The 57671-nt window shown below is 29.5% G+C and carries 52 protein-coding genes, 1 pseudogene and 4 riboswitches (2 of these 57 cut by a window edge); of the genes and pseudogenes, 8 read left to right on the plus strand and 45 right to left on the minus strand.

Features of this window, described 5'->3' with window-relative positions; all coding sequences use genetic code 11:
* From JOC62_RS19280 to JOC62_RS04040, 11 genes and pseudogenes are all read right to left on the minus strand, one after another.
* Window positions 1–513 (minus strand): annotated as a pseudogene (locus tag JOC62_RS19280) (glycoside hydrolase family 13 protein); it reaches 1153 nt to the left of the window's first position.
* 371 nt (window positions 514–884) lie between these two features.
* Window positions 885–1877 (minus strand): LacI family DNA-binding transcriptional regulator, encoded by a 993-nt coding sequence (locus tag JOC62_RS03995; RefSeq protein ID WP_204593939.1) that lies wholly within the window; start codon window positions 1875–1877, stop codon window positions 885–887.
* A gap of 160 nt (window positions 1878–2037) precedes the next feature.
* A complete protein-coding gene (locus JOC62_RS04000) occupies window positions 2038–4383 on the minus strand; it encodes a hypothetical protein (protein WP_204593941.1) in 2346 nt (781 codons plus the stop codon).
* Window positions 4384–4402: 19 nt separating this feature from the next.
* A complete protein-coding gene (locus tag JOC62_RS04005) occupies window positions 4403–5026 on the minus strand; it encodes a BsaA family SipW-dependent biofilm matrix protein (RefSeq protein ID WP_204593943.1) in 624 nt (207 codons plus the stop codon).
* 28 nt (window positions 5027–5054) lie between these two features.
* The gene (locus JOC62_RS04010) at window positions 5055–5762 is read right to left on the minus strand and encodes a hypothetical protein (RefSeq protein ID WP_204593945.1); all 708 of its coding nucleotides are present in this window, start codon (window positions 5760–5762) and stop codon (window positions 5055–5057) included.
* Window positions 5763–5785: 23 nt separating this feature from the next.
* Complete coding sequence (locus tag JOC62_RS04015) at window positions 5786–6496, minus strand: BsaA family SipW-dependent biofilm matrix protein (RefSeq protein WP_204593946.1); 711 nt, start codon at window positions 6494–6496, stop codon at window positions 5786–5788.
* An 87-nt stretch (window positions 6497–6583) separates the two neighbouring features.
* Window positions 6584–6667: riboswitch (cyclic di-GMP riboswitch) on the minus strand.
* 45 nt (window positions 6668–6712) lie between these two features.
* Window positions 6713–6795, minus strand: a riboswitch (cyclic di-GMP riboswitch).
* Window positions 6796–6983: 188 nt separating this feature from the next.
* Window positions 6984–7493: a signal peptidase I gene (locus JOC62_RS04020; protein ID WP_204593947.1), complete on the minus strand. Its 510-nt coding sequence runs from the start codon at window positions 7491–7493 to the stop codon at window positions 6984–6986.
* Window positions 7494–7732: 239 nt separating this feature from the next.
* Window positions 7733–8137 carry a gamma-glutamylcyclotransferase family protein gene (locus JOC62_RS04025; protein ID WP_204593948.1) on the minus strand — a complete coding sequence of 135 codons (405 nt, stop codon included), beginning with the start codon at window positions 8135–8137 and terminating at the stop codon, window positions 7733–7735.
* Window positions 8131–8772, minus strand: a complete 642-nt coding sequence (gene pcp, locus JOC62_RS04030) for a pyroglutamyl-peptidase I (protein ID WP_204593949.1) — start codon at window positions 8770–8772, stop codon at window positions 8131–8133. The genes JOC62_RS04025 and pcp overlap by 7 nt, the downstream gene beginning before the upstream one ends.
* Window positions 8773–8849: 77 nt before the next feature.
* Window positions 8850–9782 carry a DUF979 domain-containing protein gene (locus JOC62_RS04035; RefSeq protein WP_204593950.1) on the minus strand — a complete coding sequence of 311 codons (933 nt, stop codon included), beginning with the start codon at window positions 9780–9782 and terminating at the stop codon, window positions 8850–8852.
* 27 nt (window positions 9783–9809) lie between these two features.
* Window positions 9810–10472: a DUF969 domain-containing protein gene (locus tag JOC62_RS04040; protein ID WP_341534795.1), complete on the minus strand. Its 663-nt coding sequence runs from the start codon at window positions 10470–10472 to the stop codon at window positions 9810–9812.
* Window positions 10473–10744: 272 nt separating this feature from the next.
* Here JOC62_RS04040 and JOC62_RS04045 point away from each other — a divergent pair, with 272 nt between their 5' ends.
* Window positions 10745–11176, plus strand: coding sequence for a nucleoside 2-deoxyribosyltransferase (locus JOC62_RS04045; protein ID WP_204593952.1), 432 nt, complete (start codon window positions 10745–10747; stop codon window positions 11174–11176).
* A gap of 46 nt (window positions 11177–11222) precedes the next feature.
* Here JOC62_RS04045 and JOC62_RS04050 read toward each other — a convergent pair whose 3' ends face one another.
* The 4 genes from JOC62_RS04050 to JOC62_RS04065 all read right to left on the minus strand — a co-directional run bounded on the left by JOC62_RS04050 (window position 11223) and on the right by JOC62_RS04065 (window position 15339).
* Window positions 11223–11534: a hypothetical protein gene (locus tag JOC62_RS04050; protein ID WP_204593953.1), complete on the minus strand. Its 312-nt coding sequence runs from the start codon at window positions 11532–11534 to the stop codon at window positions 11223–11225.
* A gap of 195 nt (window positions 11535–11729) precedes the next feature.
* Window positions 11730–13115: a radical SAM protein gene (locus JOC62_RS04055; RefSeq protein WP_204593954.1), complete on the minus strand. Its 1386-nt coding sequence runs from the start codon at window positions 13113–13115 to the stop codon at window positions 11730–11732.
* 205 nt (window positions 13116–13320) lie between these two features.
* A complete protein-coding gene (locus JOC62_RS04060; RefSeq protein WP_204593955.1) occupies window positions 13321–14625 on the minus strand; it encodes a PTS sugar transporter subunit IIC in 1305 nt (434 codons plus the stop codon).
* 99 nt (window positions 14626–14724) lie between these two features.
* Entirely contained in the window at window positions 14725–15339 is a 615-nt protein-coding gene (locus tag JOC62_RS04065) for an AAA family ATPase (RefSeq protein ID WP_204593956.1), read from the minus strand.
* Between the two features lie 75 nt (window positions 15340–15414).
* Between JOC62_RS04065 and JOC62_RS04070 the strand changes: the two genes are divergently transcribed.
* The gene (locus JOC62_RS04070) at window positions 15415–16122 is read left to right on the plus strand and encodes a MurR/RpiR family transcriptional regulator (protein WP_204593957.1); all 708 of its coding nucleotides are present in this window, start codon (window positions 15415–15417) and stop codon (window positions 16120–16122) included.
* 118 nt (window positions 16123–16240) lie between these two features.
* Here JOC62_RS04070 and JOC62_RS04075 read toward each other — a convergent pair whose 3' ends face one another.
* The 20 genes from JOC62_RS04075 to yqeC form a co-directional block, all read right to left on the minus strand.
* A complete protein-coding gene (locus JOC62_RS04075; protein WP_204593958.1) occupies window positions 16241–16546 on the minus strand; it encodes a rhodanese-like domain-containing protein in 306 nt (101 codons plus the stop codon).
* A gap of 107 nt (window positions 16547–16653) precedes the next feature.
* Window positions 16654–17292 carry a 4Fe-4S binding protein gene (locus tag JOC62_RS04080; RefSeq protein WP_204593959.1) on the minus strand — a complete coding sequence of 213 codons (639 nt, stop codon included), beginning with the start codon at window positions 17290–17292 and terminating at the stop codon, window positions 16654–16656.
* Window positions 17293–17446: 154 nt separating this feature from the next.
* Window positions 17447–18226: an ABC transporter ATP-binding protein gene (locus JOC62_RS04085; RefSeq protein WP_204593960.1), complete on the minus strand. Its 780-nt coding sequence runs from the start codon at window positions 18224–18226 to the stop codon at window positions 17447–17449.
* Complete coding sequence (locus JOC62_RS04090) at window positions 18223–19212, minus strand: FecCD family ABC transporter permease (protein ID WP_204593961.1); 990 nt, start codon at window positions 19210–19212, stop codon at window positions 18223–18225. Before JOC62_RS04090 ends, JOC62_RS04085 begins: the two co-directional genes overlap by 4 nt.
* Window positions 19209–20240, minus strand: coding sequence for an ABC transporter substrate-binding protein (locus tag JOC62_RS04095; protein ID WP_204593962.1), 1032 nt, complete (start codon window positions 20238–20240; stop codon window positions 19209–19211). The genes JOC62_RS04090 and JOC62_RS04095 overlap by 4 nt, the downstream gene beginning before the upstream one ends.
* Entirely contained in the window at window positions 20237–20800 is a 564-nt protein-coding gene (locus tag JOC62_RS04100; RefSeq protein ID WP_204593963.1) for a nucleoside-triphosphatase, read from the minus strand. The genes JOC62_RS04095 and JOC62_RS04100 overlap by 4 nt, the downstream gene beginning before the upstream one ends.
* Window positions 20801–20881: 81 nt before the next feature.
* Window positions 20882–21256 carry a RidA family protein gene (locus tag JOC62_RS04105; protein ID WP_204593964.1) on the minus strand — a complete coding sequence of 125 codons (375 nt, stop codon included), beginning with the start codon at window positions 21254–21256 and terminating at the stop codon, window positions 20882–20884.
* 15 nt (window positions 21257–21271) lie between these two features.
* Window positions 21272–23833, minus strand: a complete 2562-nt coding sequence (gene xdh / locus JOC62_RS04110; RefSeq protein ID WP_204593965.1) for a selenium-dependent xanthine dehydrogenase — start codon at window positions 23831–23833, stop codon at window positions 21272–21274.
* Between the two features lie 3 nt (window positions 23834–23836).
* Window positions 23837–25234 (minus strand): dihydropyrimidinase, encoded by a 1398-nt coding sequence (hydA, locus tag JOC62_RS04115; protein ID WP_204593966.1) that lies wholly within the window; start codon window positions 25232–25234, stop codon window positions 23837–23839.
* A 19-nt stretch (window positions 25235–25253) separates the two neighbouring features.
* Window positions 25254–26342 (minus strand): 4Fe-4S binding protein, encoded by a 1089-nt coding sequence (locus tag JOC62_RS04120; RefSeq protein WP_204593967.1) that lies wholly within the window; start codon window positions 26340–26342, stop codon window positions 25254–25256.
* Window positions 26343–26387: 45 nt separating this feature from the next.
* Window positions 26388–27800, minus strand: coding sequence for a nucleobase:cation symporter-2 family protein (locus tag JOC62_RS04125; RefSeq protein WP_204593968.1), 1413 nt, complete (start codon window positions 27798–27800; stop codon window positions 26388–26390).
* A 20-nt stretch (window positions 27801–27820) separates the two neighbouring features.
* The gene (ssnA, locus tag JOC62_RS04130) at window positions 27821–29149 is read right to left on the minus strand and encodes a putative aminohydrolase SsnA (protein WP_204593969.1); all 1329 of its coding nucleotides are present in this window, start codon (window positions 29147–29149) and stop codon (window positions 27821–27823) included.
* Window positions 29150–29160: 11 nt separating this feature from the next.
* On the minus strand, window positions 29161–30750 hold the full coding sequence (locus JOC62_RS04135) for an N-acyl-D-amino-acid deacylase family protein (protein ID WP_204593970.1): 1590 nt from the start codon (window positions 30748–30750) through the stop codon (window positions 29161–29163).
* A gap of 15 nt (window positions 30751–30765) precedes the next feature.
* A complete protein-coding gene (locus JOC62_RS04140; RefSeq protein ID WP_204593971.1) occupies window positions 30766–31953 on the minus strand; it encodes a YgeY family selenium metabolism-linked hydrolase in 1188 nt (395 codons plus the stop codon).
* A gap of 34 nt (window positions 31954–31987) precedes the next feature.
* Window positions 31988–33190, minus strand: coding sequence for a diaminopropionate ammonia-lyase (gene dpaL / locus JOC62_RS04145; RefSeq protein WP_204593972.1), 1203 nt, complete (start codon window positions 33188–33190; stop codon window positions 31988–31990).
* Window positions 33191–33485: 295 nt separating this feature from the next.
* A complete protein-coding gene (locus tag JOC62_RS04150) occupies window positions 33486–35243 on the minus strand; it encodes a sigma-54-dependent Fis family transcriptional regulator (protein WP_243425009.1) in 1758 nt (585 codons plus the stop codon).
* A gap of 27 nt (window positions 35244–35270) precedes the next feature.
* Window positions 35271–36077 carry an XdhC family protein gene (locus JOC62_RS04155; protein WP_204593973.1) on the minus strand — a complete coding sequence of 269 codons (807 nt, stop codon included), beginning with the start codon at window positions 36075–36077 and terminating at the stop codon, window positions 35271–35273.
* Window positions 36077–36880 (minus strand): selenium-dependent molybdenum cofactor biosynthesis protein YqeB, encoded by an 804-nt coding sequence (yqeB, locus tag JOC62_RS04160; RefSeq protein ID WP_204593974.1) that lies wholly within the window; start codon window positions 36878–36880, stop codon window positions 36077–36079. The genes JOC62_RS04155 and yqeB overlap by 1 nt, the downstream gene beginning before the upstream one ends.
* A complete protein-coding gene (locus JOC62_RS04165; RefSeq protein ID WP_307495322.1) occupies window positions 36868–37464 on the minus strand; it encodes a nucleotidyltransferase family protein in 597 nt (198 codons plus the stop codon). Before JOC62_RS04165 ends, yqeB begins: the two co-directional genes overlap by 13 nt.
* A complete protein-coding gene (gene yqeC / locus JOC62_RS04170; protein WP_204593976.1) occupies window positions 37461–38195 on the minus strand; it encodes a selenium cofactor biosynthesis protein YqeC in 735 nt (244 codons plus the stop codon). Before yqeC ends, JOC62_RS04165 begins: the two co-directional genes overlap by 4 nt.
* Window positions 38196–39023: 828 nt before the next feature.
* On the opposite strand from yqeC, the gene JOC62_RS04175 reads away from it, so the two are divergent.
* Entirely contained in the window at window positions 39024–40238 is a 1215-nt protein-coding gene (locus JOC62_RS04175) for an NAD(P)/FAD-dependent oxidoreductase (protein ID WP_204593977.1), read from the plus strand.
* Window positions 40239–40340: 102 nt separating this feature from the next.
* On the opposite strand, the gene JOC62_RS04180 is transcribed toward JOC62_RS04175, so the two are convergent.
* The 3 genes from JOC62_RS04180 to asnB form a co-directional block, all read right to left on the minus strand.
* A complete protein-coding gene (locus tag JOC62_RS04180) occupies window positions 40341–40904 on the minus strand; it encodes an undecaprenyl-diphosphatase (RefSeq protein WP_204593978.1) in 564 nt (187 codons plus the stop codon).
* A gap of 97 nt (window positions 40905–41001) precedes the next feature.
* Window positions 41002–43713, minus strand: a complete 2712-nt coding sequence (mgtA, locus tag JOC62_RS04185; RefSeq protein ID WP_204593979.1) for a magnesium-translocating P-type ATPase — start codon at window positions 43711–43713, stop codon at window positions 41002–41004.
* A 334-nt stretch (window positions 43714–44047) separates the two neighbouring features.
* Window positions 44048–44207: riboswitch (M-box (ykoK) riboswitch) on the minus strand.
* A gap of 123 nt (window positions 44208–44330) precedes the next feature.
* Entirely contained in the window at window positions 44331–46196 is a 1866-nt protein-coding gene (asnB, locus tag JOC62_RS04190) for an asparagine synthase (glutamine-hydrolyzing) (protein WP_204593980.1), read from the minus strand.
* A gap of 307 nt (window positions 46197–46503) precedes the next feature.
* Between asnB and JOC62_RS04195 the strand changes: the two genes are divergently transcribed.
* From JOC62_RS04195 to pgtP, 5 genes are all read left to right on the plus strand, one after another.
* Window positions 46504–47190: a response regulator transcription factor gene (locus JOC62_RS04195; protein WP_204593981.1), complete on the plus strand. Its 687-nt coding sequence runs from the start codon at window positions 46504–46506 to the stop codon at window positions 47188–47190.
* Window positions 47165–48556: a sensor histidine kinase gene (locus JOC62_RS04200; RefSeq protein WP_204593982.1), complete on the plus strand. Its 1392-nt coding sequence runs from the start codon at window positions 47165–47167 to the stop codon at window positions 48554–48556. The genes JOC62_RS04195 and JOC62_RS04200 overlap by 26 nt, the downstream gene beginning before the upstream one ends.
* Window positions 48557–48582: 26 nt before the next feature.
* Entirely contained in the window at window positions 48583–49371 is a 789-nt protein-coding gene (locus JOC62_RS04205; RefSeq protein ID WP_204593983.1) for a DUF3919 family protein, read from the plus strand.
* Entirely contained in the window at window positions 49352–50383 is a 1032-nt protein-coding gene (locus tag JOC62_RS04210; protein ID WP_204593984.1) for an ABC transporter substrate-binding protein, read from the plus strand. The genes JOC62_RS04205 and JOC62_RS04210 overlap by 20 nt, the downstream gene beginning before the upstream one ends.
* Before the next feature lie 153 nt (window positions 50384–50536).
* A complete protein-coding gene (gene pgtP, locus JOC62_RS04215; RefSeq protein WP_204593985.1) occupies window positions 50537–51862 on the plus strand; it encodes an MFS transporter in 1326 nt (441 codons plus the stop codon).
* A gap of 78 nt (window positions 51863–51940) precedes the next feature.
* Here pgtP and JOC62_RS04220 read toward each other — a convergent pair whose 3' ends face one another.
* The 7 genes from JOC62_RS04220 to phnX form a co-directional block, all read right to left on the minus strand.
* On the minus strand, window positions 51941–52267 hold the full coding sequence (locus JOC62_RS04220; protein WP_204593986.1) for a CGGC domain-containing protein: 327 nt from the start codon (window positions 52265–52267) through the stop codon (window positions 51941–51943).
* Between the two features lie 16 nt (window positions 52268–52283).
* On the minus strand, window positions 52284–53042 hold the full coding sequence (locus JOC62_RS04225; RefSeq protein WP_204593987.1) for a heme ABC transporter ATP-binding protein: 759 nt from the start codon (window positions 53040–53042) through the stop codon (window positions 52284–52286).
* Between the two features lie 5 nt (window positions 53043–53047).
* Window positions 53048–54103, minus strand: coding sequence for a FecCD family ABC transporter permease (locus tag JOC62_RS04230; protein ID WP_341534792.1), 1056 nt, complete (start codon window positions 54101–54103; stop codon window positions 53048–53050).
* A gap of 21 nt (window positions 54104–54124) precedes the next feature.
* Window positions 54125–55165 (minus strand): ABC transporter substrate-binding protein, encoded by a 1041-nt coding sequence (locus JOC62_RS04235; RefSeq protein ID WP_204593989.1) that lies wholly within the window; start codon window positions 55163–55165, stop codon window positions 54125–54127.
* Window positions 55166–55304: 139 nt separating this feature from the next.
* Window positions 55305–55509, minus strand: a riboswitch (cobalamin riboswitch).
* A 155-nt stretch (window positions 55510–55664) separates the two neighbouring features.
* Entirely contained in the window at window positions 55665–56123 is a 459-nt protein-coding gene (locus tag JOC62_RS04240) for a DUF1097 domain-containing protein (protein ID WP_204593990.1), read from the minus strand.
* Window positions 56124–56299: 176 nt separating this feature from the next.
* Complete coding sequence (phnW, locus tag JOC62_RS19105; RefSeq protein WP_243425010.1) at window positions 56300–57397, minus strand: 2-aminoethylphosphonate--pyruvate transaminase; 1098 nt, start codon at window positions 57395–57397, stop codon at window positions 56300–56302.
* 15 nt (window positions 57398–57412) lie between these two features.
* A protein-coding gene (phnX, locus tag JOC62_RS19110; RefSeq protein ID WP_243425011.1) for a phosphonoacetaldehyde hydrolase crosses the window boundary here: on the minus strand, window positions 57413–57671 show its 3' portion. It continues 560 nt past the right edge of the window; 259 of the gene's 819 nt are visible here — the last part of the coding sequence; its start codon lies off the right edge, out of view — the gene reads right to left on this strand; its stop codon occupies window positions 57413–57415.

Below are 57671 nucleotides of genomic sequence, written 5' to 3' on the forward strand. Positions count from 1 at the left end.
GTTTAAATCTGGTTGTTTTTTAGTAAATAAATGAAGATAATATTGCTCACGCTCTTTGCTATACTCCCAAGCTGAACCTTTAAATATACTTTCCCAGTTATTTGGCTCTTTTCCATCCTTTGAATCCTTCCAAATATACCAATCTCTCTTTGGATTATCTCTAGATGATTTTGATTCTATAAACCATTCATGTTCATCGCTTGTATGATTAATCACTAGATCAATTATAAGCTTCATACCTCTATCATGTACCTCATTAAGTAACATATCGAAATCTTGCATATTTCCAAATTCATCAAGAATATCTTTATAATCGCTTATATCATAACCATTATCGTCATTTGGTGATTTGTACATAGGGCATATCCATATAACATCTATTCCTAAATCTTTTATATAATCTAACTTTGATATTATTCCTTGAAGATCTCCTATCCCATCTCCATTTGAATCTTTAAAACTTTTAGGATATATCTGATATCCAACTAGTTCTTTCCACCATACTCTATTCATTACATCAATTTCCTCTCACTATAAACTAATATTTTAGCTTTAGGCAAACGTTTGCCTAAATGTCAAAAATATAAGTGATTTATTAGAAATTAAAATTTTGGATTCTTTTATTTATTTACTACTAAAATCTTATAATTTATTTCTAAATCCTCACTATTGCTTACAATTTAATCTTTATAAATTTTTTCTTTAAGTTTTCTAAATTTATAATATCAAACTTTGTAAATGTTATCAAAAGTTATAAGAATAGATTTTCCCAATTAAATCTCATCTTATCTCTTCTTCTCTCACTTATCCTTATTTTCTTACGCAAACGTTTGCCTACTTTTTCTAAAGGTACATTTTATTGAAATACAAATACTATATTTTTTCTATCTCTCTATAAACTTAGTATCAACAATATAGTGATTTTTCTTATTGTCATTCTTATTATCTAATGAATTTATAAGTAACTTTGTAGCTTGATATCCAAGTTCTGTTGCATTTATATCTATTGATGATATTGGTGGAATTTGATATTTTGCCATAGGTGTATTATTAAATCCTATAAGTTTTATTCCATTAATATTATTTTCAATTAAAAATTTATTTGCTCCAAAAGCTAAAAGATCTTCTGTTGTTACAACAATATTAGGCTTACTCTTTGATATTATTTTTTGCATAGCTTCATAACCACATGCCTCATTAAAATCTTCAGTTTCAATTACTTTATCTTTATCATAGCTTATATCATTTATCTTTAACGCCTCTTTAAAGCCATTTAATCTATATCTAGATACATTCCAATCTTTCTTAGCACCTATAAATGCAATATTATTTTCTCCGTCTGATATGAATCTATTGACTACACTATACATTGCATTAAAGTTATCATTATCTACCCATAATATATCTTTATCATTATCTGGTCTTCCTACAACTACGAATGGAAATTTGATATCTTTTAGATATTTTATACATCTATCATTTTCTCTTGCTGCAAGTAAGCATATACCATCTAATAGATTACTAGATACAAACTCTTTAATACTCTTTAGTTCATCTTCCTCATTTTTACTAAAGGCATACATTATATAATAACCGTTCTCTTCTGCTCCCATACTCATCCCCTTCATAGCTTCTACAAAGAATGGATTTTTAAATAAATCTGCAGCTTCACTAGGCAATACAACACCTAGTATTCTAGTCTTATTGCTCACAAGTCCTCTTGCCATTACATTTGGCGTATACCCTAATTTTTTTATTGCCTTATTTACTTTTAATTTAGTTTCTTCACTAATCTTATGGCTATTTGCTATAACTCTTGAAACAGTAGATGGAGCTACATTTGCTTCCTTTGCTACATCTTTTATTGTAACTTTCAAAACCTCAACTCCCCTTTAAACTTTTAGTTAAAATATATCATAATTTCTTTAATTATTCTATCTTCACTTTTCTATATTAATTTATTAATAAAAAATAATAAACAGAGAACTATACTTAAATAGAACTCTGTTTATTGTATTTAAATTTAACTTACTAAAGTTAAATATTTAGGGCTGTCTTCAATTTATTAACTATAGTTTGCCCAAACTCAAACCATCCATCATCTGAATAAGCATTATCTATAGTTATATTAGTGTTATCTATATCTGATCCCATTGTAAAAGTATAACCTTTTACTTCATCACCATTTATTGATTCTAATTTATAATTCATAGGCACACTTTCCTTTACAGTATATACTACACCATACTTAACGTCTTGGAATTGTCCTATTTGTCCATTTTTAAGCGCTATACTTTGAGTACTACCATCATTACCAATCAAATTAATTGTAAATATTTGATTATCTACTGACTTTTTTTCATCATTATTTAGTGAATTATAATTATCTACTACTTTTTTTATATTTATTACTCCAGTTCTCTCTTTAATATTAAAATCTACTCTTGATCCATTTATCTCTTTTCCATCATAGATTATACTAGCATAATTAACACCTTTTCCAATTATTCCGCTTGGAACAATCCAATCTGTATAAACATTTAATATTTTCCCTGGATCTATAGATATATTACTTGAATCTATAGTTGAATTTATATTATCTCTATCAGTTCTAAAGCTCCATTTTCCATTACTATAAGTTACCCTTTTTAAATCATAACAATTTAAATTATCTTGTAACTTTAATCCACTAATACTCAAAGGTGTATCTCCATTTAAAGTATCATTTTTTATAGATACTTTAAATGTAACCTTATCTCCTGCCATTAATGTAAATGGCTTTTTTTCGTAATCAAGTTCTTTTCCGTTTCTTTCAACGTTAACTATACTCTTACTAATATTTACTTTAGGATCTAACTCTGTTTTAAATTTTATAGTGTCAGAATCACTAATACTTAATTGATTTGAAAAATATGTTCCTGTAGCTGTTACTGTATTATTGAATATATTATTTATATCACTAAGTCTAGTTGATTTATTTATATACTTTAATGTACTTTCATCTTCTAATGTTATGCTATTACCAGGTTTTAATAAATCTAAATTTCCAGAGCTACCATCGCTATTTTTTATTATTACTCCAGACTTAATATTAGTAGAATCATAATTAGAATTTATATCTAAAGTTTTATTATTATCAGCTATCTTTATATTATCAATATCAGTATCTCCAATGTTACTTACTATAAATTTAAAATATACTGTCTTATCTGATGGTACTTTAGGAATATTCCCATTATCAGTATTTAAAATTATTTCATCACCCTCTATTGATTTTATATCACTTTTATATAATATATTTTTATCTACTTCAGATGATTTTAAATAAGCTATTTTCTTTACTTGTATTTTAGGTTTCTTTACTGCATAAAGAGATAATTTTGTTACTCCACCATAATTACACCATTCACTTGTCAATAAGTCTATTGCATGTTTTGAGTTTCCATATCTATTGCTTTGTATAATTTTAGTTACATCTCCTAAAATAGTATTACCACTTTTATCTTTTATAGCATCATTTAAATCTACATGCCAACCATCAATTATACTATTGTATTTATCTAGATTTTGAGCAACACAAGTATTATGATCTCTTGTTCCCCAGTATTCTCTCTTAAACTCTAATAAATTATTGGCTCCATTTCCATCGATAAAATTAATTTTTTTATTTGGAGTTGATGAATTCCTATAAGTTGCAAAATTAATATCTGTTGTCATTTCATCAACTAAAACGGATATCAAATCATTTGCACCTATAAACATTGCATGTGATTTAGGCGCAGCTAAATAAAACTCATAATCATTGGTATTAATTCCGTTTAAATCAGCTATTCCTCTAAATAAGTTCCAATCTTGTGTTGTGTAATCTTTTGTAGTTGACTGATTCCACTTCTGCGCTGTTCCATTTACAGAATTCCAATTTAAAACCTGTGGTAAATTATAAGGCTTAGTGTCACCTTTATTGCTTCCCTCGAACCAACTCTCTAAGTTTCTGTAATCTATAGTGTAATTATTATAATTTTCCATCATAAATTTTGTTCTTAAAGTTGCTCCAGTATTAGCAGGCTCATTAGTGTAGTACCACCCACCCCAATAATGTTTTCGAACCTCTTTAGCATTTTGTGGACTATTTAATATATTTTTATTGTTAAATATATTCTCAAAATAATCTGCTGATATTCCATATCTATTATAATCATTATAATTCGTTGAATTTACTCTACTCATATCATTCTTCGTCCATCTTAGTGGAATCTCTATAATTCCACTTGTATCATTACTGACTAATTTATTTCTATTTGCATTTGCAGCTTGCGGAACAATATAGTTTATAATCATAAAGACAGAAAGCATTACAACTAAAAGTTTATTAATCTTTTTCATATCTACTCCCTCCCCTTACTTACTTTACGTATCCATCAATTATCTCATCTAATTTATCCATCGTCTTATCTGATATTGTGTTATTTATATTCCACTCTTTTCTTAATGCCTCTTTATTTACTTGTATAGCTTCTGAGCTAACATTTACGGAGAAATTCCTATTTTTAAAACTTTCTATATCTTCTTGTGATATATTATTTTTTAATGATATAGACTTTAACAAATCACTAGTACTCTCTCCAGGATTTAATATTTTATTGTAATAATAATAACCATCGTTATCTTTTATCCAATCTTCTTTCCATGTGTTTGAAAAGTTTAATTGCACCTGATTTGATGCTGATGTTGTAAGTTTAGTTACTTTTCCGTTCTCATCTTTTTCTTCGTCCCATTGAGGATTTATTATAACTCTAACTATTACAGGATTTTTTCCTGTATTTTTTATAGATACAACCTTTTTAATCTCCTCATTACGTGATACATCTTTAGCTGAATCTTTATCGAAGTTTTCATTAATTTCTGTGCTTATACTTCCTATTGTAAATTTATTCTTTTTACTTTCTTTACTTGAAAAGTATGCTAATGAAGCAACTGTAGTTGTAAATAAAAGAATTATCCCTAATGTTAATCCTACTTTTTTCATTTTCTACACTCCATTTAATAGTATTTTACTAATAATTTTTATATTTTTTCTTTTTTATAATTAAAAATATTCCTATTCCAATAAGCACACAAGCAAGTCCATATCCGCATATTCCTACATATCCAGTCCTTGGAAGTATATTCTTTACATTGTTTATAGTATTAGAAATATCATTTCCTAGACCACCTTCGTGGCTTTCCTCCTTGGTACTCATCACTTTATCTGGACTATCTGTCCCAATAGCTGTAAAAATCCAATCTATATCTACCTTTTTGTTCTTATACTTATTATCCGTTGCTTTCCCATCTAGAATAACTTTTGCATTTAAAAGTTTTTTCTCTCCTGGTTTGACAGTACCTAAACTTATATTATTTCTTAATCCATTTTCTCCACTTACAGTGCCATGGTATATGTTCTTACTATCATAATTTATTGAAAGATCTAATACTTGACATAAATCTACTTTTTGTTGTGCTCCTACTCTTTCGGCTTTCATAAACACTTCAAAAGGTTCTTTTAAATTATTTTCTACAGTAAGAGTCCCACTTACTGAATCACCAGGTAACATTCCCTTCTTTTCTAGAAATATATCACTGTTGTCTTTTGTATAGATAAAATGAATTCCAGTTTTATCTATTCTAATATTAGAGGGTGGCAACTCTGCTGCCACCCCATTGGTAGTTATTCCTAAAAGAAGTGAAATAAATAGTATGAAAATCTTTAAAGATTTTTTCATAATATCACTCCTTGATTATTCTATTATTTTGCTAACTTTGCTTTTGGTGCTTCTGCTGTATTGGTATCAGTATTAGCTTGTGTTTTACCTTGAATTTGAAGTGATTTTAATTTTTCTGAAACAGCTGATGGTACATCCCCCCATGCTGATGCAAATGCATCATTTGAAGCTTGAACTGATTCTGCTGTTACATCAACTGTAAATCCATTTCCTAAAGCAGATTTTTCTGTGTCACTTGCTAGAGTTACTGAGTCCAATAATCTTGGAGTACTTGATCCTGATTGTCCTTGTGGTGCTAAAACTCCTATATAATAGAAATATCCATCTCCACCATTAAACCATTGGTTTTCTGTAACACTTTTTGTTAAATTTACTTTATTTAATAATATATCATCTAAATCTGTTGAGTTTAATGCTGTATTTACTTCACCAGTAGAGGTTACCCAATTTGGTGATAACTTAACTCTTACGAATTGTCCATAATTTGCTGTACTATCTACTTGTACATCCTTATTTACAGTATCTCCTGGAATCATATTCTTAGCTTGATTTGGATCGAAGTTCTCGTTTATATCTATTCCAGCATCTCCACCCTTATCTTCTGTTCCATTAGCAATTGTGCTAAATGAGTTCTTTACTGTTTCCTTTGATGTAAAATATGCTAATGATCCTATCGCTAATGATGCCACTACTACAACTGCTGCAATTACACTCAATATTTTCTTCTTTTTCATTTGTTACTTCCCCCTATATTGGATTTTTTTTAAATATTTAAGAATTTTTGTAAGTAAGAGCCTTAAAAAAGGACTAATACAGTATATTTGTGAATTAGCCGGTTGCACTACTAGCTCCATATATTCCAAGTGCCCAAATATAGAACATACTTCAAAGCATCTATATTAAATTAATTTTAAACATAAAAAAAACTAATCTATATTTTATCCTTAATAATATAAATTAGTCGGTTGCACTACTAGCTCCATATACTCCAAGTGCCCACATACAGAATATATTTCAAAGCTCCTATATTTTTGATTTTAATAATCTTTCGTTAATTTCATTATAGATATTATCATTTGATATAAAAGAGAGTCAATATGTTTTACACAACCTTTACTAAGTATACATATCATTAATATTTGTTTTAATTTATATATATTTATCAAAATAAAAAAGAAATATAGTAAATATATCTATACTTCTTTTAATATTTTTATATAATTATTTTTTTCTTCCAACTAAAAATGATAGTCCAAATAAAGCTAATATCACAACTAATATTAGAACTAAGTTCTTTTGAACAAACTGAGAAACTTTTCCGAGATAAGGTATGTGGAACATAACCTTTCCTATAACTTGATTTTTCTGAACACTTATTGGATCCACTACATTATTAGAATCACCTTTTGTTATAAATTCTTCTCCATTATTTATAACCTGATTAACTCTATGAGTAGTAATTGTATTGCTATTTCTTCCTGTAAAAGTTATTACATCCCCTACATTTATTTCTTGATCCGTTCCATCTTTTACAACTACTAAGCTACCTGGATTTATAGTAGGTTCCATACTCCCTGTTAATATGTAATATGAGCTATATCCTAATATACTTGGATGTTTTCCTTCTTTTGATCCTATTATATTTATTCCAGCTAAAAATATAACAGCTATTATAAATAAATAAAATATACAATTTCCTATGACTGCTAAAGAACTCTTTCTCTTCTTCATATCTTTACCCCTTTTATCTTATAATTTTATCTTAATATTCATTTATTAGTCCTTCTTTAGTCTATATACATTACTATTTATTGTCAATTCTCTTTACAAATTGTTAAACAACCATACCTTTATTACAAGTAGAAGTTAATTATATTATTAAATTTATTTTTCTTTGACCCTTATTCATATTTAATTATGAAAAAGCAGTTTAGTACGACCATCATACTAAACTGCTTCATATATTTATATTATCTATTTACCCAGTCCCCACTGCTAACTTTAAGGAGCTTATCTATTCTGTTCCTATCAGCTTCCTTATTATATCTGTAGAAATATGCTTTTTCTTTAGCACCATTCTCTAAAGAAACATCCACTATTTCTCTTATATATTCTGAATTTTTATCCTCTTCATTATAATTCTCTAGCTCATCTAATTCTCTCAATGTCTTCTTAAAATCTTTAAGTTCCATTAATTCTCCAACAACCTTACTGTCCCCACAGATAGCTGCTGGATATCCCTTATTTTCTATATGAAACAATTCCCCACAAACTGTTCCACTTTCTGACCCTTTAACCTTACCCTTAAGTAACTTCTCATAGTTGAACATCCCACTTCTAAGGCTTCCATACACAAACACTTTTTCTGTTAGCATATTTCTCCACCTATCGCTTTTATATCTTCATTGTATATAGTACATGCTTCTATTGATAATTCTATCCCCTTTATTATCTCCTCTAATGACATAAATGGTGTATTCTTTTTGTCTATTACTTGAGATGTTACATAAGGGATGTGAATAAAGCCACCCTTAATATTTGGATACTTCTTATCAATCATATATAAAATCCCATACATTACATGATTACATACAAAAGTTCCTGCTGTATTTGAAAGTGTACTTGGTATTCCATTCTCATTTAAGTGCTTAACCATTCCCTTTACTGGTAAGCTTGAGAAATATGCTGCCTTTCCATCTTCTCTTATTGGTTCATCAACTGGTTGATTACCTTCATTGTCTTTAATTCTAAAATCATTAATATTAATTGCCACTCTCTCTGGAGTTATATCAAATCTTCCTCCAGCCTGACCTATTGATATAACAATATCTGGCTTATGCTCTTCTATTGCTTTTTCTATTGCACTTAGTGATTTTTCATAAACAGTTGGTATTATAAGCTTTATTACTTCTGCACCATTTACATTTTCACTAACTCTCATAACTGCTTCTTGCGCTGGATTTATTTTTTCTCCTCCAAAGGGATCAAATCCTGTTAATAATACTTTCATCAATAACTCCTCCTTTGTTTTTCTAAAATTGTACTCTTAAATTGTTTCATAAAAATTCTTTTTATTAGAACAATTTATTAAAATGCTAAGAAATACATTGCAAATATGTGTAAAACCAATAACACTATTGCTGCTGGTGCTTGATATTTTATTACTTCATACTGATTCTTACATTCTAATAATGCTGATGGTACTATGTTAAAGTTTGCTGCCATTGGTGTTAAAAGTGTTCCGCAATATCCAGCTGTAAGTGCAAGTGCTCCAACTACTGCTGGATTTCCACCTTGTGCAAGTACAAAAGGTACTCCAATTCCAGCTGTAATTACTGAAAAGGCTGCAAATCCATTACCCATAACCATTGTAAATAGTGCCATTCCTAGTACATATGCTACAACTCCAAAGAATCTATTATCTTGAGGTACCACACCTGATATATATTGTGATATAACTTCGCCAACTCCAGCTTGTGTAAATAATGCACCTAACGCAACTAATAATTGTGGTAACATACTTGTTGGACCCATTTGATGAAGAAGTCTAGCTCCATCATTTACAGCTTCTTTAGGCTTAGCCTTAGTTATTGCAAATGCTGCTATCATAGCTGCTATTGCTCCTATCCCTATAGCAAATTGTGATGAATTTTTAAAATCTGTAAGTATCATTGCAACTGCAACTGCTGCAAATGCTAAAACCAATGACGGAATAAATACCTTACTCTTTACTCTTTCAGAGGCTCTTTGTCCTTCTTCTTCTGTCGCCATATCATACTTTGCAAAAACAACTTGTTTTGAAAGTGTTAAAAGACTTGATAATACTAATATTCCACCAACTACATTTGCAGGCAACATCTTACCAAATATAAATGGTAATGATATCATAGCCCAAAAGGCTGCTGTAAAATATCTTTTATTTGAATCTATTGTTTTAAATGATTTATATGCTATTACTAACATAAGTAAACCCATTAATACATAGAAAATTTCTAACGCTATATCTATAAATCCTTGCATATCTTATCCTCCCATCCTACGTATAAATTACTTACCGTACTTCTTTTTCATCTTCTTATCATATAAATGATTTTGTAATGCTGAAATTAAGAATGCTACTACTGCCATTATTATACTAGCCTTTGCTATACTTAAAGCTGTAACATTGTATCCAAATTCAGTTAATGTACTTGATATTAAAAGCACGCCTGAACTTCCAGCAAAAAGATTTTGTCCAAAGAAGTTTCCATAATTTTCAGATGCTGCTGATAATGCCTTTATCTTTTCTACATCTTTTTCTTCTATTTCCCCATACTTACTATTTGCAGCTGCTTGAGCCATTGGATTAACTATTGGTCTAACAAATTGGGGATGTCCACTTATTCTTATTGAAAGTGCTCCAGTGATTTCTCTAATTAATGTATAAGCACTTAAAACTCCTCCTGTTGTAAGTTTCCCTAACTTTTTCACTAAATAGATTGCTCTTTGTCTTAATCCATATCTTTCTAATACTCCTATAACAGGTAATGTTAATATAAACAATGAAACTGCTCTATTTGCTACAAAGGATTGTCCAAGTACAGTTAAAATTTCATTTAAATCCATTCCTGCAACTAATCCAGTTGCAAGTCCTGCTACTAAAACTGTAAATAAGGTTTCTACCTTAAACGTAAAACCTAATATTACAATTAAAACTCCAATTAACTTAATCATTAGTTACTCTCACTCCCATCTACTGTTCTACTAATCTACTTTTCTGTTTTTTCAAAAAATTTAATTAATTTATATCTTGTTTAAAATAATATATCATTTTATTTACATTTTCAATATATTTTTAATATTCTATTCATATATTGTCATAATTTATTACACTTAGTGTAAAATCAAATCTATGGTAAAGCATATGTTTATAATTCTAGTATTTTTATTTATAATATAAATTGACTAAGATTAATTAAATAATTTGACTTGGAGGAATATTAATGAAAAAAGTATATTTAGCTAGCCCATTCTTTAACGATGCTGAACTTGATAGAATGAAAAGTGTCCTTAAGGTTTTAAGAGAAGAAAAGGGCTTTGATGTTTTTGCGCCATATGAATTAAAAAGTGATTTAGAATTTGGATCATTAGAATGGAGACATGAAACTTTTAAAGCAGATACTGATAATATAAAAGAGGCTGATGTAGTTGTTGCAATTATAAGTAATGGTAACTATTCTGATAGTGGAACTGCATGGGAATGTGGATATTCATACGCAATCGGTAAGCCTGTTATTATTGTTAACTTAACAGAAAATCCAGTAAACTTAATGATAAGCGATAGTCTACATGCTTATATAGATTCTATAGATTCACTTAGAGCTTATGATTTTGAATCACTAGAAACAAGTAATTATATAGGGAAAGTATTCTAAAAAAATACACCACTTAAATTTAAGTGGTGTATTTTTTACATTTCAACTATTCTTCTTTATTTTTATCTATGTTTCTATATCTCCTTAATCTGTCATTACAAATTTCTCTATCTTCATCATCAAATATATTCTTATACTTCTCATCTAATATTAATCTTTCTAAAGATAATTCTTCCTTATTAGAACTAATTAAAATTTCTAGCCCATTATCATCATCATCTCTAATTAATGATTTAGCTGCATAAAGTGCACCTTTAACATTAATTTTTTGAAGCATATTATCCAATTTATAACCACACTGTAAATCTACTTCCTTATATATCTTTAGCATGTCCCCATATAATTCAAAACTGTTCATAGCTTCCTCCATAATTACTTTAATTTACTATAATATTAAGTATACATTATAACTGAACTTCTTAAAATAATAAAAATTAAGAATTATTTAACAAAGTCTAAGAATTATTTACCAAATATAAAAGAATTATCTAAATGCTATCCCTTTATAACCCTTAGATAATTCTTTATTAAAATATAATTTATTTATTAAATACTAGCCTTTTGAAAATTCGTAGTTTCCTGTTCCATCAAATTCTTCCTGGAATTCTTTTTCTGCATATCCTTCAAAATCCTCTGCAAGTTTATCTAATTTCTCCATAAATTCAGGATCCTTTACCATTAAATCTGCACTAGGGTGTGTAGGTCTAGCTCCTGTAACTTTTACTATTTCTCTAATTTGGTTAGGATTATCAATCATAGGACAAGGCATTAATAAATTTTTATTATATGGCTGTCTCTTTCTTAATTCTTTAAAGTATGGACTTTGGAATGCTTCTACGAGTGGTCTTCCCTTTACATTATCTGTTGAGAAATGTGAGAAAATACAAGGTTCAACATCTTCTTTTGAATTTATATGGCAGTAATATTTTCCTGCAATACATCCTCCAACATATGGTGCATCATTGAAGAAGTCTATAGGGAATATCTTCTTAGTCATTCTAATTTCTCTAGTTCTCTTTCCAAGTTTTAATCTTTGTTCTGGTGTTAACATAAGATCCATATCTTTAACTGGTTCATCTCCAATTGGCATAAACATGAAGTACCATATCATTCTAGCACCTTTTTCTATTAACATATCAATGTACTTATCTGATGTGACAACATCTACATTGTTCTTAGCAGTAGCTGAAGAAACTCCAAATGGTATTCCTTTTTCTCTTAAAAGATCCATACCTTTCATTACAGCATCAAATACTCCTTCTCCTCTTCTTGCTTCTGTCTCTTCTTTAAATCCTTCTAAAGAGAACATTGGCATAACATTACCTAGCTCAGCAAGTTTTTCTGCTAATTCTTCATCAAATAAAGTTCCATTAGTAAATGGAGTAAAGAATACATCATTGTATTTTTTATATATGTCTAACATATATTCATTGAAGAAAGGTTCTCCACCTAGTATTACTATGTAGTATATACCTAAGTCTCTAGCTTCTTTTATTAATCTATCTACTTCCTCAAATGGAATATCATCTTTTTTACTGTAATTAGCTGCATAACAGCCTGTACATCTTAAGTTGCATCTCATTGATGGACTAATTAATATTGTATAAGGAATTTTTGTATCATATTTTTCTCCTTGCTGTTCTCTCTTTGGTATTCCATACCATGTAGCATTTCCAACAAAATTAGCAAAGAACTTAGATAAACAATTCTTATTTGTGTTCTTAAGTATATCTTGAATATAATCATGAACAGATGGTATTTCTTCATAGTATCTTTGTACTTCATTTATTGAATTTCTAGTCTCATCATCTCTTATACCTTTTCTTATTATATTGAAAATTTTATCGACATTTTTCTCTGGATTATTTTCTAATACTTGTATTCCTGCTTTTATAATTGCTTCTTTTGTTCCTTTTTTTATGGTATCTTTAATACCCATAAAATCACCTCTCTAATAAAATATTTCTTTAAAATTGGCACTATAACGTATAAATTCGTCCCAATATATTCCATTGTATTCTTACTAGAAAACAATATCAACTCCTCCCACATAATGTTAATATTAATTTCACTTTATTATTCTTTATTAATTTTTTGTTAGTAAAATGAAAAAAACGATAAGTTTTACTTATCGTTTTTTTTAATTAATCTATTATTTCATTTTCTGATTTCATTAGATTCTTCTCAAAAATCTTAAAAAATGGATAATATATTAATGCACTTAATGGAACCATTAAAAGTACAAATATTACATTTCTAAAATCCATTCCTGATAAATATGCCTGAACAAAAAATGGCGTGAAGGAAGGATCTACAATATATCCTGGTGTTATTATTCCTGTAAGCTGTGCCAAATACCCTAAAGTACATGTAACTATAGGTGTGACTATAAATGGAATACCTAAAATCGGATTAAATACTATTGGACATCCAAAAATTATTGGCTCATTTATACCGCATATTCCTGGAACTAAAGAAAGTTTACTTAATGTCCTTAAATGGGTAGATTTACTTCTCCACATTAAAAATATAAGACCTAATGTATTTCCAGCTCCTCCTGCAATTGCATACCTAAACATTTGTAGATTCATAAGCTGAGTTGGCTGCCCTCCTGAAGCAACTAAATCAGCATTAATACCTGTATTTGCAATACCTAGTGCAAATACAATCGGGAATATTATTGATGTTCCATTAACACCAAATACCCAAAGTATATTACCAAAAGTTATTATAAATAAGAATCCCCAAATATTATCAACAGAGGATAATGCAGGTGTTAATATATTCATAATGTTTTGTGGTAAATTAGCTCCTGTATAATTAATTAATACTATGTTTAATCCATATAAAACTACTATATTTATAAGTAAAGGAAATAATGAGTTTACAAAAGAAGTAACTGCTGGTGGCACCGTATCTGGGAACTTAACTTGCCATCCTCTTTTTTCTATAAATCTTGTAATCTCCACAGATAATAAAGAAATAATAATTGCTACAAATAATCCATTAGCACCTAAAAACTCAGTTGATAACTTTCCGTCTACAACAGGTGCTGAAACCATCAAGAATACAGCGGTAGATATAAGCCCTGACATTGCTGCATTCATCTCATATTCTTTTGCTAGTGAATATGCTATTGCAAAAGCTGTCATCATTCCAACTATCCCCATTGTCAAATCAAATGGCGTTGTTAATATACTATAATTTGCTACAGCGAACTCCTTCCAAGCAAGTAAGAATTTTATAAATATATTTGCAGTATCAGCATTTACTAACTCAGGATTTATTGGTGGATTTGCAATTATTAAAAATATTGATCCTACAACTATTAAAGGTAAAGTCATCATCATTCCTGTTGATACTGACTTTAAATGTATTTCATTTCCTATCTTAGCCCCTATTGGCGATAATATTGAATCTAATCGCATTAAAAGTTTATTTTCTTTCATATGTATGCCCCTTTAACCTTTTTCTATTTTGTTTTATTTTATATCTCCTATAGTAATTTATCTTATAGAAGATATAAAATATTTAAGTACAAATTAATATTAATATTGCCATCCATTATATTTAAATGTTGATGGAACTACATTTTCTGGGTTATATTCTTCTAATATTTTCTCATAACGTTCTTTATAATCATTATCTACTTTCTTTTGTGGAATAACTAAGCTCGCTTCATTTAAGAAATGGAAAGAATCACGTCCCATTTCCGCTCCTCTTACAGTATGCTTATCTAATGCTATATCAGGTATCTCAGGAACTTGTCCCATAGCAAATCCTTTTATGATTATATTCTTTAATAAATCACTTGAACGATCTTTTTCACATTGACATAAATAACGTATTGCATGTATGAAGTATATTGGACGATCTCCATCTGCATAATCAAACTCTTTTCTCATTTGATTTAAATTATTTATAATAATTGATGCATTATTATCTCCCATACCTATATCTTCAACTGTAATTGTAAGTAGTCTTCTCCAAAGTTTATCTTCCATCTGAGGAGAAGTTATGTACATTTCATAAGCAAACTGGCAAGCTTCCTCAACCATTCCTCTTCTGATTGATTTTTGTAGAGCTGAAATAACTTCATCTCCACTTAACCCATTACGTGTCTTAACTTTTGCCCATGGATCTTGAATAAATTTTTTTGTCATTATAAAAACTCCTTTACTTTAATTTATTTGTTTTGAAAATTTTGTATAGTATAATAACCATAAGGTGGTGATATTATGAACATTGAAAATCTTTGCGATAAATACCAACTAGATACCCTTGAAACAAAAATAGTCTCATACCTTTATAATAATATTGATAATTTAAAGAATATTGGTATTCGTACAGTTGCAAAAGATAATTTTACTTCTACATCAACAATATTTAGACTTTCTAAAAAGTTAGGATTTCAAGGATACTCTGATATGATTAATCAAATATCATCCCAAAATGAAGAAAGCTCTAAAAATAATAAATTTGGCTTCTATATGAATGTAACTAATGAGGCATCTGAGAAATTTAATACCTTTTCTACTCTTATGAAAAAATACTCCAATAAACAATTAATGGTTGTTGGACTCGGATTTTCTCAAATGGTTGCAAATTACATAAATGAAAGACTATTAGTGTCCGGATTTCGTAGTATCTCTACTGTTCATATGCAACTTCTTTCAGAAAGTCATAAGGATGAAGTGCTTCTTATAGTAATTTCTGAATCTGGACACACAGCGAGACTTGTAGATATAGTATCTCAAGCTAATAAAAATGGTTTAGATATCATAAGCTTTGTTGGTGATGAGACATCTAAAATAGCTGAATCTTCAACACTAACATTTCCAGTTGAAGGTTATAATAAATTCAATGCCCTTAATAATATCCCAAATACTTTCTTTGGAGAAACCATTCTACTTTTTGAATATTTACTAGCTAATTATTATCAATAGATAATATACCTTGATTATATTATTTATTAGTTTTTATACAATATTATTGGAATTTTAAAAAACGTGTTTTCTATTTGAAAACACGTTTCTAATTATATTTAACTATTTTTATAAATTATTATCCTCTATATGTTGAAGTTCCTCCAGAGATATTTACAACCTTAAAACCGTCTCTAGATAATGCATTACATACTCTACTACTCCTTGCCCCTGATTGGCATATTATGTGATATTCTTTTTCCTTATTTAAATATTTACTTGGATCTGCTAATAATTTATCCATTGGTATATTTTTAGCATAAGGTACATGTTTAACTTTATATTCATATGGTTCTCTTACATCAATTAAATTTATACCTTTTAAGTTTGATTCTATACTATTTACATTTACTGAATTATATTTTTTATTAAAAATTGAAAACATATCTTTTCCTTCTTTCACACATATTATTATATATTCATATATCCAAATATTACGATATATATTTTATAAAAAATTTCTCTTTATTTTAAGAGACTTTAATAAACATTTTATTTGATTTTCATACTTAAAGAATCCTTCGGACATGAAAATGTACATTTTTTGCAAGATATACATTGAGTACTATCAATTAGTCCACCTTTAAATTCACTAGGCTTTAATCCCATTGGACACTTTTTGGCACAAAGATTACATGATACACATGTATTTTTCACTTCAATTCCAGTATTACGACCTCTTAGCTTTGCTATAAATCCAGCAATTGATCCCATCGGACAAAAGTTGCACCATATTCTTTCATTAAATATAATACCTAATGCCACTGCTACGATAGATGTTATTAATATTATTCTATAGAATACAAATCCTATTCCAGACACATCTCCCCAGTTTTTTATAACTCCGCTGGTAAATACCCCTATTACGAATAGAACCATAAAAATTCTAAACATAGTGCTTCTAAAAAATTCAGGTGATTTTTTTCCTTTAGAGATTTTACTTAATATGTTATCATAGAAATTTCCTCTTGGGCAAAAGTTTCCACACCAAAATCTCCCTTTTCCAAATATAGATAACATTATTGGTGCTATCATACACATAATAGCTAGTATACCAAACACAAAATTAAACGGCGCTAGTACTAGAAAGGCTAAAAAAATTACATACCCATACTTTTTATACAGATTCATTCAACACCTCCACATACCCCTATGGGGTATTAATTAGTTTATTATATATTCTCTTATACTGTATGTCAAATCCTAAAATAGGTGATTGTGTATCCTAAACTTAGAAAAGTCTATCTTGAACTTAAATATCCAAGATAGACTTTTTATATCATATTTAACATACTATAAATGGCCCTACTTCTGTATAAAGCAAATCAAGCTTACGCTCATATATATCTTCCATTATTCTTATAAACCTTTTTTCATAATTCTCTTCATTACAATCTATTGAATCTACTATTTTATTATTATTTAAAATTATTATTCTATCTCCATATCTTAGAGCTAAGTTAATATCATGTAATGTAATTAATGTGGTTAAATTCTTTTTCCTTATTAAATCCTTCATAAATTTAAAAAAATCATGTTGTTTAACATAGTCTAAGAATGTATTTGGCTCATCTAAAAGTAATATACTGCATTTTTGAATCAATATTCTTCCCAAATACACTAGCCTTCTTTCTCCACCACTTAACTCTCCTATTAACTTATTTTTTAAATGTAATATATTAAGCTCATTTAATATATCTTCCACAAGTTTATAGTGATCTTTATTTGGCATTTCAAACATTCCAAGATAGGGAGTTATCCCCATAAGTATAATATCTTCCACACTATAATTTTGATTTGTGTGAATATGCTGTGGAATATATGATATTAGTTTTCCTCTCTCTTTATCTGATAGCTTAAGCAAATCCATATCTCCATACAGTATCTCTCCATTATCTATATTATTTAAATTTGCTATTGATCTAAGAAGAGTTGTTTTACCTGCACCATTTAATCCTAAAAGAACAGTAACTTCTCCAGGATTAATCTTTATATTTATATCATCAAGTACTGTTTTATCTCCATATGAAACTTTTAAGTCTCTTATTTTTAGTGATTTATTCATCTCATAACAGCCCCTTTTTTATTAAGAAGATATACAAGAAATGGAGCGCCAAACAATGAAGTTAATATACTTATAGGTATTTCAGTTGTAGTTATACTTCTCGCTACAGTATCTGCAAGCAATAATATAATAGCTCCAACAACCATTGTTAATGGAATAATTTTTGATATATCATCTTTAGCAAATGATTTAACTATATGAGGTGCTAGTATTCCAATCCAACTTATAAGCCCAGCAACTGATACCACAGATGAAACCAAAAGAGTTGCTGCAAATATTGCTATTGTTCTTACATACTTAACATTAACTCCTAAAAGCTTTGCTTGATCATCTCCCATTGTTAATACCTTTAATCTCCATCTAAATAGTAATAATATAACTGTTGATATTAAAACTAATATAAAAACATTTATTACACTTTTCCAATCACTATTATAAAACCCTCCCATTAGCCAAAAGTCTATAGCTGGAAGCTCTTTATAAGGATCTGCAAAGTATTTTATTATCATAATAAAAGAGGATGTTAATGCACCTGTAACTATTCCTGATATAACGAGTGCTAATACTCTATTACTTCTCATTTTTTTAGATAAAATCAATGAAAATATAACTGAGCATATCCCAAATAAAAATGATAATCCTTGTATCATAAATGGTGATGCTGACAAGAATACTATTCCAATTGCAGCACCTAATGAACATCCTGAGCTTACCCCCAACACATCTGGAGATATTAAAGGGTTTTGAAAGATGCTCTGAAAAACCATACCTGATAATGCAAGTGCTGCACCACTAATTATTACTAATAGAACTCTTGGTAACCTTATATTAAATAAAAGATTAGCCTCTTGACCATTACCTGTACTATTAAATATAACCTTAATTATTTCATCCATTTTAATGCTATATCTTCCTATGCATAAAGATAATACTGATAAAACTACCAAGATAATCAGATATGGTAATATTGAGTATTTTTTTATCATAGCCCAATTTCCTTGTCTGTTACTTTTAAATCATAAAATTTATTATAGAATTCTTTAGCATCCTTTTTAAAATCTTCAGTACTATATTTATCTGGATGAAGATTATTTACTATCCAAAGCATACCTAATATTGATGAAGGTGTTGGATAATCCCAAGGCTCCAATGTTGATGGGAATACATATACTTTCTTATTCTTAATTGCATTTACTCCCTTTAATCTATTATCTTTTAATACATCATCCACAGTATATTTTGCATATCCTACTATATAAATAACATCTGGATTGTACTCTATTAATTGTTCTACTGATATATTAGTCCAATATCCTTCATCTATATTTCCTGTAACATTTCTTCCACCTGCTGTATCAATCATATAGTTTTGATACATCTTAGAAGTACAAGTTTTAAGTATATTATCACTTCCTGACAGATATACTGATGGCTTATTCTTTATATCCTTTGTCATATCTTTTACTTTGTCTATTGTGTCATCATAATATTTTAGAAGTTCTTTTGCTCTTTCTTCTGAACCTGAAATCTTTCCAAGAAGCTCTACACAATTATTAAATCCTTCCAATGTTTCTGGCTCTATTGCTACAACTGGTATATTTAACTTTTCAAATTGAGGAATAAAGCTTTTAAGTCTAGTTGGGATAATTACTACATCAGGCTTTAATTTCATGCACTCTTCCACATTAATTTCTTTTCCTGTACCAACTGCTGGTAAGTCTAAGAACTCTTTAGCTACCTTTTTGTACATCTCCCTATTTTTTGCTTTTGCCTCTATTCCAACTACTTTATCTTTTACACCCAAACTAATTAATATTGATGTTGAAATATAATAACTTGATATTATCCGATTTGCATCTCCTTTTATTTCAACCTTTCTACCAAGTTGATCCTCAACGACAATAGTTTTATTATCTGTGCCCTTATTTTTTGAATCATTAGAACATCCTATAAATAACATCATACTCATCATAGATACAAGTATGATGGATATTACTTTTTTAAATCCTTTCATAATCTACTCAGCTCCTTTAATTGATATACCCTTATATAATTTTCTATATCTTCTTGTATTATTTTTCTATCCTCATAGCGTATCTCTTCTATATTTATAACTAACGTATCATTCCTAATTTTTATAGAATTTAAAAATTCGCTATCTTTATCCTTTAAAACACCTAAACAAAATTTTTTACTGCTTAGACAATTATGTATTTCTAATTTGAATTCTTCTGAATCATCTTCTAAGAATCCAATTTCATCTAATAATATAAGAGTAGAGTTTATTTTCATTCTGCTCGTTCTTAGTATGTAAGTACCAAGTATATCAAACGTCTTTGTAACTCTAACACATTTATCATAACTAACTTTTATTGATATTGGACTATATAAATTTTTTCTTTCTATTTCATCTACATATCCATGAAGATAATACCCTTGCATATATCCGTTTATATAATAAGGAAGTGTCCTATATCCTCCATATTTTAAATTAAGATTTCCTAATATCTTATCTATAAGTGTACTTTTACCACAATTTCTTTTTCCGGTTATAAGAATATTTTTATACTTCATATTCTCTCCTTATAATCCATAATTTCAAGAAAGTAGGAAGCTTATAAAACTCCCTACTTCATATAAATTTATTATTTAATCTTATAATTTAGCTATTACTTCAATTTCAATTGGTGCATCCATTGGAAGTTTAGCAACTTGTACACAGCTTCTTGCTGGTGGGTTTTCATTAAAGTATGATCCATATACTTCATTAACTGCTGCAAAATCATTTAAATCTTTTACAAAAACAGTTGTCTTAAATACTTTATCAAGTGATGCTCCAGCAGCTTCTAATATAGCTTTGCAGTTCTCTAAACTTTGCTTAGTTGCAGCTTTTATTTCAGTTTCTAAAACTTTAGTTTCTGGATTTAATGGCAATTGACCTGAAGTATATATTAAATCTCCTACTATTAATCCTTGTGAGTATGGTCCTATTGCAGCAGGTGCATGTTCTGTATTTATTATTTTTTTCATTTTAATTCCTTCTTTCTATTTCTTTACTTTTTTATAAAATGTATTTTTAAGTGGCAGTTCAGTTCTAAACTCACCATCTAATTTGTAATATGCTCCTTGTGCAGCTGGTGCTGTTGGAATACAAGTTATTTCTCCAACACCTTTTGCTCCAAAGGATAATTCCTGAGTATTTTTTTCTATTATTATAGGTTCTATTTCTGGAACTTGAGTTGCTCTTAAAAGTCCAAGTGTACCAAACTTAACCTTTGGTACTGAATTTTCTATAGGATAATCTTCTGTTAACCCATATCCAAGACCCATAGCAACTCCACCTTCAATTTGACCTTCTACATTTTTAGGGTTTATTGCTCTTCCTACATCATGTGCTGCAACTACTTTAGTAACTTTTCCTTGATCATCTAAAATTACCACTTGTGTTGCAAAACCATATGCAACGTGACTTATTGGATGTTCTTTAGAACTACCCATTTTATCTGTGACACCTAAGTATTCACCATAGAATTCTTGTCCTTCTAATTCCTCTAATGAATGATCTCTTAAAGCATCTCTAAGTCTCATAGCTGCAACCTTTGTTGCTTCTCCAGTAAATACAGTTTGTCTTGAAGCTGTTGTAGTACCTGAATTTGGAGTTATTTTAGTATCTGGTGATTCGTATACTATTTGTGATGCTGGTATTCCTAGAACTTGTCCAACAATCTGAACAACAACTGTTCCAAGTCCTTGTCCAATACATGCTGCTGATGTTCTTATATGAACTTTTCCATCAATAACTTTGACTTTACATCTGCCTGTATCTGGTATACCAACACCAACTCCAGCATTTTTAAATGCACAAGCTATTCCAGCTCTCTTTTCATTAGCATAATAAACATCTCTTACAGCTTCTAAAGTCTCAATTAATGCTGTTCCTTCATCTGCTATTTGTCCATTTGGAAGTATTTCTCCTGGTTTTATTGCATTCCTTCTTCTTATTTCAAAAGGATCTATTCCAACCATTTCAGAAAGCTTATTTAGATTACACTCCGTTGCAAAGGCTGATTGTGTAACACCAAACCCTCTAAATGCACCCCCTGGTGTATTATTTGTGTAAAGTGCTTTACCATCTATATCCATATTTTGATAATTATAAGGACCTGCTGCATGAGTACATGCTCTTTGAAGAACCGGTCCTCCAAGAGATGCGTAAGCTCCTGTATCTGCAAGTATTACAGCTTTCATTGCAGTTAACATTCCATTTTCATCACAAGCTGTTGTAAACTCCATATCCATTGCATGTCTTTTAGTATCAACTATAATACTTTCTTGTCTTGGAAGTACCATCTTAACTGGCCTTTTAATAAGATAAGCAAGTAATGCTGTGTGGTGTTGACAGCTCATATCTTCCTTACCACCAAAACCTCCACCAACATACTTAGAGATTATTCTAACCTTATTATCATCAAGACCTAACAGTGATTCTATCTCACGAAGATCATCATATACGCTTTGAGTTCCTGTATAAACTACTATTCCATCACCTTCTGGAACTGCAACTGCACATTCTGGTTCTAAAAATGCATGTTCTGTAAATGGAACCTTGTAATTGTATGTAACAACATACTTTGAATTTTTTATAGCTTCGTCTGCATTTCCTCTTACTAAATGTTCATGAGTTAACAAGTTTCCCTTCTCATGTATCTTTGGCGCACCTTCTGCTAGTGCTTCCTGTGGTGAAGTTACAGGTTTTAATTCTTCATATTCAACCTTTATATGCTTTAAGGCTTCTCTTGCTATTTCTTCTGTTTCTGCTGCAACTAAGGCTAATGCATCTCCAAGATATCTTGTTTCTTCACCAACCTTTATTAATGCAGGGGTATCCTTTTGTATGTGACCTAAATATCTCTCCCCTGGAATATCTTCCGCAGTAACAATCTTAACTACACCTTCAATTTTTTCTGCTTCACTAATATCCATACTCTTTACTAAAGCTCTTGGATATTTACTTCTAAGTGCTACACCATGTAACATTCCATCTATTCTTATATCATCAGTATATTCAGCTACTCCTAATGTCTTATCTCTAGCATCTACTCTCCCCATTCTTTCTCCAACAAGTCCTTTACAAATAACTTTTGGAACTTCTTTATTTTCTCTAAGGATTTCAGCTGCCATCATAATAGCTTTTTCTATCTTTACATATCCAGTACATCTGCATATATTACCAATTAAAGCTTTCTTAACTTCCTCACTTGTTGGATTTAATGTTCTATTGAAAAGTGCTTTCGCACTAATAACCATACCTGGTATACAGAATCCACATTGAACTGCTCCAGCTTCAGTAAATGCATATGCAAATACATCTCGCTCTCTTTCTGTAAAACCTTCTATAGTTGTTATTTCCTTTCCATTGACCTTTTCAGTTGTAAGTATACATGCTTTTATAGCTTTACCATCAACAATAACCATACATGTTCCACATGCACCTTCAGAGCATCCATTTTTAACTGATGTTATATTGCAATCATCTCTTAAGTATTTAAGAAACTTTTTATTTTCATCTACAACTTTCTTTTCACCGTTAAGAATAAATTCAAACATACCTTATCTCCTCTCATAACTCCATTTATTTCTTGAGATATATTGGCCAGTTGGCTCTTTTCCTATGAATTCTCCATCCTTAACCAATTCTTTTCCTCTTAAAAACACCCTTTTTATTTTTCCATTACTTTCAAATCCTTCATAAGGAGTATAATCAACCTCTTGTATACTACTTTCAAAACTAATAGTATCTTTATATCCATCTTCTATTACTAATAAATCAGCATCACTGCCTACCTTAATCTCACCCTTTTTAGGATATAACCCAAATATTTTTGCTGGATTAGTAGATGTTAGCTTAACCATTTCATTTAAAGATATTATTTTATCTTTTACTCCATAGCTAAAAATCAATTCCATTCTATGCTGAACACTTGGTATTCCATTAGGTATCTTGGAGAAATCTATCTTTGCGTTTTCTCTTTTATCTTTATAATTAAATGAACAATGATCTGTTGCAATTGTATCTATTTCTCCTAATTTAATTCCTTCCCATAAAGCATTATTATCTTCTCTACTTCTAATAGGTGGTGACATAACGTATTTAGATCCCTCTAACCCGTCATCTCCTTTAAGCTCATAAAAATCTTTATTTAACAAAAGATAATGAGGACATGTTTCAACAAAAATCTTAACTCCTTCTTCTCTAGCTTTTATTACAGCATCCAATGACATTTTAGAACTTAGATGTACTATAAACACCGGGTAATTAATTTTTCTAGCTATTTTTATTAAAGTATTCACTGCTTCATATTCAACCTCGGAGGATCTTGAGGCTTCATGATACTTTACAGCAGATTTACCTTTACTTATTAAATCATTTATATTTTTTATAATTTCATCTCCATTTTCGCAATGGAATGAAATAAGTGCTCCAAGTTCTTTTGCCTTTTTTAGTGCTTGTTCAATCTCTTCTTCATTTACTTGAAGAGTATCTTTATATGCCATATACATCTTAAAGGATGTTATACCTTGCTTTACCATTTCCTCCATTTCAGATTCAACTTCTTTATTCCATTCACACAATGTCATATGGAATCCGTAATCTGAATAACATTTTCCTCTTGTCTTCTCTTTATAAGTTTCTAATGCATCACTTAATTTTTCACCTCTATGACAGTTTACAAAATCTATAATAGTTGTAGTACCGCCAGCAATCGCTGACTTAGTACCACTTTTAAAATCATCAGATGTTTTTATATTTGGTAGTTCTAGATCAAAATGAGTATGGGCATCAATCCCACCTGGAAGTATGTAGCTTCCTTTTAAATCTATTATTTTATCTCCATCTTTTTCTACAGATAATCCTATAGATTCAATTTTTTCTCCGTCAATTCTTAAATCACTTCTTACTGTCTTTTCGCTGGTTACTATATAACATCCCTTTAGTACTGTTCCCATAACTCATCCTCCTCTTTTACTATTTATATTGAATTGATAATGCATGTTTTGGACATCTTGTTACACATAATCCACATCCAAAGCATTTATCCTTATCTATTACAAGTTCTTCTCCAACTTCAATTGCATCATATACACAACTTACTTTGCATTGTCCACATTTTATACAAGCATCTTGATCAACTTGTGGAGCAATCGCTTCTGTTCTAAATGTTCTATCTTCCATTTTCTTATGAGCTAGTCCAATTATTTCATTAACATCCTTATATCCATGGCTATCTAAGAATTCATCTAACTCTTTAGCAATCTTTCCATATACTTTAGGTCCTTTTAAAATAGCTTCAGTACAAACTTCAACTGCTATAGCTCCTGCCATTAACATTTCAGCTGCATCTCTTCCACAAGTTACTCCACCAACACCTATTATTGGAATATTAACAGCTTGTGCTGCATCATATATATTTCTTATAGCAACTGGTCTTACTGGTGATCCTGATAACCATCCGTATCCAGTCTTACTTCCCATTATTGGATATCCTGATTCAACATCTATTGCCATACATGGTCCAAGAGAATTAATCATTACAAGACCATCTGCTCCTGCTTCTTCTAAAGCTTTTGCTATCTTTTGAATATCTGTATGTGGGCTCATTTTCATAAATACTGGACAATCTAATGCAGCTTTTGCAGCTTTCATAGCTTCAACTATTGGTGTTACATCAGTTCCAACATAGTGAGTTGATAATTCAACGGCATCAGCATAAGGCTTAACAAGTGGAGCAACAATTTTTATTTGATCTGCTGTATATCCCATACTTACTATCATAGGAACTCCAGCTGACTTAGCTTTTTTATACTCTTCTTCTATCCATTGTTCTTTTGGTAGCTCTGACCAAAGCTCTGTATTTAAAAATCCTGAATTTGTTTTTCCCATACATGGTCTTGGTACTGGAGCTGGATCTACTGAAATAGTTTTTGTAACTAATCCACCTGCTCCTCCTTTTACTGCTTCAATACAAAGATCTCCATCTTTTGCTCCTGGGCCTGCTGCTGTAAATATTGGATTATTAAATTTCATTCCTAAAATGTTAACGTTTAATTTTGACATAACACACACTCTCCTCTAAGTTAAAATTATAATTCATCTTTAATTTTATTTATTTCCTTGCATAACTAATTTCTCTTGATCGACTTCTTCTTCAATTTCTTTTATATCTTCTTCTAAAGTTTCTGGCATTGGTTCTTTACTGCCTAAAACATTGAAGAATATATTAAGTATTACAGCTGATAAACTTCCTGTTGTAATACCACTATCAAATATTGTTTCTACCCATGATGGGAAGTTATGATAAAATCCTGGATTTGCAAGTGGTATCATTGCAAGTCCAACACTTACGGCCACTATTACACAGTTCTTGTTACCATCAAATTGAACTTTTCCTAAAGTTCTTATTCCTCCAACTAAAACCATTCCAAACATTGCAAATCCAACTCCACCAAGTACTTGCTTTGGAATTGCTCCTATAATTGCAGCAAACTTAGGTACAAAACTTAATGCTAAAAGTATTATTCCTGCATATACAGCAACAAATCTTGATTTAATACCTGTTAAGCCTACTAAACCTGTATTTTGAGCAAATGGAGTAATTGGGAATGTATTAAAGAATCCTGCAAATAATGTTGATATTCCATCGGCTGTTAAGCCTTTTCTTATGTTATCTTCAGTAACTTCTTTATCAGTCATTTCATGAATAGCAATCATATTTCCAACTGATTCAGTCATTAAAACTAGCATTATTAATACCATTGAAAGTACCGCTGATGGATCAAAAGTTGGCATTCCAAATTCTAAAGGAACATTTATACTAAACCACCCGGCACTACTTACTGCACTAAAATCAGCCATTCCAAATACCATTGCAATTATTGTTCCTATAACTATTGCAAATAAAATCGCAGCACTATTCCATATACCTTTTAAGTATTTAAACAATAGTAATGTTATTACTAATACAGCCATTGAAAGAGCTAAGTCTTTTGGTTCTACTGCTTGTACCTTGCTATTAGTTATCCATTTTATACCTACTGGCATTATGGATATACCAATTACTAATACAACAGTACCTGTAACAACTTTTGGGAAAAACTTTATTAGTTTACCAAATATCGGAGCAATTATTAAACAAAATAACCCTGCTGCAATAACAGCTCCAAATACATTTGTCATTGCTAAATCTTTGCCACCAGATGTACCTGCAATTATTGCAAGTATTCCTGAAACAGCAGCAAAGCTTGTACCTTCTATTATTGGTATCTTAGCTCCTGCAAGTTTTTTTATTCCCATTGTTTGAATTAGTGTTCCTATACCAGCCATAAAAAGACCAGCACTTATAAGAAATACTATTTCTGTATGATTAAGACCTGCCGCTTCCCCTACCATAAGTGGAACTGCAACAGCTCCTGCACACATTGCCATAACATGTTGAAGTGAAAATATCCAAGCTTTTGAAAATGGTATTTTTTCATCCACTGGAGCTACATTTTCGTTTTCATTCTCCTCTCTCATAACACACACAAATCCTTTCGCTAGATTCTATTCCATAACTTGCTACAAACCATCCTAGATTCAGCTAAAATCTCATCTTCATTTACATTAAGAGGCTTACCGTCTTTAACTAAAACATTTCCATTAACTATAGTCGTATCCACAGATTTACCCATCATTCCAAATAGAATGTGTGAATTATAATTGATTCCATTCATCGGTGTTAATGGATTATAATCTACTACTATCACATCTCCTACTGCACCTTTTTCAATTATTCCAAAAGTTCCATCAAAGTGTTTCTCTGCAATTTTTCTATTATTTTTAAATAGCATCATTGGAGTTTCACCCCAAGCTACTGATGGATCTTTTAAATGATGTTTATGAATTATATTTGCAACTTTCATTGATTCAAACATATCTGATGTATAACCATCTGTTCCAAGTCCAACAGTTATACCTTTTTCTATAAGTTTAATAGCTGGTGATACTCCAACTGCATTACCCATATTAGATTCTGGGTTATGAACAACTGTTGTACCAGTTTTTAGAATTATATCTTGTTCATTATCATCTGCATGAATACAATGAACTGCGATTGTCTTTTCCCCTAATATATTGAATTTATTTAATCTTTCTACTACTCTCATCTGATGTTCTTTTATGCATTTTTCTTCATCTGCTAATCCTTCTGCAACATGAATATGATATCCACAGTCTAATCCATCTGTTGCTTTTGCACACTTTTCTAATGATCTATCTGAAAGTGTAAAACTAGCATGCATTCCAAACATTCCAGATTTCATATTGCTATTGCTTTCCTTGCAATGCTTTATGTAATCTACATTTTCTTTTATACCCTCTATTAAAGCTCTTTCTCCATCTCTATCAGATACTTCATAACAAAGTGAAGTTCTTATTCCAAGCTCTTCTGCTACCTTTCCTATAGTAAACAGACTTCCTTCAATTGCATTAGGACTTGCGTGGTGATCAAAAAATGTTGTAACCCCGTACTTTAAGCTGTCCATTAATGTGCTATATGCACTGTATTTTATATCCTCAAGAGATAAATTCTTATCAAGTCTCCACCATAAATTATTTAATATATCTAAGAAATCCTTTGATGTAGGTCCATCTAAATTCATTCCTCTTGCAAAAGCACTATAAATATGACCATGTGTATTTATAAGTCCTGGCATTATAACCTTATCCTTTGCATCTATATACTCACTCTTTTTATACTTTTCTAATATGTCTTTAGTATTACCATAGTCTACTATCTTTCCATCCTCTATAGCCACAGCTCCATTTTCTATAAATGGAATTTCTTTGTTTTGAGTTACTAACCTTCCATTACCTACTACTAACACACAAATTCCCCCTATTTTTTTCTTAATACCTTACCTGCTTTTATCTTTTTATACTCCCCATTATCTATTACTACTTGACCATTTATGATTACATAATTTATTCCCTCTGGGAATTTAATTGGATCTTCAAAAGTTCCAATATCCTTAACTTCATCCTTATTAAACAAAACTATATCTGCGAAGCATCCTTCCTTAAGAAGTCCTCTATCTTTTATGCCAAATGCGCTAGCTGCTTTACTTGTCATTTTCATAACTCCTTCTTCAAGAGTTAACACACCAAGATCTCTTACAAATCTTCCAAGTATTCTTGGGAATGATCCATAAGCTCTAGGATGGGGTCTTCCAGCTAAAAGTCCATCAGTACATACATTTTGTTCTGCAAGTTTCATAAATTTGATTATATGTTCTTCCATTCCATAATAATCAACCATTCCTACTGCATTTTCTTCTTCAAGTAAAAGATCAAATGTTGCATTGTAAGGATCTTTGCCTCTAAGCTTTCCAAGTTCTATTAAGTTTTTACCTATTGCATCTTCATTTTTCTTATTTCTAACTGAAGTTACATATATGGCATCAAGTCCAGCAAAGTCAACAAAGTTGTCCCAGCCTTCAATCCCATGTTCCATATCATAAATCATCTTCTCTCGCATCTCTTCTGATGCAAGTCTTTCCATAAGCTTATCTGTTCCTCCATCATGAGCCCATGGTGGTAATATAACACCAAGCATTGTGCTTCCTGCTGCATATGGATATTGGTCAAAAGTAACTCTTATACCTTTTTTCTTAGCTTCATTAAATAATTCAATTACTTCATCAATATACTTCCAGTTCTTCTTACCACATACTTTAAAGTGTGAGAAGTGAACTCTTACCCCTGACTTTTCTCCTATCTCAATTATTTCCTTCATTGAAGATATAATAGTATCTGCTTCACTTCTTTGATGTACTACAAATACTCCATCAAACTCTGCAACAACTTTACACATTTCTATAAGTTCTTCAGTGTGAGAATAAGCACAAGGCATATATATAAGACCTGTTGATAATCCATATGCTCCAGCTTCCATCTCTCTTCTTGTGATTTCACACATCTTCTTTATATCTTCTTTAGTTGCGGGAACATTTCCGAGTCCAAGAACTTCCATTCTTACATTTCCATGAGGTACTAAGTATGCTTCATTTAAACCTACCCCATTGTTTTCCATCATTTTTAAATAGTTATCAGTTATCTCATATTCCCAGTCAATCTCATCTGACTCACCATCTAATCCTGCTATATTTTTTCTCCAAGGTGAGATATATTTTTTTGGCAATGGTGCCATTGATATTCCATCTTGTCCTAATAATTCTGTAGTAATTCCTTGTCTAATCTTTATTTCATTAAATGGATTTTCTAATATCTTAAGGTCACTGTGTGAGTGAGTGTCAATAAAGCCTGGGGCTATAACTAAGCCCCTAGCATCTATTGTTCTATCTATATTATCTTCACAAATTTCATGTCCTATTTTTTTAATCCTCTCATCACAGATCAAGATATCTCCAATGTATCCTTTATTGCCACTTCCATCAGCTATAAAACCATTTTTTATTAATATCTTCATCCTAAAAACCACCTTTTATTTGTTATAAACAGATTCTAATATTCCATAATATCCTTCTGCTCCAGTGAATAATTGATCTAATTCTATATATTCATCAATTGTATGAGCTAAATTTTCTTTTGATGGTCCAAAACCAATTGTTCTTATTCCTGCTTCTCCGGCATAATGTGAACCATTTGTGCAGAATGAGTATTGAGTTATTTCTGGATTTATACCAGCACGTTTTAATCCATTAAATGCAGCTTGTACAAATTCATCATCTTCACTATATAGCCAAGCTGGGAAGAATCTTTCACCTTCAATTACCTCTCCTGTATAACAAGTTTCTCTACCTATTGCATATGAAACCTTAGCATTAAGCTCTTTATCTTCTTTCATAAGATCATCTACTATCTTTTTAATTGGAGCTAAAACGCCTTCTTTAGTTTCACCAACTAAAAGTCTTCTATCAAAAGTAGCTCTGCAGTAATCTGGGACTACAGATGCACCAGGATATGGTGATGATTTTATATCAGTTAATACAAGAATTCCTTTTCCAAGTACATCATGTACAGGAGTTTCTATATCTTGAATCTTTTCAATAATCTTTGACATCTTATATACTGCATTTATTCCCTTTTCTGGATTAGCTGAATGAGCTGGTTTTCCGAAAGTTTCAATAACTATTTCTGCTCTTCCTCTTTGTCCAATCTTTAAATTTAATTCTGAAGATTCACCAATAACCACATAATCTGGCTTAACAGCTTCACTTATCTTTCTAGCTGATACTCCTTCAAATATTTCTTCATGAACTACACCTGCAACAAATATATCTCCTGCAAAATCCTTTTTAAAATCTTCTGCAAAGTAAGCTGCTGCTGCTATCATAGCTGATGTTTGTCCCTTCATGTCTGAAGCTCCTCTACCATATATCTTTCCATCAACTATTTCTGCTCCAAATGGTGCATGAGTCCACTTTGAATCATCTGGTACTGGAACAGTATCAATATGTCCATCAAAAAGTATTGTTTTTCCTGGTTTACTACCTTTTATATGTCCAATTACATTTCCATAACTATCTACAAAACATTCATCGTATCCTAATGCTTTAAATTCCTTCTTTATTGCTTCTACTACTTTACCTTCTTCACCTGAAACTGATTGATTTCTGATTAATTCTTGGCATAATTTAGTTAAAGTTTCTTTTCTTTGATTATTAAGCATTTCTTTATTCCTCCTATAAACCATTTATTATCTATTAGCATTCACTATTCCAAACTATTTCTCTATACTTTTCTGGGTCAGTATCTCCTTCAGTACTAAATAAAAGTACCCTTGAGTTTTCATCAAGTTCTAGTGCTTCTTTTAAATCTTTATAATCTTTATTTGTCATAATTTCATATAGAAGACCTGTTGTAACAGCTCCTGATTCTCCTGATGTTACTTTAGTATCTCCTTTTAATGGGTTTCCAAGTATTCTCATACCTTTAGCTGATACCCAATCTGGACATGATACAAATGCAGTTGAATGATTCTTTAAAACTTCCCATCCAATTGTATTTGGTTCTCCACAAGCAAGCCCTGCCATTATTGTTTGCATATCTCCTCCAACAAATCTTGCTTCTCCATCATTTGCAATAGCTGATTTATAGAAACAATCTGCTAAATTTGATTCAACTATAACAGTCTTTGGACACTCATCACCAAATTCTGATGCAAAAAATCCTTGAACTGCACCTGCAAGTGATCCAACGCCAGCTTGTACAAATATATGTGTTGGTTTAAGCACTTTGATAGCATTTAATTGATCTAATGCTTCTAATGCCATAGTTCCGTATCCTTGCATTATCCATGCTGGAATCTTTTCATATCCTTCCCATGCAGTATCTTGTACCATTAATCCATTATGATCATCTGCATATTTTGCAGCTAATCTAACTGCATCATCATAGTTCATATCAGTAATACTAGCTTCTGCACCTTCTGCCTTTATGTTTTCTAATCTTTGAAGTGATGATCCCTTTGGCATATATACAACTGATTTTTGTTTTAATCTATTAGCAGTCCATGCTACTCCTCTTCCATGATTACCATCTGTTGCTGTAACAAATGTAATATCTCCAAGTTTTTCTCTAACATCATCTGAAGTTAATCTTTCATAAGGTAAATCTTTTATATCTTCTCCTAATTTATCTGCTAAGTATCTTCCCATAGCAAATGATCCACCAAGTACCTTAAATGCATTTAATCCAAATCTATAAGATTCATCTTTTAAATATATTCCTTTAAGTCCTATCTTTTTAGCTAAATTATCTAATTCAACTAATGGTGTTTTATCATATTCTGAAAAACTTTCATGAAAGTTTTTTGCTTTTGATACTTCATCTCTACTTAAAAATTCTATACACCCTTCTTTATCTGTCTTTGGTAATGTATTTAGTTTCCATAATATTTTTTCCATAACGTTTCCTCCCTATAAGCTTTTATTTATTAATACTTATTTAAAGCAATATCTATGCCAATTTCATGTAGTTATTTTTCCATTAATTCTTACTATTTTATTTAAATACTCAACCTTCTGTATATGTTTACAGATAGTTGTATAGCAACTTTAACTTAACATAATCATTATTTATCAAAATGATAAAAGGATTATCATTTTGATAATCCTTTTGATTTATAAAGCCTGATAGTTATTTTATTAACAAAATAAGCAAGTCTAATTATCATTTTGATAACTCTCCTTGCTTATATGTTTATTGCTCACCAATTTTTCTATATAATGTAGCAATACCTATTCCTAATTTTTTTGCAGCCTTCTTCTTTCCAGCCGTGTCTCTCCCATAAATATCTAATGCTTTATTTATATAATAACTTTCTATATCTTTAAGCTTTTCTATATCCTTAGAGTCAGAAATTATGTTATTCACATCACTTTCTTTTCTATAATCTAATATAGTCTGAGGAAGCATATCTAAAGTAACAATACCATCATCTCCACTTAAATTTACCATGAATTCAACAACATTCTCTAATTCTCTAACATTCCCTTTCCATTGATATAGCTTTAACCTTTCTATTACATCATCCTTTACAGTATGAACATACTTATTAAATATCTTATTATATTTTTTTATAAGCCCATACATAATAAGTTCAATATCTCCATCTCTTTTTCTAAGTGGAGGTACCTCTATTGGTATAACATTTAATCTATAATATAGATCTTCTCTAAACTTACCTTCTTCAACTAATTTCTTTAAATCCTTATTAGTAGCTGCAACTACTCTTATATCAAGATTTATTAGTTGATTTGAACCGATTTTAACTATTGTTCTTTCTTGAAGAACTCTAAGTAATTTTACTTGAAGATATAGCGGCATGTCTCCAATCTCATCTAAAAATATTACGCCTTTATTTGCAAGCTCAAATTTACCTACACGTCCACTTGAACTTGCTCCAGAAAATGCACCTCTAACATACCCAAACAACTCACTTTCAAGAAGACTTTCAGGTATAGCACCACAATTTATAGCTATAAATGGTTTATTCTTACGGCTTCCTTCTGCATGTATAGCCCTTGCTACTAACTCTTTTCCTGTACCACTCTCCCCTGTAATTAAAACAGTTGACTTTGAATATGATATCTTTTTTATTTTTTTCTTAAGTTGTCTCATGGATGTAGAATCTCCAACAATTTCATCACAGTTTATTTTATTGTTCCCATGAGTTAAATTCACAACTTCATCTTTTAGATGCTTCAGTTCATTAAAAATAACTATCTTCTCACAATGGTTTTTATTTATATAGTTGTGTATTATCTTACCAACCACCTTATATGGAATACCTCTTATGTATAGCTCAAATATATCTCCTCCTGGAAAATAATCATCTGTCTCTTCAACTCTTATATATTCTCCTACTATTCCCGGTCTTAAATTTAGCATTTTAAGAGCTTTATTATTTATTATTTTTATATTATTTAAGCTATCTATTGTTATAATTCCATCATCTACAGAGTTTATTATTTGTTTAAAGAAATCTAAATGCTTTTTATTCGTCAATATCTCATTTTGTTCTATCAATTTTATAGCTATAAATTCAGATATTTGTTCTAAAAAGCTCATAATTGTCTCAAAATTTAATGTTAAGTGCTTCTTTTGTTCCTCTGTAGAACATACAAGACCTATTATCCCAAATGTAGCACTATCATATTTTATTGGCACACAGATTTCCATATACTCTTTACATTTACCTCTATTCATACAATCTCTACAAAGAAAATTTTCTCCTGGATCTTCTATAATTTTTGCCTCTCCTGTATATAGAGCCTCCTTATATACATAACCTGCAGATTCAATATTTTCTCCTACTCCATCCTTATATATCCCTGTACCTGCTATTCTTTGCATATTATAATCAACAATTTCTACATCTAACTTTAATATATTTGATAATAAATTTGCGTATTTATTTACTACATCTGAAATATCTATTAGATTTATCTGCATCATTATGCTAATTCCCCTTTTCCATATCTTTTATAGAGCGTTCTTTTTCACATCTTGTAAATGCTCTAATCTACCATTATTCTTTACTAATAATATTTCTGATAAAATACTAACAGCAATCTCTGCCGGAGTACCATCTGATATATCAAGTCCAATTGGAGCATGTATACCTTCAATTAATTCATTAGAAACACCTTCATTTAATATTGCTTCTTTTAGCTCTAAAATTTTCTTCATACTTCCAACTACGCCAAGATAATTATAATTTTTATTAATTAGTTCTTTTGTCCAATAAGTATCACTCTTATGTCCTCTAGTTACAACTATTATATAGCTATTATCAAAACTTATATTACTTAAGCCTTCTATACTATTCGTTACTATAAACTTATCAATATTCTTAAAGGCATCATAATCCTTAAATTCTTCTCTATCCTCAATTACGATCCTCCTAAAATTCATACTATCAGTTAATCTACATATGCTCTGAGATATATGCCCACCACCAAAAATAATAAGATTTGGTTTTGGTTCAAATACTTTTATATATCCATCTACAGCTCCACCACACGCCATTTTAACCTTTCCGCTTTCATTTAGGTTATAAGCAAATTTCTCTCCTTGTCCACTTTCCAAGCATTTTACTGCACTTTCTATAACTACATATTCTATTTTTCCGCCCCCTATAGAACCAACTATTCTTCCATTCTCATCTACACTCATTAAAGATCCATTTTTTCTTGGTGTTGATCCATTAGAGGCTGTTATAGTGACCAATGCCATCTTTCTTCCACTTGATAACCCCTCAATAATACTCTTTAATACTCTTTCATCCATTACTTATTCCTCCTTTGCTTTAACATCATTACACTTTCTAAAACTGCCCCACCTATACACCTTGCTTTATCTGAAATTAAATCACAATTTTTCTTTTGATTAATTCTTGGATCTATATCAGCTATTTTAAGCCCCTCTTTTACATAAAATCCATCTCTTATCATACCTCTTATTACCCCAGTTAACGAAGCTTTTACATATGAATTACCAACCATGCATATATTTTCGCCCTTTTCTACAATACTTCCAATATCTTTAATTATTCTAATATTCCCTTTACAAGGAGAATATATAACTCTCTCAATTCCAAAACCCTCTATTATTCCTGGAACTCCCGTATTCTTTGCAGCTGATCCATCAGATATTAATCTACCTAGGTTGTGCCCCCTATTTGTCTCAACTACTATATCAACATCTACCCCTGCTTCATATCCTGGTCCTAGCGCAATAGTTATATCTGCCATATCCTTATTTGTTCCTATATTTCTTTTACAAAGGGTTGCATCAACAACTGCCATAGGACTAATTTTTTTTATTATTTCACCAGAAGTATCTTGCATGATACAAACTTTATCCGATTCTAATATACTAAATATTTCATCATATGAATCTGCTCTTTTTGCAATGACATCTTCAACTTTAAATTCTTTTTCATACATGGCCTCACTTAAGCAAACCTTTCTTCTTATGGACGTTGGCTTTTCTATCTCTAAGGCTATAACTTTAAATCCAGCTCTATATAATTTTTGAATTGCACCAGTAGCAATGTCTCCGGCACCTCTTACGATTATTATTTCATCCATTGTATTCTCCCTTCATATAATTTAATTAATTCTTCCAGCTCTTCTTTAGTGTCAACATCAAAAAATTCAGTACTTGAATGAAAGTTTAAGAAAGTTACCTTATCCCAATTATTTCTTATAACAGGTCTTCCACCAACATCTCCATGCAAAGACATTAATTCATCCCTAAATTCCCCTGAAAATATCACAGGACTTTTATTCCTTCCATGAACTTTCGGAACTACTATACCTCCATTCCTGTTAAACGTTTCCACAAGCCTTTTTATTGTTTTTCCCTTTAGTAAAGGCTGATCACCAGTAAAAAACATATATCCATCACTCAAAATTGATGATTTCTCTAAAGAAAGTCTTATGCCTTCACTCTGCCCATAGCTAGCATTCTTATTATATAAAGTAGATATACCATGCTTTATTGCAATTTCTTTTACTTTAAGATCTTTATAAACTAAAATAACTTCTTTAAATCCTACAGACTTTACTGTCTCTATTACCCATTCAACTAAAGGCTTACCACAAAAGTCTAATAGGAGCTTATTTCTTCCCATTCTTTTACCTTGTCCAGATGCTAAAATTACTGCTACTATTTTAGGTCACCTCCACCAGAAAGCATAAAATACTCTTTTCTTTTTAAACTTCCACCAATAATCTTTAATGAATCTTTGTTTTTTCTATTTAATACTTCAAGCAATTTCCATGCCATCTCTTTACTTTTTTCATCTTCAAGTCTATTTAAAAATAATATTTTCTCGCCTACTGAATCTTTAAATAATCCATTTGAATTTATTATTATATCTGATATTACATCTAATGTTATTTCATCTCCAATTTTTGTTTTGCATATATTATTGAATTTTTCAATTCTATGAATATTCTTATCTATTATCTTCTCTCCAACAATATGTAATGGAATTATCCCCACAGTTTTAGTAGTTTTGTTAAGTATTACAGGTTCACCCTCTCTCCATCCTTTAAGAGATTTTTCTTTTGATCCATCACTTTCAAGTAAAACGTAATCAAAAGAATTAACATAATTATTTATATGTAAGTTTCCTCCACTAACTTTATTATCTTCTATTATCTTTTCAGCTATAAATGTTCTTCCATTTTTTATTTTTACATCCTTATCCTTCTCCAAACAAAAGAAATAATCAACCTCTCTTTTTCCCGGATATAGCATTTTTGTTGTAGTTGATATAAGTACCTTTTCCTCAATAAGCTCATTAGCTAAATTATATATAAAGGTTGTTTTGCCCCCTGAACCTACAACAGATATAACATCTCCTTTTTTCGTATCAATTAAATCAATTAAATACATGTTTACATCTTGCCCCCTTTTTTATTGCAAATTACAAATATAATCCTATTTTATATTCTAAATGAATATTTTTCAATTATTTCAAATTATGAAAAATAACAGAATATAATGAAGGTTTTACTTCATTTTTAATTTTAATAGTATTTTGAAATATTTTCATTTTAAAATTATTCTAGTAGATTTATTAACATATTACACTCTATTTAATAATTAAATTTAATGTTGATTTTAAAGGAATTGATTTAAGTCATAAGAGAGAAAAAATAGAGTTAGATGCAACTCTACATTATGTGAAAATCATAATTTTTTCGATTTATCTGAACCTATAAGAAAAACTACCAATGAACTATATAGTATATTAATAAAAACTTTAAAAGAAAAGTTAGATAAAGTGTATTCAGAAAATAATAGCCTTATTTATTAACTGCTGTTGTTACTGCATCTTCATAGGTATTAAAAGGAGCATCATCTAATGAATATGCTAAATATCTTGATTTCTTAAGCGTTATTTCTTATGACTTCCATGGAGACTGGAATGAATTTGTTGAAAACTTAACTAATATGATAATGACTATACTTGCTATGGATTAAGCTTTGTTTCTCAGGAGTTAGAAATATAACATTTAATGGTGATAAACCAGTAGGCAGTTATATCTAAAATCCAATAACTTAAAAATATTAACTCAAAGAGAGGAATCTATCTCTTTTATTTCTTTATTAAATATATTAAATAGGAATTTATTTCTTGATCTAATACTTATAATTTATGGTAATACTAGTATCATTATTTATTTTAATAAAACATTATTTAATATTAAAGGAGGTACTATGAAAAATTTTATAGTTAGAGGAACTCCGTATTTTCCTCAAGAATTAAAAAATATAAATAAATATAAAAAACTTGATAATGATATAAATGTTGATGTAGTAGTCGTTGGTGGTGGAATAACTGGAGCTCTTTGTTCTTATTATTTTAATAAAGAAGGTATATCTGTAGCTCTTGTCGAAAAAGAAAACGTCGCAACAGGTTCTACTTCTATATCTACTTCTCTACTTCAATATGAACTTGATGAACAAATAGCTGATTTAGAAAAAAATTCTGATTTACCAACTATATTAAAAGCTTATAAATTTAGCGAGAAAGGACTTAAAGAACTAACCGCCCTAATTAAAGAAGCAAATATTGACTGTAATTTTAAAAAACATGATTGTCTTTTATATACTGATGATAAAAATAAGTCAGATATTCTTCAATATGAATATGAGCAAAGAAAACATGAAGGCTTTAATGTTAAATTTTTAGATAAGAATACTTTAAAAGACTTTAAATTTTCATTTCCTATTGAATCTGGTATATATTCATATAATGGTGGTGCAGAATTTAATCCAGTTAAATTCACGCATAATCTAATAAAATATCTTAACAATAAAGATGTGCCTATATATGAAAATACAGAGATTATTGATTATAGTCATTTTGATGATTATGTAATTTTGAATACATCAAACAATCAAAGCATCACTTGTAAGAAGGTAATAGTTGCAACTGGATATGATATTAGTCTATTTACTAGCAAAAAATTTGCTACTATGTATACATCATATAATATTGTAACTACTCCAGTAGATAAAATTAATGGTTGGAATAATAATTGTCTTATAAAAACATGTGAAAATCCATATACATACCTTAGACGAACATTAGATAATAGAATTATCATAGGTGGAGAAGATACTAGATTTATTCCAGAATTTTTAGAAAGTAGTGTTGCAGAAATGCAATATAAAAAATTAAAGGATAAATTATACTCTATGTTTCCTGATATATCATTTGATATAGACTATAAATATAATGGAACATTTGCAAGTACATCTGATAATTTACCTTTCATAGGTCCAGATATTAAAAACAAAAATATTTGGTACTGTTTAGGCTATGGTGCTAATGGCACTTTATTTAGTGTAAATGGTGCTAAAATGTTAAGTAAATTATATAAAGGTGAGGTAAGTGAAGACTTATCACTTACCTCATTAGATAGATAATTCGAGTGGATTTTATATCCACTCTTCTTTATATCAAATAACTATTCTTTGAAACTAGTAAGCTTTCTTCCAATAATCATTTTAATATTATCAATATTTTATTTAATTTTTAAATATAGCTTTATCTATATTTACATAAATACTTTCAACAGTATTTTTAAATAATCTTTTATATACGTAATTCATTATTATTACAACAACAAAACCACCAATAACATCTAATGGATAATGATTTCCAACGTATATTCTTGAAATACCAACTAGAATTGATAATATAGTCAATATATTTCTAAGTACTTTACTATACTTTCCAAGTCCTAATGCTATACTAAATGTTCCTATAACATGATCACTTGGAAATGATGCATTTTTAGAATGTTGTACAAGTAGATTTACATTATGATCTGCAAAAGGTCTGTTTACATAATACACACTACCTATTATAAAACTTACAAATAAATTTATTATTGTAAATACTATAGTGCTAACTGCCACCTTTCTACATTCTATATCTCTTCTGCTAATACCAAATAAATATAGCAAAATAATAGCTAGTACAAAAAAATATGGTAAATATTTCGAACAAAATATCATTATGCTATCTAAATATAAATTTTTATCAGCTAAATTGTTTATTGATCTAAAAACTTCTAAATTTAATCCCATCTTTAGTTCCTCTCTTGAATATTATTACTCTTCTTTAGTTTTCCTTTTGAATACTATCAGTATCTTCTTTAGCTCTCCTTTTAAATATTATTAATATTTAAAGTAACTTTCCATACTTTCTTATATATAATTTCTTAACACAAGTAACTAATACCATATAAGCAAGTATTGTAATTGCTAAATATAAGAAATAAACAGGTGGCATCTCAGCCATTTGAACTAATTCACCTAATGGTGTATATGGAATAACTGTGCCAACAACTATTGCTATAATTGTAAATAAGCATACTGACTTAGAAGCTCTACTTTGTATGAAAGGAATTTTTGGTGATCTTATCATGTGTATTACTAATGTTTGAGTCATTAATGATTCTATAAACCATCCTGCATTAAATGCAGCTACAAACAATACATTATTAACACCTGGTGCTCCATATGAACCTCCAGCAATGCTTGGACATATTACAAAGAATAACAATGCATAAGTGGTAATATCAAATATTGAACTTGTTGGTCCAAACCATACCATAAAGCTTCCAATTGATGATGCATCCCATTTACGAGGTTTCCTTAAATATTCTTTATCTACATTATCCCATGGAATTGATATGCATGAAATATCATAAATAAGGTTTAATATTAAGATTTGTATAGGAAGCATAGGTAAAAATGGTAAAAATGCACTTGCCACTAATACACTAAACATATTTCCAAAATTAGAACTCGCAGTCATCTTTATATATTTAATGATATTTGCAAATGTTCTACGACCTTCAACCACACCTTTGCCAAGTACCATTAAATTCTTTTCTAGTAGTATAATATCAGCTGATTCCTTTGCTATATCTACAGCTGTATCTACAGATATCCCAACATCTGACTTCCTCATAGCAGGGGCATCATTTATCCCATCTCCCATAAAACCAACAACATGTCCATTACTCTTTAGAACAGACACTATTCTAGCTTTTTGACTTGGTGATAATTTTGCAAAAACATTTGTGTAAGTAACAGCTTCCTTTAATTCATCATCTGTCATTTCTTCAACTTCTGATCCTAAAAGAATACTTCTAACATCAATTCCAACTTGCTTACATACATATTTAGTTACTTTTTCATTATCTCCAGTTAAAACTTTAACTTCAACACCGTAATCATGTAAGAATTCTATAGCTTCTTTTGATGATTCCTTTGGTGGGTCTAAGAAACTTATATATCCCATAAGAACCATATTACTTTCATCAGCCACAGAGAAGCTTCCTTCTGGTGATGGATTATTCTTTTGAGATACACCGATTACTCTCATTCCATTTGCATTAAGATCACTAACTGTTTCTAATATCTCTGATCTTAATTCTTCAGTTAAAGTAACTATTTCACCTTTATATTCTGCATAAGAAGATATTTCAAGCATTTCTTCTATTGCACCTTTTGTTATTAATTGAGTTTTACCCATCTCATCCTTTAAAACTACTGACATTCTACGACGTGCAAAATCAAATGGTATTTCATCTACCTTTTCATATTTATTACTTAAATCCTCAAATCCTTCTTTATCTCCATATTGAAGTATTGCAACATCAAGTAAATTTTTAAGTCCTGTTTGGAAATAACTATTTAAATATCCATGTTTCAGTACTCTAATATCCTCATTACCATGAATATCAAGATGATTTTCAAGTATTATCTTATCTTCAGTAAGTGTTCCTGTTTTATCTGTACAAAGTATATCCATAGCTCCAAAATTTTGTATTGAATTTAAATTCTTAACTATAGTTTTGTACTTAGCCATCTTAACAGCACCTTTTGCAAGGTTAGTTGTAACTATCATTGGTAGCATTTCTGGAGTTAGTCCAACTGCAACTGATAATGCAAATAAAAATGCTTGAAGCCAGTCTCCCTTTGTAAATCCATTAACCACAAATACTACTGGAACCATAATTGCCATAAATCTTATTAGTACAAAACTTACTGAGTTAACACCTTTATCAAAGCTTGTCATCTCTCTCTTTTCAGTTATTGTATCTGCCATACTTCCTAAAACTGTATCATTTCCAGTAGATAAAACTACAGCTGTTGCTGTTCCACTTATAACATTAGTTCCCATGAATGCTAAGTTTTCTAGTTCAAAGTGACTTGTTATATTTTTATTTAAAGTTTCTTCTGATAATTCTCCATACTTTTCAACAGCTTCTGATTCCCCTGTCATTGATGATTCACTTACAAATAAGTCCTTAGCAAAAATAATTCTTACGTCAGCTGGAATCATATCTCCTGCATTAAGTTTTATAATGTCACCTTGTACCACTTCATTCATTGGCACTTCTAAATTTTCTCCATCACGAACTACAGTTGCGGTAGTTTTTATCATTTCTTTAAGCTTTTCACCAGCTTTATTGGATTTACCTTCTTGAACAATACGAAGAACTCCACTAATAGTAACCATTATTGTAATTATAATAACTGTAGTTAAACTTTTATCACCTGGCTTTGGTATAACGTAATCTGTAAAGAATGATACAATTGCAAGTAAAATTAATACAACTGAAAATGGATTTATAAAAGCATCAAATAATCTTTTATACCATGTTACTCCATTACCATAGCTTATTTCGTTATATCCGTAATCTTCTATTCTTCTTTCTGCCTCTTCGTTTGTTATTCCTTGAATTTTAGTATCTAGTTTTTCAAAAAAATCTTCTTTTTTTAATAACCCTAATTGTATTAGTTTTTTATTTATCTCTTCTCTTTTTAGGTTTTTTGCTGATTTTGTTGTATTTAAATTGTTTTTTGTGATTTTAAATTTCATTTTTAAACCCTCCTCATTTTTAAATAAATTATGAGAATTCGGGCATAAGAAAAGACCTGATAGCTACTTTTTATAATTTCACTATAATCAGGTCACACTCTTAATCTTTAGAATCTATATTTTATTGCAAAGCAAACAAACCAGAAACTGGCTGCAAATTTTCAAATAATAAAATTTTTAAGTTTCGCTTAATAAAATATAGACACCTCAGGTGACCGTCTATTCCCATACAACTACTTCCAGTTTCCAATTGTTTTCACCTCACTTATTTCTTAAAATAAAAAAAATCCTCATTTAGTACAAAGCTAAACGAGGATATATAATCAAAATTATATATAATTGGCACCCGTTCAAGCTTCAACTCCGTAGGGCGATGAAATTGCATTAGAATACGCCTTAACTTCGACGTATACTGCTAACCCTCTAATAGTGTCTCCACTATTTCGCGGCAGCAACCCGTATCCCTATGGTAGCCTCACCTACCGAGAATATTAAATTAATTCAAAGTTTCCTTTTATAATTTCATTATATTCATCTTATAAAATAATGTCAACGAAATATAATTATTTATAACATTTCATAATACTTTCTTAATACTTTTATCATTTTAGAAATATTTAAGAAATTTCAAAAACATCATCTTTATCTAGACTTTTATCTATATATAACTTATACCAAATTATATAAACTATCATACTCCATACTTTTCTACTATAGTCCCCTTTTCCTTCCTTATGTTTCTTTAGCATATTTAACACTTCATCTTTATTAATGTCTTTTACTGGGTTTGACTCTATTAAATTAAAAGCCCAATCATAAAGCTCATCTTTAAGCCACACTCTCATAGGAACAGGATATCCTAGCTTTCTTCTAGTATAAAGATATTCTGGAAGCTCATCTTTAAAAGCTTCTCTCAATGCATATTTCGTTGTAAATCCTTGTATCTTATTCTCTTTTTTAAGAGTTGATGCTAAACTAAATACTTCTTTATCAACAAAAGGAACTCTTACTTCTAACGAGTTTGCCATAGACATTCTATCTGCTTTAGTAAGTATATCTCCAACAAGCCATGTATTTATATCAATATACTGCCTTTTAACTACATTATCATATGATTTAACATCCTTAAATAGATCCTCTGTAATTTTTAAATCATTTTTTAATTTATTATAATTTCTAATTACTTTACTTTTTTCATTAACATTAAATATATTTGCATTTCCAACATATCTTTTTTCTAACGGTGTTGATCCTCTAATTATAAAGCTCTTTCCTTTAGTATTATCCGGCACTGCAGAAGCAACCATTTTCAATATGTTCTTCATTCCTTTTGGTATATAATTAAACATCTTTAATGATTCATCTTCTGTATATATATTATATCCACCAAAGAACTCATCTGCCCCTTCCCCTGAAAGTATTACTTTATAGTCTTTACTTACAGCCTTACAAATATGATATAGCGGAATTATTGATGGATCTCCTATTGGACTATCCATATGATAAACTATCTTCGGGAGCTCTCTTATATAATCCTTATAATTTAGTTTTATTCCTACATTTTTTATTCCTATTTCATCTGCAAATCTCTTTGCATGTTCTGTTTCATCATATCCATTAATATCAAATCCAATAGTATATGATACTATATTAGGATTTATCTCACTTGCAAGTTTAGTAACAATTGATGAATCTATTCCACTTGATAAAAATGTCGCAACAGGCACATCACTTTCTAAATGCTTAGCAACTGATTCTCTAATAACTGACTTTATATTCTTCTTTAGTTCTTCTTTATTATGATGCTTTTCATTAAATGTTACATCAAAATATCTCTCCACCCTTTCATCACCGCATAGATTTTTTTCTACCAAATGACCTGCTGGAAGTATTTTGACTTCTTTAAATATACTTTGATTTGAAGGTATGTATTGGAATGTTGCATACTCTCCTAAAACCTCACTTCTATATGTTAAGTTATCAAAAATATTTTTAAGTGCTTTAAGCTCTGAAGAAAAATATAATCCATTATCTTTTTTCATATAATATAATGGCTTTATTCCAAAATTATCTCTAATTCCAATAACCTTTTCCTTTTCTCTATCATATATAACAATAGCAAACATACCTCTAAGTTTATTTACTAATTTCTTACCTAACTTATCATATAATGTAGCAATAACTTCTATTTCAGAATTTGTCTTAAAGCTGTATCCTACCTGCATTAATTCATTCCTGAGCTCTTTATAATTATATATTTCTCCATTAAAAACTATAGTATATTTATCATTGTAATTAAAAGGTTGAACTCCATTTTCTAAATCTATTATACTGAGTCTGTTAAATACAAAGAACGCATTACCGTGTCTAATTTCCTTTGTATCATTTGGCCCCCTATGCCTTATGATCTCAGCACTTTCTCTACATATTTCAATATCTTCTATACTTAGTTCTTTTTTAAAAACTTGTAAAAATCCACACATTATTATATTATATCCCCTTTATCAATATGTTTTTTAATATACTATTTTTATTATAAGTATATTTTTTTAGATTAAATTTACATAAAAAACAATTTTTATTACATATAGGTTACATTATATCAAATTAGTTACATTTTATTAATAATTTTGTTTTATTTTACCCAAATTGCTCATTTTTATTGCATATTCCTTATATTTAGATATCCTTTTAAAATATGAAACCTCTATGTTAATTGTAAAAATAGCTCGATTTTTGTATAATTAATACTGTAAATTTATTATCTATTTAAATTAAAGGAGAAAAAAATTGAATATTTTAGTGGTTGATGATGAGATTAGCATATTACAACTTATAAAAATGAATTTAGAACTTCAAAAATATACTGTTACTACTGCAACTTGTGGTGTCGAGGCATTAGATCTTACTATAAAAGAAAGACCTGATATCATAATCTTAGATGCAATGCTCCCTGATATCAGCGGATTTAAACTTATAAATAAAATTAAATTAATAGCTGATATTCCTATTATTATGCTTACAGCTAAAAACGATATCAATGATAAATTACTAGGATTGCAGTTAGGTGCTGAGGATTATATAACAAAACCATTTAATAGTACTGAACTATTATTACGAGTTAAGGTTATTTCAAAAAGAATAACTAAAAATTCTAAAGAAATTAAAAACTCAATATCTGTTGGTAAAATACATATATTGCTTGACGAAAGAAAAGTCTTAATTGATTCTAAATATATAGATTTAACCTTTAAAGAGTTCGAGGTTTTAAGCTATCTTTGTGAAAATAAAGGGCGAGTTTTTAGTAGAGAAGAGCTTTTAAATAAAGTTTGGGGATATGATTTTGAAGGTACAACTCGTGCAGTAGATATATTAGTTCAAAGACTTAGAAAAAAATTGGGTAATTGCCAGCATTACATAAAAACATTATATAAAGCAGGGTATAAATTAGATGTTTCAGACGAATCTATCTCTTAAACAGAAAATTATACTAACCAATATTGCAATATTAGCACCTATTATTATTTTTATATACATAATTACATTTAATACTTTATCTAAAAACTTATTAGATAATTCTCTTGAATATCTATTAAAAGAAAATACTACTATGTGTGGATATGTTGAAAATTTATTAGAATCTAATAATAATCCTAACAAGGAGGAAGCTTTTAAATCTATTTCTCCATTTATAGCCACTAACTTAAGTAGTAAATTTAATATAAGAGTTCAAACAATAAGTAATTCTGGTCAAATAACCTATGACTCTGATAAAAACCAAATAAGTCTCTATAATAAGGATATTGATAAAGCACTTGATGGTTCTCAATCTTATATTATAAAAAAAATTGATGGCGTTCCATATATATTTTTATCTACTCCTATATTTTATAAAAATACTTATTGTGGGGTTTTAAGGTTAATACTTCAAAACTCATCTTCTGTAACTATATTAAATAATACACTTATAATAATGTTGCTGGTAAGTATAGCTTCACTTGGTATCGGTATCATATTAATATACTCGTTTTCTAAAGAATTAGTTAATCCACTCATAACATTAAAGGAACAATCAAAAAAAATCGCTAAAGGAAACTTTGGAGAAAAGGTTCACATAACTAGTGGTGATGAAATTGAAGACTTAGCGAATACATTTAATGTTATGAGTGAAGAAATAGAAAAATATATAAAGGAACTTGAGGCCGCAAAAACCAAACAGAAAAAGTTCTTTGATAATATATCACATGAACTTAAGACACCTTTAACTGCAATTATCGGATTTTCTGAAATAATCCCTAAATTAGATGATAATAATAAGGTTTTAGAAAGCTCTGCACTAATAGAAAAAGAGGGGCGTAGACTTTTAACTTTAGTTGAAGAAATATTAATATTATCTAAAGCAAATAAAGAAAACTTTGCTATAGAAGCTACTTATATAAATCTTAAAGACTTGATTGATGAGTGCTTAAATATCCTTCACATTAAACTTAATAATTATCATATAAGCATAATTAAAAACTATGAAAACATATTTGTATATGGAGATTATGATAAAACAAAGCAAGTTTTTATAAACATAATCGATAATGCTATTAAATATAGTGGTTGTGAAAACATAGAAATCACATCAAAAGTATATGATGATAGGATAGAAATATTTATTTCAGATGATGGTATCGGATTTGATGTATCAAATATTAAAAGCACAAAAGGCAATGGCTTTGGACTTAATATTTGTAAGAATATATTATCCACTCAAAATGGATCATTTAATATTAAAAGCACATTAGATGAAGGCACTATTGCAACAATAACATTATATAAGCAAAAGAAATTTGATTGATCTATATCATTATGAAAGGACTTTATATGAAGAAAAATTTTAAAAATATAATTACTCTATATCTTTTATTTGTAGTCATAATTTTGATTTTCTATTTCTACTCTACTAAAATTGTATATAATAACTTAAAAGTCATTGATGATTTTAAATCAAGCAAAAAGTCTTTCTCTATTAAAGTGCCAACTAAGATCATTATTAAAAATGAATATTTAGGCAAGGTTACTCTTGATAATAATTTAATTATGAGTGATATTTTGCAATATTTTTCTGCTATAACTAATTCTGATTCTAAACAAAAAAATAAATTAATAAATGATAATGTTGATACATTATCTGGTACTATCTTTTATTCAAATGGATCTACAGAAGACTTTACTGTAGATAACTCTTTAACATTTGAAAATAAGACTTATACATTTAGCTCATATTATATTAATACTTTAAGAAATACATTATTCAGCTGTTTTTACACCTACCCAAACATTATATCTATAATTGATCATAATGATTCAAAAATTGTTTATGAAAACTCAAATACATCACACGAACTAACTAAAAGTGAAAGTAAAAAGCTTATATCTGAACTAAAAAAATTTAAGATTATGGAGGATAATAAAGATTTTTTAAATATAAATCTAAAAGAATCTCCAAAAGAAGTATTTAAGATATTTATAAACGGTAGTAATAATTCTAGTGCTAATAATACAATCTATATTACTGTATATAATCATTATTTAGTTATTCAATATTTAGGTGATGAAAATGGTAAAAATATTTATGTAAAAGGGGATTTAGATGAAAAATATTTTAAATAAAAAGATCTTTTTAATTGTTATTTCGTTACTTATTTTTATATTATCATTTTTATATTTTTCCCCAAAAAAGAATGCAAAATCATATCCTAACCTTAAAGGTAAACACTTAACTGTTTATATTGCACTCCGTGAAGAAGAAGCAAAATCGCTTCTAGAAAAGTTTAAAAAAGAGACAGGATGTACATATGAATATATAAAGCTTCCTACAGAAGAAGCTGTAAAAAGGATATTATCTGAGAAAAATAAACCTAATGGTGATATATTTATAGGTGGTACCTGTGATGCTTATGAACTATTAAAGTCAAAGGGTGCATTAGCTAAATATAAATCTCCAAACGCAAGAGGAATATTATCAAAATACAAAGATCCTGACGGTTATTGGACTGGATTTCAAGTTGACACATTAGCTATAGGAATAAATAAAGCCGTTTGGGATAGAGATTTTGCATCTAAAGGTATACTCCTTCCAACTAAGTTTGAAGATTTACTTCAAGATGAATATAAAGGTAAAATAATACTACCTAATCCGGAGACTTCTGGTACAGGCTATACACTTCTTGCATCTTTATATCAACAACTAGGTATAGATAATTATAAAAATTTCTTAGAGAAACTTACAAATAATGTTTCATCATATACCGTTAGTGGGTTTAATTCTATTCAAAGAGTATCATCTGGTGAATATGCAGTTACTGTAGATTTTTTAGGTGACCAACTTATTGTTAAAAAATCAGACCCTAATCTTATAAGCATTACACCTAAAAATACTGGTTGGAATGTAGACGCAGTAGCTGAACTTAATAATTATAATAATAAAGAAGTAGCTGAAGATTTCATAGATTTTATACTTTCAGATGATGTTTCAAGTAACCTTTCCCTCTACTCTAATGCAGTATCTACTAAAAAGTATAACGATATTACTTCAAACATATATCAAAATTATGATTTTAAAAAGGCTGCTATGGAAAAGGATACCATAATAAATACTTTTAATAATAGTCTGGATAAATAAAAATACATATTATTTTCAAAAATCTCTTAAATGTTACATTTATGAAACATTTAAGAGATTTTATTGTTTATTTCTTATTTTATTATAGTAATGTAATCAAATACAGAAAACGTAATCAATTTACATTGATGTTTTTCTAAGGAGGACTTATAAATGTTTAATTTTTTTAAACCGGCACCTGCTATACCTAGGTTGCCAAAAGAAAGAATACCTTCAGCTTACAAAGCTTACCGTATTCGTATGTTCCTTATGATGTTTGTTGGATATGCAGGTTATTATCTAGTAAGAAAAAACTTTGCAATAGCATCACCATTTTTAATTAATAATTACGATTTTTCCAAAACAGATATAGGATTAATAAGTACTGGACTTGCGGTTGCTTATGGTCTTGGTAAATTTGTTTTAGGTAGCTTAGCAGATAGATCAAATGTTAAATATTTTCTTGGTTTTGGTCTTTTAGCATCATCAATAGTTAGTATATTCATGGGATTCACAAGCGCAGTTTGGTTATTCTTAATCCTTATGATTATTAATGGATTATTCCAAGCTATGGGTGCTCCCCCATGTTCAATAATAATAGGTAAATGGTTCTCTCAAAATGAAAGAGGACTTAAAATGGGAATATGGAATACATCACATAATGTAGGTGGTGGACTTATAGCTCCTTTAGCTACTTTATCATTATTTATATTTGGAGCTAATAATTTCCAAAGTATATTCTTTGTTCCTGCTGCAATTTGTATTATTATTGCTATATTCGTATTCTTTGTTGGAGCTGATACTCCTGAATCAGTAGGCTTACCTCCTATTGAGGAATATAGAAATGATTATCCTGAAATTGAAGTAAAAGAACCTATTAATTTAACTACGAAAGAAATAGTAATTAAATATGTATTAACAAATAAGTATGTTTGGTATTTATGCCTAGCTAATATATTTGTTTATTTAATTAGACAAGGTGTAGTTAACTGGATTCCAATATATCTTCAAGAAGCAAAAAACTTCTCTGTTGCCGATTCTAACTGGGCAATGTTCTTATTTGAATATGCCGCTATTCCAGCATCAATACTACTTGGATGGCTTTCAGACGTATTATTTAAAGGTAAGCGTGCTCCTTTAAGTATATTATGTATGATAGGTGTTATATTTGCTGTAGTAGCATATTGGACAACTTCAAGTTACATGGTAACAATGATATCTGTTGCTATAATAGGTTGCTTTATATATGGACCTCAATTACTAATTGGTATGAGCTTAATAGATATAGTACCAAGCTTTGCTGTCGGTGCTGCTGTTGGATTATCAGGTCTTTGTGCATACCTTCTAGGTGAACTTATGGCTGACTTAGTTATTGGATTTATAGCAGATACATTCGGATGGAATGGCGCATTTATATTTATAATAATTGGTGCTTTCATTGCATTAATATTATTATCTTTAACTTTAAAGATAAAGAAAACAGCTAATGAAGAAAACTAAATTTAGTTTTAAATATATATAACTTTCCACGTATTATATAAAATAAAAGTGCTAATGGTGTCATTAGCACTTTTATTTTTATTTATGGCTTCCGTGAATAACATTAAAGCCTTCTTTTTTTAATATCTTTTCATGTCTATCATAATCATTACACTCAACACTTATACATTTTGATATATGAATAGTTTTCACATTATTCTTTCTAAGCTGAGCTATTTTATGTTTCCAATTTTCATCTCTTGTCATAGTATCACAGCATCCTGAACAATAAAAAAAGCTACTTAAATCTTCTTTATTATCTCCATATACTTCAAATGCATCTCTAGAATTATTGTATGCCTTAAAACACCCAGTTCCAGAACATTTGCTCATAAGCTTTCTGCAGGCCATTATTGCTATAGCCATATTATCATCCCTTTACTTAGTTTATTTTGAAAGTTATATACATTGGGTTACTATCTTTATGTATTACTGCATCTACTTCATATACTTCTTTTATCAGTTCCGGTGTTAAAACCTTACTAGGCTCTCCATTACTAACGACTTTGCCATCATGCATAACATATAATTTATCACAATAAGCTGTAGCTAAATTCAAATCATGAAGTGCTACAATAACTGTAATTCCTAATGACTTTACAACATTCAATATCTGAAGTTGATGCTTTATATCTAAATGGTTAGTAGGTTCATCTAATATAAGTAAGTCCACCTTTTGAGCAAGTACACGTGCTAAAAGAACCCTTTGCTTCTCTCCTCCTGATAGATTAGAAAAACTTCTTTCATAATATTCTAACATATTTACCTTTTCTAATGAATCTTTAACAATTTTATAGTCCTCAGATGAATCTCCCTCTAAAAAATTCTTATGAGGTGTTCTTCCCATAAGCACTATATCCTTAACCTTTATATCAAAGGATATATTATTAAATTGCCCTAACACTCCAAGTTCTTTTGCTACATTTTTAGGAGATATTTTTGATAAGTCTTTACCATTAAGATACATAGCTCCTGATTTCGGTTTATATATTCTATAAATAGTCTTTAATAAAGTTGACTTACCACTCCCATTAGGCCCTATAACCCCAACAAAGTCTCCTTTTTCTATATTAATGGATACATCTTTAACTATATCCCTTCCACCTAATTCTACATTTAAATTTTCTGTATTTAACTTCATAAAGGCTACCTCTCTCCAAAAGTATAAGTACGTTTTATCATTATATACATAAAGAATGGTGCACCTATTATAGCTGTTATTATCCCTATAGGCATCTCCATATTCTTTAATATAATTCTAGCTAAAACATCAGCCCATACTAAAAATATTGCCCCAATTAGCATAGCTATAGGTAAATTTATTTTATGATTAGTACCAACTAAGCTTCTTGTAATATGCGGTATTACAAGTCCAATAAATCCAATAATACCACAACTAGCAACTAAGACGCCTGTAATAATAGACACTACAACAAGATAAATCTTTCTATACTTATGAAGATCTATTCCAAGTGTTATAGAAGCTTCATCTCCTAAAAGCATTGTATTCATTACTCTAAATTGAGTTATAAAAAATAATGTACCAAGAGCTACTACTAAGAAAGGTATTAAAAGATTTTCCCACTTAGCACCTGTTAGACTTCCCATAGTCCATTCTGTAGCTATACGTACCGCTCCATTGTCATTAGTCATATATATCATTAGACTAGAAAATGCTGTACATATAAGATTAACTACTATTCCAGATAAAATCAGCTTAACTGGGGTAATCCTTCCCCCTATACTTGAAAGCCTAAATACCATAATTGATGCAATCAAAGCTCCCAAAAATGCAGAAAATGCTACTGAAAAATAGTTGCTTGATATAGTTGTCACGCTTGAAGCCATAAGCATAGCAAATGTAGCCCCAAGCGTTCCCCCTGATGATATTCCAAGTATATATGGATCTGCTAATGGATTTTGAACAGTTCCTTGCATAACAACTCCACATAACGCAAGGCCCATACCAACAATTACACCAAGTAATACTCTTGGTAATCTTATCTGCCATACAATATCAATCAAAGATGAATCTACACTACTTTCTAAACCTTGAATTCCTAAAATTTTATGCGTAATTATTGTATAAACATCTCCAGCAGGTACTTTAACCGATCCAATAGAGACTGATAATATTATAGTTACTAAAAGCAAAAAAACTAAGCCTATTAATATTACAAAATTCTTTTTAAACAAATTCACTTTAAACCATCTCTCACTCATCTATTTGTAAAGCTCAGGATATAATTCTTTAGAGTATTGCTCTATAGCATCAACTACTCTTACTCCACCTGCCCATGTTTCTGCAAGACCTGTTACAACTATGTTATTATCTTTAACTGCAGTTACATTTTTAAGCGCTTTATTATCAGTAAATACTTTTGCAAGCTCTTTACTATTGCTTTCTTTTCCATCTCCAGAATGGATGTATATAATAGCATCTGGATTTGCTGCTACTATTCCTTCTGTACTAATAGTTCCTGACTTATCTTCAATATTAACTGCTCCAGCTTTTTCTACCATATCGCTAACTAAATCATTTTTTCCATATACTCTAAATTGTCCTTCTTTACTCTCTTCTAATATTAAAACTTTCTTTTTATCCTTTACTTTAGATGTTTTATCTTCTATAGTTTTTAATCTATCTTTTAAATTCTTTACATACTCATTTGTCTTATCTTGAATATTAAATATTAATCCTATATCATTTATATCTTTATATAGATTATCTACAGTAAAGTTTCCAACAGTTTTTACTGTATTTCTTTGAACAAGCGTATTAACTCCTCTATCTTGCCATTCCTTAACATCTCCTAGTTCTTTAGGTGCAAAGACACTCTTCCATCCAAATATTAAATCTGGTTTAAGTGCTAAAACTTGTTCTTTTGTAGGGTATTTGTCTGATAAAACCTTTACTTTACTATACTGATCTTTTAATCTACCTAATATTGGATTATCAAGATAACAAGTTCCAACTAATTTATCACCTAATCCTAAATCAAGCATAAGTTCAGTAGCTGTTTGATTTGTAGTTATTACTCTATCAGGTGCTTTATCAAAAGTTTCTTTTATTTCATTTCCTGCAAAGTCGTAAGTTGTTATTGTAACTGGATAATGTGAATCTCCATTACTTTTACTTTCTGAGGTGCTACTATTCCCCTTTGCTTCCTCCTTCTTATTGCTGCCTCCACAAGCCACTAATGACATTGTTAAAGTTAAAGCCATAAGTATTACTATTAGTTTTTTTAATCCCTTATTTTTCATTTAATCTCTTCCTTCCATACCTTAAGTTTTTATATTTATTTTAATTAAAAAAACTCTTTAACTACTAATAGTTAAAGAGTCATAGTATACAAATAAAAAAATACTTAGTATAAAAAATGACCTCTCTCTATACTCCGTAGAGATACTTCAAAAGTAGGCAGGTCTTCTGACTTAAGTATCATCATTTTCTAAAAAGCCTTCCCATAATTACATAGTGGCATAAATTTTAGAAAACTACTCTATTACAGCGGCGGGACCGTGTGGGAGTTTCACCCATTACTTCCCTTTTAATCAATGTATATATTTTATAACTATATACTTGAACCTATCTTTTATAATTTTAGAATATTCTATGTAGAAACTACTCTAATTTTATATTAATTTGTCAATCTTTTGATTTATGTTAACATATATTAAATCTTAATGTCAATGTACATATTTGCTATATTTACTGTATCTATATTTGCTGTATTTTATATAGATAAAAATATTCCTATAATTATTTATCTTTTTTCCCAAATTTCCCATAAAAAAGTAATCCTAAAATATCTGATATACGTCCAAAAACACTTCCAAGAATTAATGAGATTATAACTGCACTCCAATTACCTCCAGTTCCAAAAGTACTACAAGCACCTAAAAATGCTCCTGGTATAAATTCTAAAGGTCTTGTCTTTGCTTGAATACACATTACAAACGAAAAAAATCCTGTAAGTATATATGACCAAATTGAGCCTTCAAGATAACTTGATCCAAGTATTATACACATTGCCCAAACTACACCTGAAATATTTGCAAAAATAGATTTTTTAAGTCCTACAAATTTGCCACCTGATGCAAAATAACTTGTAAATCCTATAAATCCAACCCATGTTATAAGCCCCAAAGCATCACTAAAAAAAGCCCAAACACCAGACAATACACCTACACTTATGGCTACTGCCGTCATTACATCCATGATATTCCTCCTAAGTTTATAAAATTATAAGTTCAAATAAATAATATTTATTATAATCAAATATACATTCAAAATTATATCATATTTTTATAATTTAATTAAAATTTTAGAATAATAGATTTAATTACTAACAATAAAAAAAGACTAAGTTTTTACTTAATCTTTTTTATTGCAAGTTAAATTGCTTTTTCTATAGCTTTTAAAAGCCTTTCTATATCTTCTCTATAAACCTCTCCTATATTGCCAATCCTAAAAGTTTCTAACTCAGTAAGTTTACCTGGATATATTACAAATCCATTTTCTTTTAATTTCGAATAAAACTTTTTAAAAGAAAAATCCTCATTTAATGGTGGAATAAACGTAGTAATTATAGGTGATTGATTTTCTTCATCAATTAATGCTTCTATCCCTATTTCTTTTAATCCATTAACTAATATTTTCTGATTCTGAGTATATCTCTTATTTCTATTGCATACTCCTTCTTCCTCTAATTCATCCAATGCCTTAGAAAAAGCTCTCACAACATGGGTTGGTGAAGTAAACCTCCACTTACCATTATCCTTTTCCATAGCTTGCCATTGATCATATATATCTAAAGACAATGTCCTAGCTTGTCCTTTACACTTCTTCAAAGCTTCTCTATCACATATTACAAATCCGAAACCTGGAATACCCTGTATACATTTATTTGAAGAACTAATCAAAAAATCTATATTTAATTTTTCTATATTAATTGGAATTCCGCCCATACTGCTCATTGCATCAACTATTATTGTTTTATTATACTTTTTAGATAAATTACATATCCCATCTAAATTGTTTAATATTCCAGTAGTTGTCTCTAGGTGCACTACTGCAATATGAGTTATATTTTTATCACTTAAAATCTTATCTTCTATAATTTCTAAATTTATAGGCTCTGTTTCTTTAAATCTTAAAATATCCATATTGATTCTATGTGCTTTAGCTATATCTATCATCCTATCACCATAAGCTCCATTTGATAATATAAGTAGTTTATCATTCTCTCCAATTGCTGAGGATATAACTCCTTCAACTACATAACTTCCACTTCCCTGTAAAAGTACACTAGTATATTTTTCTTTATTATCAGTTACTATATTTACTAATCTATTTCTTATGTTTTGAGTTAAATTATTATAATCATCATCCCAAGTACACATATCTTTTAATAGTGCCTCTCTTACTCCTCTACTTGTCGTTAACGGTCCTGGAGTTAATAATACATATTTATTTTCAAATATATTTTCCATATAATACACCTCTTCCTATCTTCTTGGAGTTTCTCCGCTTTCTATTCTCTCATCAATTTCCTTTAATACATCCACAACACATTCTAAAGACTCTACTATATAGTCAGCTCTTAAATCTTCAAATATGCTTCTCGCTGATTCTATCTTCTCATTCTGTAAATCGCTTGTAAGAGTTAAACTTTCTTCTTTACTCATTCCAACTTGACTTCCACCTTTTAATATCGCAATAGTCCAAGTTCCAGCATTCTTTCCTTCTATTACATCGGATGGTGTA

This window comes from Clostridium sardiniense, from assembly GCF_016907995.1.
GTDB classification, from domain to species: Bacteria; Bacillota; Clostridia; order Clostridiales; family Clostridiaceae; genus Clostridium; species Clostridium sardiniense.

Excerpts from the sequence above, each read along its gene's own strand:
- JOC62_RS04000 (WP_204593941.1), bottom strand. The coding sequence starts at position 4,383 with ATGAAAAAGATTAATAAACTTTTAGTTGTAATGCTTTCTGTCTTTATG.
- JOC62_RS04005 (WP_204593943.1), bottom strand. The coding sequence starts at position 5,026 with ATGAAAAAAGTAGGATTAACATTAGGGATAATTCTTTTATTTACAACT.
- JOC62_RS04010 (WP_204593945.1), bottom strand. The coding sequence starts at position 5,762 with ATGAAAAAATCTTTAAAGATTTTCATACTATTTATTTCACTTCTTTTA.
- JOC62_RS04015 (WP_204593946.1), bottom strand. The coding sequence starts at position 6,496 with ATGAAAAAGAAGAAAATATTGAGTGTAATTGCAGCAGTTGTAGTAGTG.
- JOC62_RS04020 (WP_204593947.1), bottom strand. The coding sequence starts at position 7,493 with ATGAAGAAGAGAAAGAGTTCTTTAGCAGTCATAGGAAATTGTATATTT.
- JOC62_RS04025 (WP_204593948.1), bottom strand. The coding sequence starts at position 8,137 with ATGCTAACAGAAAAAGTGTTTGTGTATGGAAGCCTTAGAAGTGGGATG.
- pcp (WP_204593949.1), bottom strand. The coding sequence starts at position 8,772 with ATGAAAGTATTATTAACAGGATTTGATCCCTTTGGAGGAGAAAAAATA.
- JOC62_RS04035 (WP_204593950.1), bottom strand. The coding sequence starts at position 9,782 with ATGCAAGGATTTATAGATATAGCGTTAGAAATTTTCTATGTATTAATG.
- JOC62_RS04045 (WP_204593952.1), top strand. The coding sequence starts at position 10,745 with ATGAAAAAAGTATATTTAGCTAGCCCATTCTTTAACGATGCTGAACTT.
- JOC62_RS04050 (WP_204593953.1), bottom strand. The coding sequence starts at position 11,534 with ATGAACAGTTTTGAATTATATGGGGACATGCTAAAGATATATAAGGAA.
- JOC62_RS04055 (WP_204593954.1), bottom strand. The coding sequence starts at position 13,115 with ATGGGTATTAAAGATACCATAAAAAAAGGAACAAAAGAAGCAATTATA.
- JOC62_RS04060 (WP_204593955.1), bottom strand. The coding sequence starts at position 14,625 with ATGAAAGAAAATAAACTTTTAATGCGATTAGATTCAATATTATCGCCA.
- JOC62_RS04065 (WP_204593956.1), bottom strand. The coding sequence starts at position 15,339 with ATGACAAAAAAATTTATTCAAGATCCATGGGCAAAAGTTAAGACACGT.
- JOC62_RS04070 (WP_204593957.1), top strand. The coding sequence starts at position 15,415 with ATGAACATTGAAAATCTTTGCGATAAATACCAACTAGATACCCTTGAA.
- JOC62_RS04075 (WP_204593958.1), bottom strand. The coding sequence starts at position 16,546 with ATGTTTTCAATTTTTAATAAAAAATATAATTCAGTAAATGTAAATAGT.
- JOC62_RS04080 (WP_204593959.1), bottom strand. The coding sequence starts at position 17,292 with ATGAATCTGTATAAAAAGTATGGGTATGTAATTTTTTTAGCCTTTCTA.
- JOC62_RS04085 (WP_204593960.1), bottom strand. The coding sequence starts at position 18,226 with ATGAATAAATCACTAAAAATAAGAGACTTAAAAGTTTCATATGGAGAT.
- JOC62_RS04090 (WP_204593961.1), bottom strand. The coding sequence starts at position 19,212 with ATGATAAAAAAATACTCAATATTACCATATCTGATTATCTTGGTAGTT.
- JOC62_RS04095 (WP_204593962.1), bottom strand. The coding sequence starts at position 20,240 with ATGAAAGGATTTAAAAAAGTAATATCCATCATACTTGTATCTATGATG.
- JOC62_RS04100 (WP_204593963.1), bottom strand. The coding sequence starts at position 20,800 with ATGAAGTATAAAAATATTCTTATAACCGGAAAAAGAAATTGTGGTAAA.
- JOC62_RS04105 (WP_204593964.1), bottom strand. The coding sequence starts at position 21,256 with ATGAAAAAAATAATAAATACAGAACATGCACCTGCTGCAATAGGACCA.
- xdh (WP_204593965.1), bottom strand. The coding sequence starts at position 23,833 with ATGTTTGAATTTATTCTTAACGGTGAAAAGAAAGTTGTAGATGAAAAT.
- hydA (WP_204593966.1), bottom strand. The coding sequence starts at position 25,234 with ATGGGAACAGTACTAAAGGGATGTTATATAGTAACCAGCGAAAAGACA.
- JOC62_RS04120 (WP_204593967.1), bottom strand. The coding sequence starts at position 26,342 with ATGTCAAAATTAAACGTTAACATTTTAGGAATGAAATTTAATAATCCA.
- JOC62_RS04125 (WP_204593968.1), bottom strand. The coding sequence starts at position 27,800 with ATGAGAGAGGAGAATGAAAACGAAAATGTAGCTCCAGTGGATGAAAAA.
- JOC62_RS04135 (WP_204593970.1), bottom strand. The coding sequence starts at position 30,750 with ATGAAGATATTAATAAAAAATGGTTTTATAGCTGATGGAAGTGGCAAT.
- JOC62_RS04140 (WP_204593971.1), bottom strand. The coding sequence starts at position 31,953 with ATGCTTAATAATCAAAGAAAAGAAACTTTAACTAAATTATGCCAAGAA.
- dpaL (WP_204593972.1), bottom strand. The coding sequence starts at position 33,190 with ATGGAAAAAATATTATGGAAACTAAATACATTACCAAAGACAGATAAA.
- JOC62_RS04150 (WP_243425009.1), bottom strand. The coding sequence starts at position 35,243 with ATGATGCAGATAAATCTAATAGATATTTCAGATGTAGTAAATAAATAC.
- JOC62_RS04155 (WP_204593973.1), bottom strand. The coding sequence starts at position 36,077 with ATGGATGAAAGAGTATTAAAGAGTATTATTGAGGGGTTATCAAGTGGA.
- yqeB (WP_204593974.1), bottom strand. The coding sequence starts at position 36,880 with ATGGATGAAATAATAATCGTAAGAGGTGCCGGAGACATTGCTACTGGT.
- yqeC (WP_204593976.1), bottom strand. The coding sequence starts at position 38,195 with ATGTATTTAATTGATTTAATTGATACGAAAAAAGGAGATGTTATATCT.
- JOC62_RS04175 (WP_204593977.1), top strand. The coding sequence starts at position 39,024 with ATGAAAAATTTTATAGTTAGAGGAACTCCGTATTTTCCTCAAGAATTA.
- JOC62_RS04180 (WP_204593978.1), bottom strand. The coding sequence starts at position 40,904 with ATGGGATTAAATTTAGAAGTTTTTAGATCAATAAACAATTTAGCTGAT.
- mgtA (WP_204593979.1), bottom strand. The coding sequence starts at position 43,713 with ATGAAATTTAAAATCACAAAAAACAATTTAAATACAACAAAATCAGCA.
- asnB (WP_204593980.1), bottom strand. The coding sequence starts at position 46,196 with ATGTGTGGATTTTTACAAGTTTTTAAAAAAGAACTAAGTATAGAAGAT.
- JOC62_RS04200 (WP_204593982.1), top strand. The coding sequence starts at position 47,165 with ATGTTTCAGACGAATCTATCTCTTAAACAGAAAATTATACTAACCAAT.
- JOC62_RS04205 (WP_204593983.1), top strand. The coding sequence starts at position 48,583 with ATGAAGAAAAATTTTAAAAATATAATTACTCTATATCTTTTATTTGTA.
- JOC62_RS04210 (WP_204593984.1), top strand. The coding sequence starts at position 49,352 with ATGAAAAATATTTTAAATAAAAAGATCTTTTTAATTGTTATTTCGTTA.
- pgtP (WP_204593985.1), top strand. The coding sequence starts at position 50,537 with ATGTTTAATTTTTTTAAACCGGCACCTGCTATACCTAGGTTGCCAAAA.
- JOC62_RS04220 (WP_204593986.1), bottom strand. The coding sequence starts at position 52,267 with ATGGCTATAGCAATAATGGCCTGCAGAAAGCTTATGAGCAAATGTTCT.
- JOC62_RS04225 (WP_204593987.1), bottom strand. The coding sequence starts at position 53,042 with ATGAAGTTAAATACAGAAAATTTAAATGTAGAATTAGGTGGAAGGGAT.
- JOC62_RS04235 (WP_204593989.1), bottom strand. The coding sequence starts at position 55,165 with ATGAAAAATAAGGGATTAAAAAAACTAATAGTAATACTTATGGCTTTA.
- JOC62_RS04240 (WP_204593990.1), bottom strand. The coding sequence starts at position 56,123 with ATGGATGTAATGACGGCAGTAGCCATAAGTGTAGGTGTATTGTCTGGT.
- phnW (WP_243425010.1), bottom strand. The coding sequence starts at position 57,397 with ATGGAAAATATATTTGAAAATAAATATGTATTATTAACTCCAGGACCG.